The sequence below is a fragment of the Bradyrhizobium sp. 199 genome (assembly GCF_023073355.1).
Taxonomy (GTDB): domain Bacteria; phylum Pseudomonadota; class Alphaproteobacteria; order Rhizobiales; family Xanthobacteraceae; genus Bradyrhizobium.
Genome location: NZ_JADPJI010000002.1, coordinates 400662 through 455456 on the forward strand (window position 1 = coordinate 400662; position 54795 = coordinate 455456).

The window sequence follows — 54795 nt, forward strand, 5'->3', positions numbered from 1 at the left end:
CGCCGGGGACGACGATCTCGGCGGCGATCGCATCCGAATTCGCCGAGAGCGACGGCCTGCACCAGTCCGGCCTGATCCTGCTCGGCCTGTTGCTGTTCGTGCTGACGTTCTTCGTGCTCGCGGCCGCGCGGCTGATGCTGATGCGTCTGGACAAGAAGGCGGGGAACTAACGTCATGGCCCTCAATCCGATCTATTCGCGCCGCCGCCGCAAGGACATCGTCATCCGTGGGCTCTGCATCGCCGCGGCCGCCTTCGGCGTCACCTGGCTCGCGCTGATCCTGGCCACGCTGCTCTACAACGGCTTGGCTGGCCTCAATCTCCAGGTCTTCACCGCCGACACGCCGCCGCCCGGCTCGACCGAGGGCGGCCTGCGCAACGCCATCGTCGGCTCGATCATCATGACCGTGCTCGGCGTCGGCATCGGCGCGCCGCTCGGCCTGTTCGCCGGCACCTATCTCGCCGAGTACGGCCGTAACGACAAGCTGACCTCGGTGATCCGCTTCATCAACGACATCCTGCTCTCGGCGCCCTCGATCATCATCGGTCTGTTCATCTATGGCGCGGTGGTGGTGCCGATGCGCGGCTTCTCCGCGATCGCAGGCGCGCTGGCACTCGCGGTCATCGTCATCCCGGTGGTAGTGCGCACTACCGAAGACATGCTGCTGCTGGTGCCGAATCCGCTGCGTGAAGCCGCCAGCGCATTGGGCCTGCCGCGCTCGCTGGTGATCAAGCGGATCGCCTATCGCGCCGCCCGCTCCGGCCTCATCACCGGCGTGCTGCTCGCCACCGCCCGCGTCGCCGGGGAGACCGCGCCGCTGCTGTTCACAGCGCTGTCGAACCAGTTCTTCAGCCTCGGCCTGGACAAGACGATGGCCAACCTGCCGGTCACCATCAACAATTTCGTCCAGAGCCCCTACGCCTATTGGAAGCAGCTCGCCTGGAGCGGTGCGCTGCTGATCACCCTGACCGTGCTTGCCCTGAACATTGGCGCGCGCATCATCGGCGCCGAGAGGACTGCAAAATGAGTGAAATGTCTGTTTCCGTGAGCGCGCCGAGCGTTCATCCCGGCTCGCAGCCGCTGCCCGAGGCACCGGCCAAGGTCACCGCGCGCAATCTCAACTTCTACTACGGTGAGCACCATGCGCTGAAGAACATCAATCTGGCGCTCGGAACCAACCGTGTCACAGCCTTCATCGGCCCGTCCGGTTGCGGCAAGTCGACCCTGCTGCGCATCTTCAACCGGATGTACGATCTTTATCCGGGCCAGCGCGCCACCGGCCAGCTGATGCTCGACCAGACCAATATTCTCGACCCCAGGCTCGACCTCAATTTGCTGCGCGCCCGGGTCGGCATGGTGTTCCAGAAGCCGACGCCGTTCCCGATGACGATCTACGAGAACATCGCCTTCGGCATCCGTCTCTACGAGAAGATCTCGAAATCCGAGATGGACGTCCGTGTCGAGAAGGCGCTGCGCGGCGGCGCGCTGTGGAACGAGGTCAAGGACAAGCTCAACGCCTCCGGCCTGTCGCTCTCCGGCGGCCAGCAGCAGCGCCTGTGCATCGCCCGCACCGTCGCTGTCAGGCCCGAGGTGATCCTGTTCGACGAGCCTTGCTCGGCGCTAGACCCGATCTCGACCGCCAAGATCGAGGAGCTGATCCAGGAGCTGTCCGAGAACTACACGATCGCGATCGTCACCCATAACATGCAGCAGGCGGCGCGCGTCTCCGACAAGACCGCCTTCATGTATCTCGGCGAGCTGATCGAATTCGACGACACCAGCAAGATCTTCACGTCGCCGACCGACCGGCGCACGCAGGATTACATCACCGGCCGGTTCGGCTGAGGAGACGGAACATGGGTACCGAACATACCGCCAAGGCTTTCGACACCGACCTCCAGGAGCTCACGCGCCTGGTTGCCGAGATGGGCGGGATCGCCGAGCGCATGATCGTCGAATCCGTCGACGCGCTGATCCGCCGCGACGTCGCGCTCGGCCAGCGCGTGGTCTCCATCGACGCCGAACTCGACGCGCTGCAGAAGCGCATCGAGGAACGCGCCGTGCTCACCATCGCCCGCCGCCAGCCGATGGCGGTGGATCTGCGCGAGATCGTCGGCGCCATGCGCGTTGCGACCGACCTCGAGCGGATCGGCGACCTCGCCAAGAACATGGGCAAGCGCGTCGCCGCGCTGGAGACCGACTTCCATCCGCTGAAGCTGTTCCGCGGCCTGGAGCACATGACCGACCTCGTGCAGCAGCAGGTCAAGTCGGTGCTGGACGCCTATGCCGCGCACGATCTGCCGGCGGCGATGGCGGTGTGGAAGGGCGACGAGGAAGTCGACGCGATCTGCACCTCGCTGTTCCGCGAGCTCCTCACCTACATGATGGAGGATCCGCGCAACATCTCGTTCTGCATCCATCTGATGTTCTGCGCCAAGAACATCGAGCGGATCGGCGACCATGCCACCAACATCGCCGAGACCGTGTTCTACATGATCGAGGGCCAGGCGATCACCGACAAGCGGCCGAAGGGCGACATGACCACCTTCGCCACGACGATCCCGAATAGCTGAAGACCTTAAGGAGCGACGACACCATGGGCGCACGCATTATGGTGGTTGAGGATGAGGAAGCTCTCACGGAGCTGCTTCGCTACAACCTCGAAGGCGACGGCTATGACGTCGAGACGGTGATGCGCGGCGACGACGCCGACACCCGCCTCAAGGAGCACATTCCCGACCTGATCGTGCTCGACTGGATGCTGCCGGGTCTGTCAGGCATCGAGCTGTGCCGCCGCCTGCGCACCCGTCCGGAGACCAAGCAACTGCCGATCATCATGCTCACCGCGCGCGGCGAGGAGAGCGAGCGGGTGCGTGGCCTTGCGACCGGCGCCGACGACTACATCGTCAAGCCGTTCTCGGTGCCGGAGCTTCTGGCGCGCGTGAAGGGCCTGCTCAGGCGCGCCAGCCCCGAGCGGCTCGCCACCGTGCTCGCCTATGGCGACATCGAGCTCGACCGCGACAAGCGCCGCGTGGCGCGCTCGGGCCGGCCGATCGACCTCGGCCCGACCGAATATCGCCTGCTGGAGTTCTTTCTGGAGCATCCCGGCCGCGTGTTCTCGCGCGAGCAACTGCTCGATAGCGTCTGGGGCCGCGACATCTACATCGACGAGCGCACCGTCGACGTCCATATCGGCCGCCTCCGCAAGCTGCTCAATCTCGGCCGCGAGCAGGACCCGATCCGCACCGTCCGCGGCGCGGGTTATGCGCTGGACGATCGCTTTGCGAAGGCGGAGCAGACGTAGGATTTGCGGGTGGCAGACGTGATGGCGCGGGCTGCCGCCGCATTCTCTCCGATGTCGTCCCTGCCTAGTGCGCAATTGCGCGGGGCGCAGGGACCCGTAACCACAGGGAATGGTTTGGCGAAGACCAGGAGTGACCATCTCGCGCAACAACTGCGCCCTGTGGTCATGAATCCCCGCGTGCGCGAGGATGACACCGAGTGGGTGGAGCCGTCATCATGTGACAGCGCCGTCCGTGCAATCAGCTAAATCCGCTTACCGCGGGCCCGGCTTCGGTGCCGCACGACGACGGTCCGCTGCGGGCTGATACGCCACGCGCGAGTGCTGAGCGCAGTAGGGCAGGCCGGAGAGCGACTTGCCGCCGCAGAAGAAGAAATCCGGGCTCGAGGGATCGCCGACCGGCCAGTGGCAGGTCGCCTCGTTCAACTCCAGCAGCGACAGCCGCTGGCTCATCGGCACCACGTTGTCGTAGGTGACCGGTTCGGCCTCCACCTCGACCTCAAAAGCCTGCGCCAGCGCGGTGTTGCCGCGCGAAATGGGGCGGCTCACCCGCATCATGTGCTGCGCGGGACGCGCCTTGCGCGGCCGGGGTGCTGCCGATGAAGGGCTCTTGGCGCGGCCGGACAGACCGAGCCTGTGCACTTTGCCGATCACGGCATTGCGGGTCACATTGCCGAGCTCTGCTGCGATCTGGCTGGCCGAAAGTCCGGCCTCCCAGAGCTTTTTCAGCTGCTCGACGCGATCATCGGACCAGGTCAAAACCGTCATTGCACCCTTTCCCTCGCTGCCGGCCAGCCATCCTGGGGCCTTGCAGCGAATGCTTAAGCCTTCAAAAACCCGTGCCGTCAGAATCCCTTAAGGCTCGCCGGGCGCGTGACTGACGCCCGAACGTTTACGCCGGTACATAAGGACTCTTGGGATCAGAACCGCTGCACGAGATGTCGTATCTGACAATCCAAACGCTACAATATGGCGTGACTCCCGCGCAAGAGTCCGCCGACTCGCTTCCACATGTTCCGTGGTGAAAACCTGCAAAATCGCCACCGCAAGACTACGGATTCGACGTTTCCCGAGGCTTTCCGGGCGGCATTGACACCCGTTTCACCAGGCATAAGATGGTGTCACGTGCCGCCCTTAAAAGGCGGCACGTTTCGTTTTCCGGGCCGGTCTGGTGCGTTGCGCAATGCAAGCGTCACACCGTCCGCAACATTCAAGTGATCGTCATGACTAACCGCGCAGCGCCGCATTTGCTCCCCGTTTTCGCCAGGGCCGACCTCGGTTTCGAACGCGGCGAAGGCTGCTGGCTGATCGCGACCAACGGCGATCGCTATCTGGATTTTACCTCGGGCGTCGCTGTGAATGCGCTCGGCCATTGCCACCCGCATCTGACCAAGGCGCTGCAGGAGCAGGCGACCAAGCTCTGGCACATGTCGAACCTGTTCCAGAGCCCGGACGGCGAGAAGCTCGCCGTGCGCCTGTGCAATGAGAGCTTTGCGGACTTCGTGTTCTTCTGCAATTCCGGCGCCGAAGCGCTGGAGGGCGTGATCAAGCTGGTCCGCCATCATCACTTCTCGAAGGGCCATCCCGAGCGCTACCGCATCATCACCTTCGAAGGCGCCTTCCATGGCCGCACCCTGGCAACGCTCGCCGCGACCGGTTCTGCAAAATATCTCGAAGGTTTCGGCCCGCCGATGGACGGTTTCGACCAGGTCCCGCATGGCGACCTCGAAGCCGTGAAGAAGGCGATCGGCCCTGACACGGCTGGCATCCTGATCGAGCCGATCCAGGGCGAGGGCGGCGTGCGCTCGGCGACGCCTTCTTTCCTCAAGGCGTTGCGCCAGCTGTGCGACGACAAGGGCCTGCTGCTCGCATTCGACGAGGTGCAGACCGGCATGGGCCGCACTGGGGATCTCTTCGCCTATCGCCGCACCGGCGTCACACCTGACGTGATGTCGCTGGCGAAGGCGCTCGGCGGTGGCTTCCCGATCGGCGCGGTGCTGGCGACTGCGGATGCGGCCTCCGGCATGGGACCCGGTTCGCACGGCTCGACCTTCGGCGGCAATCCGCTGGCGATCTCGGCGGCCAACGCGGTGCTCGACGTCATGCTCAAGCCCGGCTTCTTCGACCACGTGCAGAAGATGTCGCTGCTGCTCAAGCAGAAGCTCGCCTCCGTAATCGACCGTCACCCCGACGTCGTGAGCGAAGTCCGCGGCGAGGGCCTCCTGATCGGCATCAAGGCCGTGCTGCCTTCGGGCGATCTCGTGGCCGCCTTGCGAGGCGAAAAGCTGCTCACTGTCGGCGCCGGCGACAATGTCGTGCGCTTCCTGCCGCCTCTGATCGTCACCGAAGCCGAGATCGAGGACAGCGTCGGGCGGCTCGAACGCGCCTGCGCTGCAATCTCGTCCAGTCAGACCAAGCGGGCGGCAAGCTGATGAGCAAGTCGCCGAAACACTTCCTCGACATCAACGAGCTGCCGCTGTCGGAGCTCAAGCGCATGCTCGCCGCATCGTGCGCCATGAAGGCGAAGCAGAAGGCGCAGCAGCCGGTCAAGCCGCTCGAAGGCAAGACCCTGGCGATGATTTTCGAGCGTCCCTCGACGCGGACGCGCGTATCATTCGACGTCGCCATGCGCCAGCTCGGTGGCGAGCCCATCATGCTCACCGGCGCCGAGATGCAGCTCGGTCGCGGCGAGACCATCGCCGACACCGCGCGCGTGCTGTCGCGCTATGTCGACGCCATCATGATCCGCATCCTCAATCACGAGGCGCTGCTGGAGCTTGCGGCCAACGCCACCGTGCCCGTCATCAACGGCCTGACGCGGCGCTCGCACCCCTGCCAGGTGATGGCGGACCTCATGACTTACGAGGAGCATCGCGGCTCGATCGAGGGCAAGACGGTGGCCTGGACCGGCGACGACAACAACGTGCTGGCGTCCTGGGCGCATGCCGCCGAACGTTTCAAGTTCCAGCTCAATGTCGCAACGCCGCCCGAACTCGCGCCGAAAAAGGCGATGCGCGACTTCATCAAGACGACCGGCGCGCCGATCGTGCTCGGCACCGATCCGGAAGCCGCCGTGCGCGGCGCCGATTGCGTCGTCACCGACACCTGGGTGTCGATGGGCGACAAGGAAGGCGAACATCGCCACAACGTGCTCAAGCCCTATCAGGTCAACGGCAAGCTGATGTCGCTCGCCAAGCCCGATGCGCTCTTCATGCATTGCCTGCCGGCCCATCGCGGCGAGGAGGTCACGGATGAAGTGATCGACGGCCCGCAATCAGTCGTGTTCGACGAGGCCGAAAACCGCCTGCACGCGCAGAAGGGCATTTTGGCCTGGTGCTTTGACGCGGTGAAGTAGCCTTCTCTGTCGCCCGGATGGAGCGCAGCGCAATCCGGATTTGTGTCAGCGGATGGATTGGTCCCGGATTACGCTACGCTCCATCCGGGCTACGCGGGCCGCCGCTCCGAGAGCGGCGGAATGTCGGCACCCCCTTCCATTTCCCGTCCTCCGACCCCAGATAGACCGCTATGGTTTCCCAATTCCCTGACATGAAAGCCGGGCCCGAAGGTCCGGTTCGCGCACCATCAGCGGTTCCGATCGACGACGCCGTGCTGCCCTACGAGGTCGATGCGCTCGACGTGCGCGGCCGTCTGGTGCGGCTTGGTCCGGCGCTCGACGAGATTCTGACCAAGCACGATTACCCGGCGCCGGTCGGCAAGCTGCTCGGCGAGGCCATCGTGCTGACGACGCTGCTCGGCACCGCGCTGAAATTCGAGGGGCGCTTCATTCTGCAGGCCCAGACCGACGGCCCGGTGTCGTTCCTGGTCGTGGACTACATGGCGCCGGATCGCCTGCGCGCCTATGCGCGCTTTGACGCGGCGCGTCTCGGCGAGACCAGGGATTCCGGCGCGCTGCTCGGCCACGGTCATCTCGCCATGACCATCGACCAGGGTCCCGACATGAGCCGCTATCAGGGCCTTGTCGCGCTCGATGGCGGCAGCCTGGAAGACGCCGCCCACGAATATTTCCTGCGCTCCGAGCAGATCCCGACGCGCGTGCGCCTCGCGGTCGGCGAGGAGTGGCGATCGAGCGACGGCGGTAAGCATCGCTGGCGCGCCGGCGGCATGCTGATGCAGTTTCTGCCGAAGGCGCCGGAGCGCGGCCGGCAGGCGGACTTGCATCCCGGCGATGCCCCCGATGGCGTCGAGGTGCACAGCGTCAAGGAAGACGACGCCTGGGTCGAGGCGCGCTCGCTGATCGAGACTGTCGAGGACGTCGAGCTGATCGATCCCGAGCTCTCCGGCGAGCGGCTGCTGTTTCGCCTGTTCCACGAGCGCGGTGTGCGCGTGTTCAATCCGATGATCCTCAAAGCGCAGTGCTCGTGCTCGCGCGATGCCGTCGCCTCGATGCTGAGGAGCTTCTCGCCCGACGACCGCGCCGCGATGGTCAAGGACGACAAGGTGGTCGTGACCTGTGAGTTCTGCTCGTCGGTGTATCAGTTCACGCCGGATGAAGCGGGCGTCGACGGGGCGGAGTAGAGTACCGTAGCCCGGATGAAGCGCAGCGCAATCCGGGGCGCCGCTCGCCCGGCATCTCGCACTATCCCGGATTGCGTTGCGCTCATCCGGGCTACGTGACCGCGCCTGTGTCGCCCGCTGTCAATCCACCCGCGCAAAGATATTCCACTTCACCGAAATTCGGTTTTGTCGTATGTGTCGCTCATCCCGGCTCATCCAAGAGGGGCGATCTTGTGGTCGTCGCGTTCGCGAGCCGGGCTGGCGGTGGACGCGGCAGCGTCGGCACGAGATGGGACGGGCAGGGCGGGTAGTCCCTGTGAGCCTGAAACCGCGTGCGGACGAGCGGCGCTGTCAGGTTCGTCTCGCCTGTAAGTTTCCGGCTTTGTCGACAGGGCTGGGAAAACTGCGGCGACATGGCGAGCCGTGCGTACGGCAAAACCGTGTGGTCCTGGCCGTCGTTGCTACGGTCAAGCCTTTCGAAGGTGCGAGCGAGCCCAACCGGGCAGACTGCATCATCCATTCGCGGGGTGAGGGAGGCCAGAAGGAAAGTTCGGCTCCCGGGAGAGCACGGCATAAGCCGTCCGACCATCGCGCAGGGAAGGCCGAGTGATCGGCACCACCTGTATGCTGCTGTGCGGTTTTTCCTGCGTGCGCATTTCGCGCAGTGGACCGCGGGTGCGAGCTGGCACCCGGCCTTCCCTGCACCCTCTTGGCTCAAGAGGGTGGAGCGACGAAGCAAAGCTCGGGCGAAATGCGCCGCGAGAACGCGAAGGCGTGTCTGCGATGATGTAGGATGGGTAGAACGAAGCGAAAGCCATCATGCTTCCGCGAGGGATCAGAGACGATGGTTTTCGCATCGTTCTACCCATCCTACTTGCGGACGGCGCCGCCCTAATTCAACACCCGCTTGTTGTCCGGACTGTCCAGCGAAAACGCGGGCACGTCGATTTCGAAGCGCTCGCCGCTTTCGGTGATCATCTGGTAGCGGCCGGTCATGAAGCCGGAGGCGGTCGAGAGTGGGACGCCCGAGGTATATTCGAAGCGCTCGCCGGGGGCCAGGATCGGCTGCTCGCCGACCACGCCCTCGCCCTTCACCTCCTGCTGGCGGCCGGAGGCGTCGGTGATGATCCAGTGCCGCGTCTTGAGCTGCACGGTCTCCTCGCCGGAATTGGTGATGACGATGGTGTAGGACCAGAAGTAGCGGGAACGGTCGGCCGACGACTGCTCCGGAACAAAGTTCGGCTCGACGGTCACTTCGATTTGACGGGTCACGGCGCGGTACATGGTTGCTACCATACCGAAATCCGGCTCCGGAACCAAACGCCGCAGGCAGCTTTGGCGACATCGTCCCGCCAGAATTCAAAGGGAATGACACCTCCAGAAAACATCCCCAAGAAAACCTCCCCAAGAAAACATTCCAAGCAAGCAACCCATTCTGATCCGGTCGCTTTGCGAGATGACGTCCGGACCGGTACACTCCTTGACACGTCGCGATTTGCGGAAGGGTTTTTGGCCCCCGATGACCATTGCAGACCAAGTGACGGGACAGACGGTCGCGGGAACCGCCAGGCCCGCGGGAGCGAAGCCACGCGCGTCCGCCCCTGCCATCACGCTGCCCGCCATCGGCGAGCGCGAGCTCCGGCTCGATCTGTTCCGCGGGCTCGCGCTGTGGCTGATCTTCATCGACCATCTGCCGGCCAGTCTGTTGACGTGGTTCACGATCCGCAATTACGGCTTCAGCGACGCCACCGAGATCTTCATCTTCATCTCGGGCTACACCGCGGCCTTCGTCTACGGCCGGGCGATGCTGGAGAGCGGGGTCCTCATCGCCACCGCGCGCATCCTGCGCCGGGTCTGGCAGATCTACGTCGCCCACGTCTTCCTGTTCACGATCTTCCTCGCCGAGATCTCCTATGTCGCGACCAGGTTCGAGAACCCGCTCTACACCGAAGAAATGGGCATCCTGGACTTCCTCAAGCAGCCCGACATCACCATCGTGCAGGCGCTGCTGCTGCGCTTCCGCCCCGTCAACATGGACGTGCTGCCGCTCTACATCGTGCTGATGCTGGCGCTGCCGCTGATCCTGTGGTCGATGAAATGGCGCCCGGACTTCACGCTCGGCCTCTCGGTCGCGCTCTACGTTGTCACCTGGGAATACGATCTCTATCTGTCGGCCTATCCGAACGGCTTCTGGGCCTTCAATCCCTTCGCCTGGCAATTGCTGTTCGTGTTCGGTGCATGGTGCGCGCTCGGAGGTGCGCGACGGATGTCGCGCATCCTGGCCTCGCCCGTGACGATGTGGATATCGATCGCCTATCTCGCAGCGGCGTTCTGCGTGACGCTGACCTGGTACGTGCCGCAGCTCTCCCACTTCATGCCGAAGCGGCTCGAGCAGTGGATGTATCCGATCGACAAGACCGATCTCGACGTGCTGCGCTTCACCCATTTCCTGGCGCTGGCCGCGCTCACCGTGCGCTTCCTGCCCCGTGATTGGCCGGGCTTGAAATCGCGCTGGCTGCGACCATTGATTCTATGCGGGCAGCATTCCCTCGAGATCTTCTGCCTCGGCGTCTTCCTGGCCTTCGCAGGCCATTTCATTCTCGCCGAAGTCTCCGGGGGCGCAGCCATGCATGCGCTGATTAGTCTCTCCGGGGTCCTGATCATGTGGGGCGTGGCGTGGGTGATTTCGTGGTACAAGCGGGTGGCTGACAAAAGCGGTGCGAAAACCAAAAACGCCGTCGGCAACGCCGATCTGGCGGGAGGGGGCTGATGAAGGCGAAGGTTCTCCTGAGCCTGATCCTGCTATGCGGTAGCCTCGCCACGCCTGTGGCGCGCGCGGGCGATGCCGCGCCTGCCGCGCCCCCGGCCTGCGAACTGCCGTCCTATCTGCTTACCAGCGAAAGTCGGCTTCCCAAGGTCGCCGATGCCATCAAAGCCGGCAAACCGCTCGACATCCTCGTCATCGGCAGCCGCTCGACCACGATTCCGTCTTCGGAAAGCAGCTCCTATCCGGCTCGCATGGAGGCGATCCTCAGGGAGAAGCTGCCGGCGTCCGAGGTGCTGCACGTCTCCGTAGAAATACAGAGCAAGAGAACGGCGGAGGAGGCGGCTTCCACCTTCGTTAAGCTGATAGAGGGAAAAACGCCTACTTTGGTCATCTGGCAGACCGGGACCGTGGATGCTATCCGATCCATCGATCCCGACGAATTTCGCAGCGCCGTGACCGCCGGGGTTGTTGCGTTGCAAAAGGCAGGGGCCGACGTCGTCTTGATGAATTTGCAGTACAGCCCGCGCACCGAAACGATGATCTCGGCGCAACCGTTTCTCGATAACATGCGCGTGGTGGCGCAGGAGCACGATATTCCGCTGTTCGATCGTTTTGCGATCATGCGGCAGTGGAATGATCAGGGTCAGTTTGACCTGTTCAGCCCGTCCCGCGGGCCCGAACTGGCGAAGCAGGTCCATGATTGCCTTGGCCGGGCGTTGGCACAGTTCGTGATTGACGCTGCCCATCTGGAGCCGGCCCAGCAGTAAAATTGAGGTCTAGCGTTAATGAGTTCTCTCCGCCCTTTTTGCCTGACGGCATGGTTGGCCGCACCTGCAGCAGCGATGCTGTTGTTGCTGACGCCGGCCTCGCATGCGCAGGCGCCGGCCACGCAGGCGACGCCCGCACCCGCGCAGTCGGCTGATCCCGCTTCCGCTTCGCCCTCCCAGACCACGGTCGCAGCGACGTCGCCCGAGCAGCGCGGCGTCACGGCGCGCGCCGTCGACAAAGTCAAGCAGGTCGCCAAATCCGCTGCCGACGTCTTCAGCCGCGTGCCCTGCCTGCCGCCGAAGGGTGGCGCAAAGGCGATGGGCACGCTGCCGCACGTCGCAAGCAAGCTCGTCGCGGGCAAGCCTGTCGTCATCGTCGCGTTCGGCTCGTCGTCGACTGCAGGATTCGGCGCGAGCTCGCCGGAGTTCAACTATCCGAACCGTCTCGCGGCGCAACTGCACCGGCACTATCCGACCGCCGACATCACCGTGGTCAATGCCGGCGTCGGCGGCGAGGACGCGCCCGAGATGATGAAGCGCCTTCAGACGCAGGTGATCGACGTGCATCCGGATCTCGTGATCTGGCAGGTCGGCACCAACGCCGTGCTGCGCAACCTCGATCCAGGCGATACCGCAAAGCTGGTCGAGGACGGCATCAGCCGCATTCAGGCCGCCGGCGGCACCGACATCGTGCTGGTCGATCCGCAATATTCGCCGGCCGTCAACCAGCGCAAGGAGAGCGCCGGCAAGATGATCAAGCTGCTCGGCAAGGTCGCCGAGCTCCGCCACGTCGGCATCTTCCCGCGCTTCGAGGTGATGCGCGACTGGCACGAGAACCAATCAATCCCGGTCGAGAGCTTCGTGATCGCCGACGGCCTGCACATGAACGATTGGGGCTACGCCTGCTTCGCCCAACTGCTCGGCGACGACATCATCCGCTCCGTCGGCCAGATCAAGCTCGGGGTGAACGTGCCGGCCGACGTGCGGACGTATCGGCCGATGTAGGCATCGGTGCCGTAGGGGGGGCAAAGGCGCGTCCCGCCGTGCCCACCATCTCGTCATGATAATCGATAGCGGTGGGAACGCGTCGCTTTGCCCACCCTACGAGACCTTCGCCCGTTACGCCTTCTCCAGCGCGGCGGTCAGATCCTCGATCAGATCATCCGCATGCTCGAGTCCCGCGGAGAAGCGGATGAAGCCTTCGCCGATGCCGAGGGCGGCGCGGTCTTCCGGCTTCAGGCGCTGATGCGTCGTGGTCGACGGATGCGTGACGAGGCTTTTGGCGTCGCCGAGATTGTTCGAGATCCTCGCAAGCTTGAACTCGTTGAGCACGCGGAACGCGGCCTGCTTGCCGCCCTTGACCTCGAAGCCGACCAGCGTCGAGCCGCCGCGCATCTGCTTTTTCACCAATGCCGCCTGCGGATGATCGGCGCGGCCGGGATAGACCAGCCGTGCGATCTTCGGATGGCTCGCCAGCACCTCGGCGATACGCGCCGCGGTATCGGTCTGCGCGCGCACGCGCACGCCTAGCGTTTCCAGGCCCTTGAGCAGGACCCAGGCGTTGAACGGCGAGATCGAGGGGCCGGTCTGGCGCATGAAATTGTGGATGTGCTCGGCGATGAAGGCTTCCGAGGACAGGATGACGCCGCCGAGGCAGCGGCCCTGGCCGTCGATATGCTTGGTCGCGGAATAGACCACGACGTCGGCGCCGAGCGCGAGCGGACTCTGCCAGATCGGGGTGGCGAACACGTTGTCGACGACGAGCCGCGCGCCGGCCTTGTGCGCGATCTCGGCGATGCCGGGAATGTCGAGCACGTCGAGCGTCGGATTGGTCGGGCTCTCCAGGAAGAACGTCTTGGTGTTCGGCTGCACGGCGCGCTGCCATTGGTCAAGGTCGAGCCCGTCGACCAGCGTGGTCTCGATGCCGTAGCGCGGCAGCAAATCCTGCACGACGTAGAGGCACGAGCCGAACAGCGCCCGCGAGGCCAGCACGTGGTCGCCGGCCTTTAGCGGCGCCAGGATCGCGGTCGTCACCGCGGCCATGCCTGTTGCCGCCGAGCGGGCGGCCTCGGCACCCTCGAGCTCGATCATGCGGCGCTCGAACATCGCGATGGTGGGATTGGAGTAGCGCGAATAGATGAAGCCCGGATCCTCGCCCTTGAACCGCGCCTCGCACTCCTCGGCGCTGTTGTAGACGTAGCCCTGAGTGAGGAACAGCGACTCCGACGTCTCGCCATATTGCGAGCGCAGGGTGCCGGAATGGACCAGGCGGGTTTCGGGACGGTAGTGCGCGGTGGGCGCCGGGGACTTCGACATAGGACCTCCTGAAGTGACCATCGAAAATGGTCACAAAAAAACCGGCCTGGAATATTTCCACGGGCCGGGATCACAGAGGTCCCCGGCCTGTTTAGCGACTTATTTAACGTGGCTGCAAGCCGGCCGGCTCAAATCACCACGGGATAAGTGATGCTCATATTCCGCAATGCCCTTTCCGTCAAGGCGTCCATCGGATAGCCGTAAAAGGCTTGTATTTCCTGCATGTCCGGATGCATTTGAGCCCTGATGAGGACCCGCGGTTGACGTTCACGGTCGCGCCCGACGCCAATGGTATCCTGCCCGACCGCATGATCGCGGCCATGGCGGACGCGGGTCTCATCCTGCCCGCCTACGACTTCGTCGAGAGCCAGATCCAGCCGGCGAGCCTCGATCTGCGCCTCGGCGACATCGCCTATCGCGTCCGCGCCAGCTTCCTGCCCGGTCCCGGCGCCACCGTCGCCGAGCGCATCGACGAATTGAAGCTGCACGAGTTCAGCCTCGCCGACGGCGCGGTGCTGGAGACCAACTGCGTCTACATCGTGCCGTTGCTGGAGAGCCTCGCGCTGCCGCCGGAGATCGTTGCAGCCGCGAACCCGAAGAGCTCGACCGGCCGCCTCGACGTCTTCACCCGCGTGATCGCCGACGGCACCCGCCGCTTCGACATGATCGGCGCAGGCTATCACGGTCCGCTCTATGCCGAGATCAGCCCGAAGACCTTTCCGGTGCTAGTCAGCGAGGGCTCGCGTCTGAGCCAGGTGCGTTTCCGCACCGGCGACGCCATCCTCAACGCCGACGAACTCGATGGCTTGCATGCCGCCGAGCGCCTCGTCGACATCGACGATGCCGATCTGTCGGGCGGCGTCGCCGTCTCCGTCGATCTGTCGGGCGAGAACGCGAACGGCTTCGTCGGTTATCGCGCCAAGCGCCACACCGGCGTCATCGACGTCGATCGCCGCTCCGGTTACGCGGTGGAAGATTTCTGGGAGCCGATCTCTGCACGTCCCGACGGCAGCCTGATCCTGGATCCCGGCGAGTTCTACATCCTCGCTTCGAAGGAAGCCGTGCAGGTGCCGCCCGACTACGCCGCGGAGATGGTGCCGTTCGATCCCTTGGTCGGCGAATTCCGCGTGCACTACGCTGGCTTTTTCGATCCGGGCTTCGGCTATGCCGGTGCCGGCGGGCTAGGATCGCGCGCCGTGCTGGAGGTGCGCTCGCGCGAAGTGCCGTTCATCCTCGAACACGGCCAGATCGTCGGCCGCCTCGTCTACGAGAAAATGCTGGCGCGCCCCGACGCCATGTATGGCCAGCGCATCGGTTCCAATTACCAGGCGCAGGGCCTCAAACTATCGAAGCATTTCCGCGTGTAGCCCGATGCTGTAGCCCGGATGGAGCGCAAGCATAGTCCGGGTGCTCTCGCCAGTGAGAAGATTCCGGATTGCGCCACGCTCCATTCGGGCTACATGCGAGGTGCTGACATGAGCAATCAATCCGAGCTCGACGCAAAGATCGCCGAAGATGTCGCGGACGCGCTGATCTATTCGGATCGCTCCGGCACGATCATGCGATGGAACCGTGCAGCGACGGCCCTGTTCGGCTTCTCCGCTACGGAAGCGCTCGGCCAGAATCTGGATCTGATCATTCCCGAACATTTGCGCGCCGCGCACTGGAAAGGTTTCGAGGCCGCGCTCGCGAGCGGCAGCATGAAGCTTGCGGGCAAGCCGACGCTGACCCGCGCGCTGCACAAGAGCGGACGCAAGCTCTACATCGAGATGACCTTCGCGCTGGTGCGGGATTCCGGCGGCAACGTCCTGGGATCCGTGGCGATGGCGCGCGATGTCACCGAACGGGTTGAGCGCGAGCGAGCGGCCAAGACGCCCTAGCGCATCGGAGAAAACGGCGCCGGCAGATAGATGTCCGTCTGCATGCTGGCGAGATGGCTCGGGCCTCCCGGCGGCGGCCAGAGGCCTTCCGCCACGGCCTTACCGCGCAGCCGCGCCCGTTCGTCGAGCGACGGATAGGGCCAGACGTGCATGAAGCGGGTCACGGTGCCGGTGAGCGAGGTCATCGCCGCAAGCAGCGGTGACAGGACCTTCCGGCCCGGCACGCTCTTGCGCCAGAGCTCCGTCGTCGGCGTCAGCCCGTCCGGCTTCAGCACGTAGCTGCGGACCTCGTAGCACGGGCCGAACTGGCCGGCCTGCATCGGCTCGATGAAATCGAACGAGACATAGGTGTCGATGCTCATCTCGGCGATGAACTCGCCGGCGCCGAACGGGCTTCGTTCGGTCAGCAGCGCCTGCCGGTTGGCAAGGGCGGTCGCTGCATCTCCCGCCTTGCGGATGATGAGGATGCGGTTGAGCGCGCCGATCTCCGAATACCAGCACGCCAGGAGATCCGGATCGGCGGTGAGGCGGGGTTGCAGGACCGCGAGTGCCTGCGGATGGGTGCCTGGCCGGACGGTGACGATCGTCACCTCGTAATGCTGCGCCACGTTTGGTCTCCTCCCGGACGTTCCTGCGACAAGCGTTGTGATTGACAAGACGCGCCCGCCAATCCTAGCGTGGTCAGAGGTCTGACCACCACCATAACGAGCCAGGCCGCGAACGACAATGTCTGCGGCAAACGAGCGGCTCGACACGCTCATTCCCAGGCAGAGGAAACAACAGGGGAGGACTAGAGTGACCAGATCATCTCTGTGGCTGGCCGGCGCCGTTGCGGCGACGGTTCTGGGCTTTGCTGCGCCGGCATCGGCGGCCAATCCGGTGCGGATCGGCATCCTGTGGCCGCTCACCGGGAACGCGGCGGCGGCCGGACAGGCCTCGAAGGCGGCGGTCGAGGTGGCGCTCGACATCATCAACAACCCGCATCCGGAACTGGCGAACCTGCCGCTGGCGGCGACCGGCGGCCTGCCGAACCTCGGCGGTGCCAAGATCGAGATCACCTTCGTCGATCACCAGGGTGATCCATCGACGGCGCAGCAGCTTGCAACGCGCCTTGTCACCCAGGACAAGGTCCACGCGCTGATGGGCGCGTACCAATCCTCGTGCAGCTTCACCGCCACGGCGGTCGCCGAACGCCACGGTGTTCCCTTCATGGTCGGAGAATCTGCCGCCCTCAACATCACCGGCCGCGGTTTCAAATGGGTGTTCCGGGGAACGCCGATCGCCTCCGATTACGCGCGCACCTACATGCGCTTCTTCGCCGAGATGAAGGGGCAGGGCAAAAAGATCGAATCCATCGCCGTCGTCAACGAGAACACGGATTACGGCACCTCGGTCAGCGATGCGATCGAGGCCGAGGCCAAGAAGTCCGGCGTTCCCGTCGCGATCCGCATCCCCTACAGCGCCAGCTCGACCGACGTTTCGGCGCAGGTGCTTCAGCTCAAGCAGCGCCAGCCCGACGTCGTGATCTTCATCAGCTACACGGCGGACGCGATCCTGTACATGAAGACGATGCGCAATCTCGACTATCGTCCACCGATGGTGATCGGCGACGATACCGGCTTCTCCGATCCGTCCTTCGTTCCGGCGGTGAGCGACGTCGCCCAGGGCGCGATGAACCGCAGCGCCTGGGACATCGGCAAGCCCGGCTCGACCACGGCCAAGATCAACGAGATGTACAAGGCCAAGACCGGCCGCGATCTCGACGATACCAGCGCGCGCAACATGCAGAGCTTCTTCGCGCTGGCAGAGGCGATCGACCGCGCCGGATCGACCGATCCCGAGAAGATCCGCGACGCGCTGACCAAGACCGACCTGAAAGCCGAGCAGCTGATGATGGGCTATCAGGGCGTCAAGTTCGACAATACCGGCCAGAACGTTCTGGCGGCAACCTATCTGATCCAGCTCCAGGGCAAGCAATATCAGCTGGTCTGGCCGGAGGCCACGGCAAACGCGAAGCTGCAATGGCCGATGACCGGCTGGACTCCGTGAGCCGGATCGCAGGGCGATGATCGCTGTCCAGGTGATCGTGGGTGGCCTCCTGCTCGGGGCCATCTACGCGCTGTTCTCCTCCGGTCTCACGCTGATCTGGGGAATGATGAACTTCATCAACTTCGCGCATGGCGAGTTCGTCATGCTCGGAATGTATGCCGCCCTGCTCGTGGTGGTCTGGCTCGGCGGCGGGCCCGTCACGTTCGGCGCCGCCGCGGCCGGCGCGCTATTCGCGCTCGGCGCGGTGATCTATCTGTCACTGGTCCGGCACGTCCTGCGTGGTCCGATGCTGGCGCAGATCCTCTCGACCTTCGGCCTCGCGCTGCTGTTGCGCTACGCCGCATTCTGGTGGTTTTCGGCCAATTACGTCTCGCTGCCAGGGAATGCACTGTCAGGCACGATCGCGATCGGGGGCATCTTCATTCCGGTTGCGCAACTGGTGGCCGGTGTGGCAGCGATTGTTCTGACACTGCTGCTGCAACTGCTCCTGACGCGGACATTGATCGGCAGTGCGCTTTTGGCGGTCGCCGAGGATCCCGGCGCCGCGATGTTGATGGGCATCAGGCCCGATCGCATCCAGGCGCTGGCATGGGGCTTGTCCGCGGGCTCGGCCGGCGTCGCCGGCGCGCTGCTTGCGACGGCCTATCCATGGTCACCGTCGGTCGGCGAGACCTTCGGCCTCATTGCTTTCGTCGTCGTGGCATTCGGCGGCTTCGGTAGTGTGCTTGGGTCGCTTTATGCCGGGCTCATCATCGGCCTGATCCAGGCGGCGTCCGCATTCTGGCTCGGCGCGATCTACAAGGATGTCGTGGTGTACGCCCTGTTCGTGGCCCTGCTCTGGCTCCGGCCGCAAGGCCTGATGGGCAAGGCGTGAGGAGCCCCATATGACCAAGCTCCCCACCTCGCGTGTCGGTGTCGTGCTGCTTGCGGCCGGCCTTCTGGTCTATCCGCTGGTGTTCACCGGCGCGTTCTATCACGACGTCGGCGTCAGCTTCCTGCTGGCGGCGATCGCCGCTTCGGCCTGGAACATCGTCGGCGGTTATGCCGGCCAGATCTCGGTTGGCCACAGCATGTTCTTCGGCATCGGCGCCTACACGCCGCTGCTGTTCTACACGCTGTTCGGCTGGTCGCCGATCGCGGGGATTCCAGTCGCCATCGTGCTCAGCCTTGGGCTCGCGGCCCTGATCGGCCTTCCGACGCTTCGTCTCAGCGGCCATTATTTCAGCATGGCCACGATCGCGGTCGCCGAGCTGATCCGTCTCCTCGTCAGCACGTGGAGTTTCGTCGGCGCTGCGATCGGGCTGCAGGGTCCGGCGTCCGGCCGGGGTTGGTGGGATCTCACATTCCGCAGCGAGCTGCCCTACTACTACATCTTCCTCGCGGTGCTCGGCCTCGTTCTCGCCGTGACCGCCGCCTTCGAATCGCGCCGCTTCGGCTATTACGTGCGTGCCATCAAAGCCGGCGAGCGTGCCGCCAAGAGCCTCGGCGTTCCCGTGCTCCAGACCAAGATGCAGGCGCTGGCGCTATCCGCCGTCTTCACCTCCGTGGCCGGCTCGCTCTATGCGGTGAAGACCGGGTTCGTCGATCCCGGCAGCGGGTTCGGCATTCTGGTGTCGGTGCAGATGGTGATCATCGCGGCGTTGGGCGGGGCGGGCACGCTCTATGGTCCGCTGCTCGGCGCCCTGATCCTGATCCCGCTGCAGACGGCCACGAACAACTGGCTCGGCGGCGGCGGCTCCGGCCTCACCTTCATCATCTATGGCGGCATCATCGTGCTGATCGCCCGTTTCGAGCCCGGCGGCTTGATGGAGCTGTGGTATCGCCTGCGGGCCAAGCGCTGGAGAAAGCTCGATGCCGCTGCTTGAGGCCACCGACGTCTCGAAGACCTTCGGCAGTTTTCGCGCGGTGTCGGGCGCCAGCCTGTCGCTCGATCAGGGCGAGATCGTCGGCTTGATCGGCCCGAACGGCGCCGGCAAATCGACCTTCTTCAATTGCCTCGCAGGCGACATGCCGCCGAGCGCGGGCCGCATCACGCTCGACGGCATCGACCTGACCTACGCCTCCGCTGACGTCCATGCCCGCGCCGGCATCGGCCGCACCTTCCAGGTGCCTGCCACCTTCGAGGACATGAGCGTGCTCGACAACGTCATGGTTGGCGCCTTCCTGCGTCATGCGCACCGCGACGAGGCCCGCGCCCGTGCCGGCCGCATCGTCAGCCTGACGGGCCTGAGACCCGACCAACGCGCGCGCTCGCTCGGCACGCCCGGCCGCAAGCGGCTCGAGATCGCCCGTGTGCTTGCGACCGAGCCGCGCGTGATGCTGCTTGACGAGGCCTTGGCCGGTCTCACGCCGGGCGAATTGCAGGAGGCGATCGCGCTGGTCCGCAAGATCCACGAAACCGGCGTGACCATCGTCATCGTCGAGCACATCATGGAGGTCATCATGACGCTGACGCGCCGCGTGCTCGTGTTCAACCAGGGGCACGTGATCGCCAGCGGCACACCGGAGGAGGTTGTGCGCGACGAGCAGGTGATCGAGGCCTATCTCGGCCGTCCCTTCCGGAGGGAAGATCGCCGTGACTGAGCTAAGGGTCGAGCATCTCGCCGTCCGCTACGGCGACCTCGTCGGGGTCGCCGACATCTCGCTGAAGGTCGCCGCCGGGCAAGTCGTGGCGCTCCTCGGCTCCAACGGCGCCGGCAAGACCACGACGCTGAATGCCGTCGCGGGATTGGTGCAGCCGGCGTCCGGACATGTGGAATGGTGCGGTGAGCCCATCACGGGGCAGCCGGCCTATGCTATCGTGCGCAAGGGTTTGACGCTGTCTCCGGAGGGCTGGCGGCTTTTCGCCAGCCAGACGGTGGAGCAGAATTTGCGCTTGGGAGCGATGGCTTTGGCCGACCAGTCACGCAAGGGAGCAATGTTCGAGCGTGTCTACGGCCTGTTTCCGCGGCTCGCCGAGCGGCGCCAGCAGCCAGCCGGCACGCTGTCCGGCGGCGAGCGGCAGATGCTGGCGCTCGGCCGTGCGCTGATGTGTGAGCCGAAGCTGTTGATGCTCGACGAGCCGAGCCTGGGCCTTGCGCCCGCCGTTGTCGGCTCGCTCTACGAGAAGCTTGCAGAGCTGCATCGTCAGGGATTGACCTTGCTGCTGGCCGAGCAGTCGATCCCGCTCGCGCTCGCCATCGCCGACTATGCCTATGTGCTCCAGACCGGCCGCGTCGCGCTGGAAGGCCCCGCGCAGGAGCTTGCCCGTAACGAAGAGGTTCGCGAGATCTATCTCGGCGTCCGCACGCCGCAGCCAGCGCCTGGCGGCAGCGCATGAAGGCACCGCGACCTGCGAAAGCGCGTTCGACCGCCGCGCGCGCCTTCCAGCCGCTGAAGGCCGGTCGCAAATCGGATCAGGTCTTTGAGCAGATCTCCGCCTTCATCCGCGCCGGCCGTTTTCCGCCAGGGAGCCGGCTTCCGCCCGAGCGCGAACTCACGGCCATGCTCAACACCAGCCGCCAGACCGTCCGCGAGGCGATCTACCGTGCCGAGTTGATCGGGCTTATCGAGACAAGGCACGGCGCCGGCAGCTTCGTGGTCTCACGCAATGCCCGTCCGATCGAGGACAATTCGCTGATCGACCTCATCAGGACCGAGGTGGGCCGGATCGGCGAGTTCTTTGAGCTCAGGCGCGTGCTGGAGGGCTGGTGCGCCCAGCACGCCGCCAAGGTCGGAAAGCGGGCCGATTTCGCTGCTCTCAAGGCGCGGCTCGATGTCATGCGCAAGCTCGAGGTCACCGATCCCGCCTGGGAGGAGAACGACATCGAATTCCATCGCGCGCTGGCAGCAGCCACCGGCAATCCGCTGGCCGTGCAGATGATGGAGATCCTGCGCGAGACCTTCTCCGCTTTCTACCGGCTGAAGCAGTTCATTCCCAAACGCGAAGAGCACGGGCTGATCTGGCAGCATCACCGCGACGTCTATGACGCTTTGCGCGCGCGCGCGCCGGAGCGCGCGCGGGCCGCGATCATCGCACATATGGATTTCGTCGAGGAGCGGCTCGCCGAGAGCGTCGATAGCCTGGTCGACCCGAAGAGGTGAGCCTGCGCATGGCCCATTCGCGGGCCGTTCGTGCGTTGCGCCCCCCGGCGTGCAATGACACACTCGTCAAAACAACGATCGGGAGCGAACATGACGGCCGCATCGGACCTCGCGCAGGAAGCTCAGTGGAAGCGCTGGCGTGCGGTCGCCGATCTCTACCATGCCTATTTCACCGGGCTCATCCTCACCGTCGTCACGCGGCGCGGCACGGCCGATGCGGCGGAGTTCGTCTTCCGCGTGTTTCGCCGCCAGCAGCAGGAGCGCTTCCTCCCGGGCTTGCAAAAGCTTGGGCTCAGCCATCTGCCGCCGGCGGTGGCCGCTGCGCAATATCACTACCTCTCCAACTGGATCGGCGGCGTGCATGTCGAATACATGTATGAGAGCGACGCCAAGGCCTGGATCCGTTATCCGCCGCCGCGCTGGATCTGGAAGGGCACCGCGATCTGCGGCGTGCCCGGCGAGGTTTCCCGCGCGATGCTGCGCGGGTGGCACGCCAACAACGGCGTCGCGCTCGGTGATGTCAAGCTTGGCTTCGTCTGCACCAAGCAGAGCGTCGACGGCCAGGACGGGCTCGAAGGCTATTACCACCAGTATGACCACCCGCTCGAGCTGGACCAGCGGCTCGTGTTCGCGCGCTACCTCGAAGCACCGCTGTTCGATGCGAAGACCGCGCCTGCTTTGCCGGTGGCGAGCTGGCCGAAACCGCGTCTGGAGAAAGCCTATCGCAACTATGCGATGGAATATGTGCGCACCGCCGCGCCTGTGATGGTGCAGCTGTTCGGCCCGGAAGACGCCGGCTATCTGCTGCACCTCACCGGCAAGCTGATCGGCATGCAATACTTCGATGAGGTCGCTGCGGCGCTGTCGACGGCCCGCGGCGGTCCGAGCGAATTCGCGACATTCCTCAACGCACTGTTTGTCGCACAGGACGATGCGGCTGAGACGACGCAATCCGAAGGCATGTTTGAGCTCCGTCAGCAGAGCTGGAAGCTGATGGACGACGTCGCCGACTACCATCCCGCTTGCGCAAAGGTGCTGGCGGGGTTGTTCGAAGGGCTCGCGGCCGGATGCGGGCGGCACATCGGCGTACACCTGTCCCCGACACCGGGCGGCCGTCCGCCGTTGCTCTGGCGCATCGGGTAATTCCTCCACGAAATGCGCTGCCGCAGGGCACGCCTGCATCTGGCGCAGGAGGAATCGCTCCGCGCCGTGCTAACAAGCCCCTACCGCGCCCTGCGCGAACAAATTTATTGTCACACCTACGCATTGCCGCGGCGCAAAGAGCGCTTGTGCCGGAGAGGATATGTCCGACATCGCCGAAATCCCGGTCGATGAGCAAGAGCGTCCGCTGCCGCCGCCTGCGCAGCCGATGCGAAGCGCGCTGACCGACGGACCGATCCTGCGTACGCTGCTCGGCCTCGCCTGGCCCAATGTGATCGCGCTGTCGGCCGGCACCTGTACGGTGATCGCGGAGACCTCCTATATCGGCCGGCTCGGCGTCGAGGCGCTGGCGGCGATGGCGCTGGTGTTTCCGACCATCATCCTGACCATGACGATGTCCGGCGGTGCCATGGGCGGTGCGGTGGCCTCGTCCATTGCGCGCGCGCTCGGTGCCGGGAACCGCGAGCGCGCCGGCACTCTCGCCGCACACGCGATGCTGATCGGCATCAGCTTCGGCCTCGTCTTCATGCTGGGGATGCTGATCTTCGGACCCCGGGTGCTGGAAATGCTGGGCGGCCGCGGCGATGTGCTGACGCATGCGGTTGCGTACACGCAGGTGTTTTTTGGCGGCGCCGTGCTGCCCTGGCTGCTCAACACCATGGCCGGCGTGCTGCGCGGCACCGGCAACATGAAGCTGCCGTCGTTTCTCATCCTCAATTCGGCGGCCTGGCAGATCGTGCTCGGCGGCACGCTCGGCCTCGGCCTCGGTCCGGTGCCGCCGTTCGGCATGCGCGGCGTCGCGGCGGGCGCGCTGATCGCCTATTCCATGAACATCTGCATCATGGGCTGGTACCTGTTCTCCGGCCGCGCGCGTGTCACACCGAAGCTGCGCGGCCTGCGCATCCAATGGGCGATGTTTTTCGACATTCTCAAGGTCGGCGCCATCGCCTGCTTCTCGCCCTTGCAATCGGTGCTGACGATCTCGATCTTCACCCACATGCTGGCGAAGTTCGGCACCGCGATCCTCGCCGGCTACGGCATCGGCGCGCGGCTCGAATTCCTGCTGACCTCGATCGCGTTCTCGTTCGGCATCGCCTGTGTGCCGATGGTCGGCATGGCGATCGGTGCAGGCAACATTGCGCGCGCCCGGCGCGTCGCCTGGATCGCCAGTGCTGCCGCCTTCGTGGCCGTCGGCGCGCCGGCTTGCGTCGTTGCGATGTTCCCCGATCTCTGGATCAATATCTTCACCGACAGCGCGGCCGTGCGCGCGGCGAGCCATCAATATCTCTCGACGGTCGGGCCGTTCTACGCGTTTTTCGGCCTTGCAACGACGATGTACTTCTCGTCGCAAGGCGCAGCCAAGGTGATCGGGCCCGTGCTGGCGCAGACCGCGCGGCTGATCTACATCTCCGCCATCGGCTGGTGGCTGTCGACGCACGACGCCACCGCGCAGAGCTTTTTCTGGCTGGCCGCGAGCTCGATGGTCGTGCTTGGCCTGCTCTCAGCCTCCAGCGTCGTGTTGACGCGCTGGGGACCGCGCGCGAGCAAGGCCGCGATCAGACCAGCTCTGTCCAGCGCCGCCGATTAGCGATGCCTGTGGCGGCGATGGCTGCCGCCGCCGACATTGGCGAGCCGCATCAATTGCGGGATCATCGCCATCATTTCGCCGCCACCGGCACCACCGAGCATGCCCATGATGTCGCCGCCGCCGCCGAGCCCGGTCGGTATATAACCGGGGCCCATCGGCGTGTAGCCGCCGTAATTGGGCGCGCCGAAGCCGCCGCCGAGATTGCCGGCGGACAGGCCACCAAATCCGCCGCCGCCACTCTCCATCATGCGGCTCATCATCGGGCCCATGGTTTGCATCATCACGGCGAAGCGGCGCTTCCCCATCTTCGCCTTCATCATCTCCAGCATCGGGGCCATCTGGGTCATCATGTCCTCGCCGCCGGCACCTCCGCCGCCGAGGAACTGCGCCTTTGCCGGCGAGCTCGCGACGGAAAACAGCAGCAGCACGGCGGCCGCCTGGCAGATCACCTTGTCCGCACCTCTCATGGCATGCTCCTCGCGTGCGCAGCGCCACCGGGAGAGCGGAGCCAATCGGACGCACGCCACGATGGTTACGGCTGGCGAGGGCTGAGCTCTGTGAGAAAATTCACAGAGGCGGATCAGGCCGCGGACGGAAACGCCCGGTGTATCGCGGCCACGGCCTCGTTCGTTTGCCCCTTGACGTAGGGTGCAAGGTCGTTCGGCAGCATGTCGATGATCCAGACCAGGCGGCATCGCGTCTCCCCCTCGGCAACCACCTGCACCGAGGCGCTGTAGTGCTTCAGTCGCTCGTTGTTGATGGCGTAGACGAGGCGCCGTCGCGCATCGTCGCAATCGACCAGCACCTCGCGCGCCAATGACCCGTTGGCGAAGGTGACGATGCGCGCATCGCCGTCGAGCGTGCAGGCAGTGACGAAGCCGGGCGCCAACCGCTGATGCAACGCGCCGAAGTCGCGAACCGCGTCCCAGACGTCGCGCGCGGGGGCGTTGATGAGGATGTCGTTGTGGATGGAGGCCATGAAGGTGTCCTTGATGATGTTGGATGCCGGCCAAGAACTCCGTCATTGCGAGGAGCGAAGCGACGAAGCAATCCAGACCGTCTCCGCGGAGATATTCCTGGATTGCTTCGCTCCGCTCGCAATGACGGAACTAGCGGCTGACGCTCACGTACAAACCGCCTCGACATTGTTGCCGTCAGGGTCGATCAAAAACGCCGCATAATAGGTCGGGCTGTAATCCTTACGCGGACCCGCGCCGCCATTGTCACGGCCGCCGCTGTTCAGGCCTTCGCTGTGAAATGCTTTCACCGCGTCATGGTCCTTGGCGCGAAACGCAATGTGCGCACCGTCGGCCTTGCGGCCCTTGTTCAGGTGCAGCCATAGGGCGGGCTCGCCCTTCGGGCCGAAGCCGGCATAACCCTCGCCGCTGGAGCACAGGACATGGCCGAGCGGCGCCAGCACCGCGGTGTAGAAGCGCGTCGCGGCGTCGAGATCGGCAACGCGAAGTCCGATGTGGTCGTACATATTCGTCTCCATTTGCAAAGCGCGCCGCAGCTGGCGCGCGCCGGAGACGAACCTAGTCGGAGAGAGGCGGGCGGCTCTTGGAGATTCTTGCGCTCGGCACCGGGCTAAAGCGCGATGCGATTAGGATGAATCGCCATCGCGCTTTAGGTTGTTGTTTAAGCGTGATCTTTTCGGAAAACCGCTGCGCACTTTTTACGGATCATGCTTTAGTTCGCCGGTGCCTCCGATTGCCACCGGATCACCCGTTTCAGGTGATAGACCTGAACCCACATGTTCGTCCCGATCACACTGACCGTTGCGACGATCAGCGCTGTGAGCTTTTGCGGGTCATGAAGGGCGAGAACGAGCAGGAACGCGGACAAGGCCGCCGTGACGCCGAAGCTGAACCAGAGCCCGATCAGGCGTGGTGCAAACCAGGTGGGCTGGCCGTCAGTGCCCCATTGCATCGGAATCCTGCGCGAGGTGATCTGGCGGCCATAGTAGACGGCGCAGCCGGCGATGAAGGCAAGACCGACGGCGAGCGCGACCGCTGTGGCGTCATTTAGGGCAATGTTCATCCGCCGCTTGCCGCACTGAGAGAGCGCTCATTCGCTCTTTGGTTGTAGTATCGCGCAGCGTGCCGCGAGCGCCAGTGCGTCGCGTCGGTCTGGTCAACAGACGGTTACCTGCGACGCTCGCCGACCTGTCTCAGTTGAGGATGAGGCGTTCGGCGAAGATCCTGCGTTCCCCCTTCGAGGCCTGGCGGAACTTGGTCGGCGAAACGCCGGCCGCGCGGTGGAAGGTGCGGACGAAATTGGAGAGATCGCCGAAGCCGACGTCATAGGCGACATCGGTGATCGCGATGTCGTCATCAGTGAGCAGGCGGGCTGCGTGCCGCAGCCGCGAGCGCACCAGATATTGATGTGGGGTGACGCCGAGCACGCTTGAGAATAGCCGCAGGAAGTGGAACGGGCTGAGGCCCGCCTGCCTTGCTGCCTGTTCGAGATCGACCTCTTCATGCGAGTTGTCGTCGATCCACAGCGCGGCCTCGACGGCGCGGCGGCGGTCGCGCGCGGTGGGTGTGGCCGACTTGCGCGCCTTGCCCGAGACCACGTCGACGAAGCGGCCGGCCAGGATCTGGCCCACTTCGTCGACACCGATGTCGCTGTTGCCATCTGCCGCCGTCTGGGCGAGCTCACCCAGCACCATCAATTCGGGCAGCGGCGGCGTGGCGCCGATCTGCCAGATCTCGCGCTGCCCGCCGAGGGCATCGACCATCTCCTTGCTGAAGAAGAACGACAGGCAGACATCGCCACTGACATGCTCATGCGTGCAGGTGTATTCCTCGCCGGGCGCGCCGACCAGCATCGAGCCCGCCACCAGCTCGAAGAACCCGGCGCGGCAATGGCAGCCAAAGCTGCCCGAGCGGACATAGGCGATGGAATGCCCGGTGCGGCATTCGGCGAATGGCGTATCGTCTGGTCCCGCATCGCAGCGAAACTCGGAGACCGTAATCGATTGTGACGTCAGCAGCGTGGTCGCATCCATACCGCCTTATCTAGGTAGGCGCCCGCGGTGGAGCAACGGGCAGCAACACCTCGAACAGGGTCTTGCTGGCGACGGGATGGGCGCCCTCCAGTGCCAACAGCCGTCGCTTGGAGATCACCCCGCCATAGGGCGAGAGCCGGTCGGTGTAATTGCCGGCCTCCAGCACCCGGTGGCAGGGCACGATCAGCATGAAGGGATTTTTAGCGATCGCCTGCGCCACCGAATGCGCCGCGCCTGAGGCGCCGAGCGCCCTGGCGACCTCGTGATACGTGCGCGTCTCGCCGCGCGGAATGGAGCAGGCGAACTCATAGACGCGCCGATTGAAGCCGGGCACGCCGCCGGCATCCAGGCTGACCTCGGAAAAATCGGGATCGCGGCCTTGCAGCAGGCCCACGATGCCCTCGATCGCAAGCTCGGCATTTTCGGGCGGCCGCTGCTCGCGCGCCTCGGGATGGGCCTGAAAAATCCGGCGGCGGGTGTCGATCTCCCGCGCCTCGGGCAATTGCACCGCGACCACGCCGGTGCTGCTCCAGATGATGCCGCAGCGGCCTATGGTCGTGTCGAATATCGAATAGCCGCGCCCCACCATGCACACGCCCCACTCAGTGCACGTCTCTCCCCAGACACAAGATCATAGCACCGCCACAATCCGGCGCACCTGGAATCTTATCAAGACGTTAACAACCGCCCGGCGGGGCGCGCCAAACCGCTTGGCGGAAGGCGCCGTCTCGGCTAATCAGGAGGCGCGCGAGCTTGCGCATCCGCGGGCGTAGTTCAATGGTAGAACGGCAGCTTCCCAAGCTGCATACGAGGGTTCGATTCCCTTCGCCCGCTCCATATTTGCGCCAAAGCGCTTTCCAAGACTTTGATGTTTCGGCAGCCCTGAAGCAGGGTGTCTCTCCTTCGTGCGCCGTGCAAAGATTCTAATATATTAGCCCCTTGCTTCCGGCGTTCGCCGCTGCCCACGCTAAGCTCCTTCGGCCATGGCAGATGCGGTCCCCTTGCCGGGCGTTGTCTGGATGAAGGGCCATGACTTGCAAAAAAATGGACCAGCAGAAGCTTGATCGCGCGATTGGTCGTCGCTTGAAGACGCTTCGGACGCAAGCCGGCATGACACTGAACGAACTGGCCGCGCGCTCCGGCGTCAGCCGGGCCATGATCGGGCGGGTGGAACGGGCGCAGAGCAGCGCCACGGCTTCGCTGCTCGGCAAGCGTTGCGCTGCGCTCGACGTGTCGCTGAGCGACGTGGTCGCGCTCGCCGAGAAGCCGCCGGAGCGGCTGGTGCGGCTTGCCGACCAGCCGCACTGGCGCGATCCCGAGAGCGGCTATCGCCGGCGGCACGCCTCGCCGACGGATGCGGCGAGCGGCCTCGAGATCATCGTCGTCGACTTGCCCGCCGGTGCGCGGGTGCCCTACAGCCCCTGGGGCCGCAACGCCTTCACCCAGCAGCTGCTGATGCTGGAAGGCGCGATCGCAGTGTACATCGACGCCAAGACGGTGCGCCTGCGCGAGGGCGACTGCCTGGATTTCGACGTCATGCGCGCTGTGATCTTCGAGAACGAAACCAAACAGGACGCGCGCTACGTCATCATCACGCGCCGCGGCGCCTCCTACGGCAAGATGTGACGGTGGCGATGCGACGCGAGATCTTGGAGTGAGGCCCTGACGATGCAGATCCGTACCGGCGATACCTTCAATCCGCGCGTCATCGCGCTGCTCGATCATCACGTTACGGCAGCGCGGGCGCAGACCGCGCCGGGCAGCGCGCATGCGCTCGATCTGGCGGGCCTTCGCGCGCCTGACATCGCGTTCTGGACTGGATGGGACGGCGAGCTACTCGTTGCCACCGGCGCGCTGAAGACGCTTTCGGCCAGCCATGGCGAGGTGAAGTCGATGCATACGCTTCAGACCACGCGGCGGCGCGGCTTTGGCGGCCAGATGCTCCGCCACATCATCAAGGAGGCCCGCGCGCGCGGCCTGAAGCGGCTGAGCCTCGAGACCGGCTCATGGGACTATTTCAAGCCGGCGCTTGCGCTCTACCAGGCGCACGGCTTCGTCCTCTGCGGCGCGTTCCAGGGTTATGTCGAAGATCCCAACAGCCTCTTCCTGACGCTCGACCTGACCACCAGCTGACCCTTGAACTGGTGCGGAGCGCATCAAGCTTCAATCCCTTCGCGCCTCCTCGAGCTTGTCGAGCACGCGCTCGGGAGCGATATCGCGGGCGGCTTCCTCAAGGTCGTGCTTCGAGTCAGGTTTGACGTCGAGGCGCTCGGCGATCTGGGTAAGCAGGCGGGCAACCTTGGTCAGCTCGTGCTCGGCGAGCAGGCTGACCTGGAGGTCAAGATCGGCGCGCTTGTCGGCTGCGGCGGTCATGCGGTTCTGCGAGATCAGGACGAAGGTCGAGAGGAAGATCGCCTCCACCGAAGCGATCATCGCCAGCACGACGAAGCTCTCGTCCCAGGCCGGGATTCCAGGCAACCAATGCAGATTGGCGATGATCCAGAACCCGAACACCGCGAGGTGAAGATAGACGAACGTCATGCTGCCGGTGAAGGCGGTGACGGCGTCTGCAACCTTGTCCTGGCCCCGTGCCGCTTGCTGCTCGCGGCGGCGCCGCTCGACCAGAGCACGGATGTTACGTTCGAGCGTCGGGCTCAGTCCCTCGCCGGGATCGCGGGTAATGTCATTGCGCATCGGCGGTAACGGCAAAGGAAAAGAGCCGTTCCTAGGAGCTGAGCGGACCGAAATGCCGTCTCACCCCTCAAAATGAGTTGCGTACCTCAAAACACCTCTGCTAGCCTTCAGCCATGGCCGAGACGCTCTCGCAGACCGCACTGACGCTGAGGGACATCGCCCGCGAGGCGGGCGTGAGCCTGGCGACGGTGGACCGCGTCCTGCACAACCGGCCGGGCGTACGGCCCGATACGGTGCTTCGCGTCAAGGCGGCGATCGAGCGCAATTCGTTCCAGCCCCACGTTGCCGCCGCGGAGCTCGCCCGCGGCCGCGCCCGCCGCTTTGCCTTCGTGATGCCGTCGGGCTCGAACCCGTTCATGCAGCAGATCGAGGCTTATCTCGGCGAGATGTCGGCTTGGCTCTCGGCGCGCCGCCTCAGCGTCGAGATGGTCACAACCGACGTATTCGACCCGTCGGTGCTCGCCGGCACCCTGGAGGCGCTATCGGGCGATTGCGACGGCGTCGCCGTGGTGGCGCTGGATCATCCGAGCGTCCGCGCCGCGATCAACGATCTCGTCGATGCCGGCACCAAGGTGGTGACCCTGGTGTCGGACGTGCCGTCAGCACGCCGCCACCATTATGTCGGCATCGATAACATCGCTGCCGGGCGCACGGCCGGCGCGCTGGTCGGGCGGCTGGTCGGCCAAAAGTCCGGCAAGGTCGCGATCGTCGCGGGCTCGCAGGGCCTGCGCGACCATGCCGAGCGGATCTTCGGATTCAACCAGGTGATGGCGTCGGAATTCCCCGGTCTCAGCGTGCTGCCGGTGCTGGAAGGGCGCGACGAGGATGAGCGCTCGGAACAGGTTTTGGCGCGACTGCTGGGCAGGCATGCTGACATTGTCGGCCTTTATAACGTCGGCGCCGGCACGCCGGGTGTCGCCAACGCGTTGAGCGATGCCGGCCGCGACAAGCAGGTGGTATTCGTCGGTCATGACATCACCGTGCTGACGCGGCGGCTGCTGCTGCAGGGCGTGATGGATGCCGCGATTTCACAGAACCCCGGACATGAAGCCCGCGCCGCCGTGCGCGTGCTGCTCGCGCTCGCCCGCGGCGAGCCGATCTTGCGCGAACAGGAGAAGATCAGGATCGACATCGTGATGCGGGACAATCTGCCTTAGCGGCAGGTCGATATCGAAACGGTCCGCTACGGCGAACGCGGCATCAAGCTCGCACCGGCGGCGGACGAAAGGGAGGATGGCGTGTATCTCGGACTGGACATCGGCACATCCGGTGTGAAAGCGGTGCTCGTGAGCGAAGCCGGCGCGATCCTCGCGGCGGCAACGCGCGAGCTTGCGCTGTCGCATCCGGCGCCTTTGTGGTCCGAGCAGGACCCTGATTCCTGGGTCGATGCGGCGATCGGTGCGGTCGACGAACTCGCCGCCCGCCATCCGCGCGAGTTGGCGCGGGTGGCCGGCATTGGCCTGTCGGGCCAGATGCACGGCGCAACGCTGCTCGACGAGGATGGACGGCCGCTGCGTCCCGCAATTCTCTGGAACGACGGCCGCTCGCAGGCCGAATGTGCGACGCTGGAGCGGCGCTGTCCCTCGCTGCATGCGATCGCCGGAAATCTGGCGATGCCCGGCTTCACCGCACCGAAGCTGCTCTGGGTCGCGCGGCACGAGCCCGATATTTTCGCGCGCTTGGCAAAAGTGCTGCTGCCGAAGGCCTATGTCCGCTATCGCCTCACCGGCGAAATGATCGAGGACATGTCCGACGCGGCCGGTACGCTGTGGCTCGACGTCGGTCAGCGCCGCTGGTCGGCCCTGCTGCTGCATGCGACCGGGCTCGACCTTCACCACATGCCGCGGCTCGTCGAGGGCAGCGCCGCCAGCGCGGTGCTGGCGCCGGAATTCACGCAGCGTTGGGCCATGGCAAAGAACGTCGTCGTCGCGGGCGGCGCGGGCGACAACGCTGCGAGCGCGATCGGGCTCGGCGCCATCGCGCCCGGCGATGCATTCCTGTCGCTGGGCACATCAGGCGTGGTGTTCCGTGTCACCGACCGCTTCGCACCGGCGCCGGCCCAGGCCGTGCACGCCTTCTGCCATGCGCTGCCCGGCCTCTGGCACCAGATGGGTGTGATGCTCTCGGCGGCGGCTTCGCTGGCCTGGCTCGCCGGTGTGATGGAGACTCCGGCCGCGGCCCTGCTGGCCCCACTCGGCGAGCGCGTGGACGGGCCGAGTCCGATCAAATTCCTGCCCTATCTCGACGGCGAGCGCACGCCGCACAACGATGCCGCCGCGAGCGGCGCCATTGTCGGCCTGCGCGGTGCGACCGGGCGGACGCAGGTCGTGCAAGCCGTGCTCGAAGGCGTTGCCTTTGCCGCGCGCGACAATCTGGCGGCGCTGAGCGCGGCGGGCGGGCCAGTTGCCGAGGTTGATCTCGTCGGCGGCGGCTCGCGCTCGCCGCTGTGGGCGCAGATCTGCGCCGATGTGCTCGGCGTTCCCGTCCACCGCGTCGAGGAGGGCGAGGTGGGGGCGGCCCTCGGCGCCTCCAGGCTCGGCCGGCTCGCTGCGACAGGGGAGGATCCGGCGCAAGTCTGCACCCGTCCGCGGCGGCTCGCGAGCTTCATGCCTCGCGCATCCGTCGCTGGGGCCTATGACGAGGCCTATCGGCGATGGCGCGCGCTTTATCCCGCATTGAAGGAGACTCTTTAAGTGAACGCGTCAGCGAAATTCTTCAATGCAAGTGCACCTGTCGCCTTCGCCGGCAAGGACGCGGGACAAGCGCCCGCCTTCCGTTGGTACGACAGGGATCGCATGGTCCAGGGCCGCAGGCTCGAGGATCATTTGCGTTTTGCCGTCTGCTATTGGCATTCGTTCTGCTGGCCGGGCGGCGATCCCTTCGGCGGCGAGACCTTTCTGCGTCCCTGGCACCAGGGCGGCGACGCGATGGCGCAGGCGCGGGCCAAGGCCGATGTCGCCTTCGAGTTGTTCCGCCTGCTCGACGTGCCGTTCTTCACCTTCCACGACGTCGACGCGGCGCCGGAAGGCGCCTCGCTCGCCGAGTCCGTCGCCAATCTCAATGCGATCGCCGATCTGTTCGAAGCGAAGATGGCATCAAGCAAGGTCCGCCTGCTCTGGGGCACCGCGAATCTGTTCACGCATCGCCGCTACATGGCGGGCGCAGCGACCAATCCGGACCCCGAGATCTTCACCTATGCCGCCGGCCAGGTCCGCGCCGCGCTGGAGGTGACGCACCGGCTCGGCGGCCAGAACTATGTGCTGTGGGGAGGCCGCGAGGGCTATGAGACGCTGCTCAACACCGATCTCAAGCGCGAACTCGACCAACTCGGCCGCTTCGTCTCGCTGGTCGTCGAGCACAAGCACAGGATCGGTTTCAAGGGGCCGATCCTGATCGAGCCGAAGCCGAAGGAGCCGACCAAGCACCAATATGATTTCGACGTCGCCACCTGCTACGGCTTCCTCGAGCGCTACGACCTTTTGAAGGACGTCAAGCTCAACATCGAGCAGAACCACGCCATCCTCGCCGGCCATTCCTTCCATCACGAGGTCGCGCTTGCGGAGGCGCTCGGCGTGTTCGGCTCGCTCGATATCAATCGCGGCGACGATCTGCTCGGCTGGGACACCGACCAGTTCGCGATGAACGTTCCGGAGCTGGCGCTGGTATTTCACGAGATCCTGAACCGCGGCGGCTTCACCACGGGCGGGCTGAATTTCGACGCCAAGATCCGCCGCCAGTCGATCGACCCTGACGATTTGATCCACGCCCATGTCGGCTCGATGGATGCCTGCGCGCGCGCCTTCCTCGCCGCGGCCGACATGGTCGATGCCGGCGCGCTCACCACGCCGCTTGCCAAACGCTACGAGGGATGGGCCGGGCCTGAAGGCCGCGCCATTCTCGGCGGCCAGCGTTCGCTCGCCGATCTCGCCGACCGTGCGCTCGAGCCCGGCTTCGATCCGCAGCCGCGCTCGGGCCGGCAGGAATATCTGGAATCCCTGGTCAACCGCTATGTCTGAGGAAGGCTGCTGATGGCAGGCGAAGCAACCATAGAGCCGGTCCTCGAACTGACCGGCATCGGCAAGGAGTTCGGCGCGATCCGCGCGCTGCATGAGGTCGACCTGCAGGTCTTCCCGGGCGAGGTGGTCGGCCTGATGGGCGATAACGGCGCCGGCAAGTCGACGCTGGTCAAGATCATCGCCGGCAATTTCCGTCCCAGCCACGGCGAGATCCGCTTTGCCGGCAACGCGGTCCATTTCAGCCGTCCCATCGATGCCCGCGGCGTCGGCATCGAAGTCGTCTACCAGGACCTCGCGCTATCGGACAATCTGACGGCCGCGGCCAACGTGTTCCTCGGCCGCGAGCTGAAGCGCAAATTCGGCCCCATTGCCTTGCTCGACCACAAGGCGATGGCGGCGCGCGCGCTGGAATTGTTCGGCGAGCTGCGCTCGGAGACGCGCCCCGACGATCTCGTCAAGCAGATGTCGGGTGGCCAGCGCCAGGCGGTCGCGATCGCGCGCACGCGGCTCTCCAATGCACGGCTGGTGATGATGGACGAGCCGACCGCCGCCATCTCGGTGCGCCAGGTCGAGCAGGTGCTAGGCCTGATCCATCGGCTGAAGGAGCAGGGCGTTGCGGTCATGCTGATCTCGCACCGCATGCCTGATGTGTTCGCGGTGTGCGACCGCGTCGTCGTCATGCGCCGCGGCGAGAAGCGGGCCGACAAGCCGATCCACCAGACCTCCCCTGAGGAGATCACCGCCCTCATTACCGGCGCCAAGGAGGCGGCGTGATGGCCATGCCCTTGGAATCCCCGATCAGCTTCACCAATGTCGGCCAGATCAGATGGTGGCAGCGCGGCATCTTCGCCTCACAGACCGGGTATGTCCTGCTCGCGCTCGCGGTGTTGCTGGTGATCATGCATTTCGCCAGCCCGTATTTCTTCACCGAAGGCAACATGCAGAACGTGGCGAAGAATTTTTCCTTCATCGCCATCGCGACGCTGGGCGTCACATTTGTCATCATCACCGGCGGCATCGACCTTTCGGTGGGATCGATGATGTGCTTCTCCGCCATGATCACCTCGATGGTGATGACCGAGCTGTCGGCGCCCGGCTCGCCGGCAGGCTCGCTGTTCGTGCATATGGCGGCCGACGGCAAGACCGTGCTGGCCAATGTCCCCGGCTTGATCCTGGTGGTCTCGATCCTCGCCGGGCTCGGCGTCGCGCTTATCGCCGGGCTCGTCAACGGCTTTTGCATCGCCGTGCTCGGCCTGTCGCCCTTCGTCACCACGCTCGGCATGCTCTCGATCGTGCGCGGGCTCGGCTATGTCGCCTCGAACGGCCGCGGCAGTTTCCCGGGCGGGCCGGACGCCGATTACTTCTATGCAGCGACCTCGGGCGACGTGCTCGGCCTGCCCGTGCCCTTCATTTATCTCGTGATCCTCGCGCTGGCGATGGCCGTGGTCCTGCACCACACCTCGTTCGGCCGTCACGTCTTCGCGCTCGGCGGCAACGAGAAGGCCGCCGAACTCACCGGCATCCCGGTCGTGCGGGTCAAGATCGAAGTCTATGTGATCTGCGCGCTCGCGGCGGGCCTGCAAGGCATCATCATCTCCGGCTGGCTCGGATCGGCCCCGGCCAATATGGCGACGTCTTACGAGCTCAACGTGATCGCGGCGGCCGTGATCGGGGGCGCCAATCTCGCCGGCGGCATCGGCGGTCCGCTCGGCGCCATCGTCGGCTGCGTGCTGCTGGAGGTGATCCGCAACGGCCTCGTGCTGGCGCAGGTTTCCTCCTATTGGCAGCAGACGCTGGTGGGCGTGATCATCATCCTGGCCGTGCTGGTCGACCGCATCCGCTCGCGGATGACCTGAATTGACGTCATTCCGGGAGGGCAAAAAAATGTCGCCTGTCCGCTTCCCGGACGTTCCAAAGAGGACGGGCACCAAACAAGGGTGGAGGAAACAATGAGGAAACTTGTTCTTGCTGGCATTGCGGTGGCGATGATGGCGACGCCGGCATTCGCCGCGACCTACCGCTTCGTGATCGTGCCCAAGGCGATGAACAATCCGTTCTTCGACTTCGCGCGTGACGGCTGCCTCAAGCGCGCCAAGGAGCTCGGCAACATCGAGTGCATCTACAAGGGGCCGGTCGAGCACGAGCCGGCGACTCAGGCCCAGATCATCCAGGACTTCGTCACCCAGAAGGTCGACGGTCTCGCCATCTCGGTCGCCGACGTCGCCGCCATGACCAAGTCGATCGAGGCGGCGAGCGCCGCCGGCATCCCCGTCATCACCTTCGATGCCGATGCGCCCGGCTCCAAGCGGATCGCCTATATCGGCACCAACAACAAGGAGTTCGGCGTCGCGCTCGGCAAGGAATTGCTGAAGATGCGGCCTGACGGCGGCAAATACGCCATGGTCTCGGGCGGTCCCGGCGCCAAGAACCTCGCCGAACGTGTCGATGGCGTGCGGGAGGCGCTGAAGGGTTCGAAATGGACCGAGGTCGCGGGCTCGCCGACCTTCTGCAACGACGATCCCGCGCTCGCGGTCCAGCAGATGACGGACATGCGCACCGCAACGCCTGACCTCGCCGCCATCGTTCCCATCGGCGGCTGGCCGATGTTCGCGCCCGAAGGCTTCAAGGCCTTCGCCTCCAGGAACAAGAAGGACATCGATTCTGGCAAGTTCACGCTTGTCGTCGCCGATACGCTGAAGATGCAGCTTGAGCTGCTGCGCGACGGCTATGCCAATGCGCTGGTCGGCCAGCGTCCGTTCGAAATGGGCGAGAAGGCGATGGACACGCTGCTCGCCATCAAGAAGGGCGAGAAGGTGCCGGAGATCGTCTATACCGGCCTCGATCTCGTGACCAAGGACAACGTCGCGCAGATGTTGAAGTAGGAGCGCCCCCAGCCCCGCGCTCCTGCGTGCCTCCCCCGCTTGCGATTTCCGCGAGCGGGGGAGATGATTTGGACTGTTGGAATGAATACGAGGCAAATGGGAATGAAACGGTCGCGGCTCGGCTCGCTCGACGTCACCTCAATCGGTCTCGGTTCCGCCCCGCTCGGCGGATTGTTCAGCCCGGTCAGCGATGCCGACGCGGACGCGGCGCTCGCGCGTGCCTGGTCGCTCGGGGTGAGATTCTTCGATACCGCGCCGCTCTATGGCTTTGGCCTCGCGGAACGGCGTCTTGGCGCATTCCTGCGGCAACAGACGCGCGAGTCCTTCGTGATCTCGACCAAGGTCGGCCGCCTGCTGCGTGCGCCGGATGGCGGCGGCGCCGAAGACGAGCACTACAAGGGCACGCCGCGCGAGCGCCCGCTGTTCGATTTCAGCCATGACGGCGTGCTGCGCTCGGTCGAGGAGAGCCTGGTCCGGCTTGGGCTCGACCGCGTCGATATCCTGCTGGTGCACGATCCCGATGATCACTACGACGACGCCATCGCGGGTGCCTTCCGCGCGCTGCAGCGGCTGCGCGAGAATGGCACGGTGAAGGCGATCGGTGCCGGCATGAACCAGTCGGAGATGTTGACGCGTTTTGCCGAGGCCGTACCGGTCGACTGCTTCCTGCTCGCCGGCCGCTACACGCTGCTCGACCAGGGCGCGCTGGATGGGCTGTTTCCGGTCTGCGCGTCCAAGAGCATCGGCATCCTGCTCGGCGGCATCTACAACAGCGGCATTCTGGCCAGTCCGCATATGAACGCTAAGTTCAACTATCAGGACGCTGACGCGACGCTGGTTGGGCGGGCGCTCGCGCTCGACGAGCTCTGCCGCAAGCACGGCACCGAGTTGAAGGCCGCCGCGCTGCAGTTCTGCATGACCCATCCGGCGGTGACCGTCGCGGTGATGGGTGCGCGCAATGCCGCGGAGGTTTCCGACAACATCGCAATGTCCGAGAGGCCAGTGCCGGCGGCGTTCTGGCAGGAGCTGCGTGCGCGAAACCTCGTCGATGTGCGCGCGCCGCTGCCGGGTGGGGCATAAGGCATGATCATCGACGCCCACCAGCACTTCTGGGATCCGGCGCGCGCTGATTATCCCTGGATGGCGGCGGACGAGCTCACGCCGATCCGCCGCGCGTTCGGTCCCGCCGATCTTGCGCCGCTGTTGAAAGCGAACGGCATCGACGCCAGCATCGTGGTGCAATGCCGCTCCTCTGTCGAGGAAACCGAGGAATTTTTGCGCATCACGCATGCCAGGCCGTCAGTGATTGGCGTCGTCGGCTGGGCCGACCTGACGGACGCCGCGCTCGGCGACACGCTCGACCGGCTGCGCCGTTCACCAGGTGGAGACAAGCTCGTCGGCATTCGCCACCAGGTGCATGACGAGGCCGATTCCGATTGGCTGCTGCGCGAGGACGTTCAGCGCGGCCTCACCGCCGTGTTCGCGCACGGTCTCGCCTACGATTTCCTCGTCCGCACCCGCGAGCTGCCCGCCGCCATCGCGACGGCACAGGCCTTTCCACAAGCCCGGTTCGTGCTCGACCACGCGGCCAAGCCGCCGATCGCCGACGGCGGCAGCGCCGAATGGTCCGATCGCATCAAAGCGCTGGGCACTTGCGGCAATGTCTGGTGCAAGATCTCCGGGCTCGCGACCGAGGCGGTCTGGAACGACTGGGATGCGGACCGACTGTTTCCGTTCGTTGCGAACGCCGCAGAATGTTTTGGCGAGGACAGGCTGATCTTCGGCTCGGACTGGCCGGTGTGCCTGCTTGCGGGCAGCTACGGCGAGATCAAGAGCGCGCTGGAGACGTGCCTGGCAAGGCTTGGCCCGCAGGCGCGCGACAAGGCTTTTGGCATGAATGCCGCGCAGGCGTATCGGCTGGCGATTGCAGGTTAGGGCGATACGCGGCCTTTTCCCTCTCCCGGCAGAGCGGGAGAGGGGAAGCTGCCGCGGGGCTCGCTATTCGGACATCGGCTTGTCGGAAATATCCCAGTCCTTGCCGGTGAAGGTGGAGATGAACAGCGTCTTCATGGGCGTGTAGTCCTCGGGCGTATAGCTGTAGGTGACGCCGTCGAGGAAATAGGGCGAGTGGAAGCCTTTGAGGTTCGAGGCCTGCTTCAGCACGTTGGCGCGGGTGAGATCGTCGCCGCAGCGACGCAGGATCTCGCCCATGGTGACGGCCTGCCCGTAGCCGGCGAAGGCGATGGTGTTGTCGGGGTCGATCGCCGGCGTGTATTTTTTGCGTAATTCCTCGAACGCCATCACGTCGGGATCCTTCTCCCATTTGGGCAGGCCGACCTCCTTGTTGTAGCGGATGGCGACAATGCCGGCGGCATTCTCGAGCCCCGCGGCATTGAGGATCGAGCGGCCGGTCGAGCCGGCGGAGAGCAGCTGCAGCGGCTTCCAGCCGAGCTCAGCCACTTTACGGATCGACTGCGAAGAGGCCTTGCCTGTCGAGATGTTGTAAAAGACGTCGGCGCCCGACTTCGAGAGATTGATGAGCTGGGAATCGACGGTCGGCTCGGTGAGATCATAGGTTTGCTCCATGATCACCTGCGCGGTGCCGCCGGCATCGGCCAGCACCTTCTTGAACGGCCCCAGGAAGTCGCGGCCGAAATCGTCGTTCTGATAGAGGATGCCGATCTTGGCGTTCGGCTTCACGCTGATGACGTGCCGCGCGAGAATGCGCGCCTCGGTCGGATAGAGCGGCAGTCCCGCCATCGTCCATTTGAACTCTTTCGGGTTATTCCACTTCGAGGCGCCGGTGTTGAGCAGGAGTTGCGGCACTCCCTTGGAGTTCAGGTATTTGTGCACGGCAGTCTGGGGCGCGGTGCCGAGCGAGCCGTACAGGGCGAGCACTTCCTCCTGCTCGACCAGGCGCCGGGTCGCCTCGACGCATTTCGGCGCGCTGTAGGCATCGTCCATGGTGAGAAACTTGATCTTACGTCCGTTGATGCCGCCCTTCTCGTTCAGCATCTGGAAATAAGCTTCGCCAATGCGGCCGAGCACGCCATAGAGCGAGCCGGGGCCGGAATGCGGCACGGTCTGCCCGATCTTGATCTCGGTGTCGCTGGCGCCCGCATCATATTTCTTGTCCGCGGCCCAGACATAGGGCGCGGGCAAGGTGGATGCGGCGATGGTGGCGAGCGCGGCGGCGCTGACATCGCGCCGCGATGGATTCTTGGTCATTACTTGTTTCTCCCTAGCGGGAGCATTGTGTTGGCATCGCAGCTCGGCTCGCAAGTGGGAAGTCGCAGCTTTGCGACGCAATGACGCTTAAATCGCGCGTTTAGCGCCTAGACTCAAGTTTTCTCGGCGACGATGACGAGGCCGCGCACCGGCTCGTTGTTCTCGATGCGCGGTGAGGCCGGCTCGAGCGTCAATAGCTTCAGGCCCGCCTTGGCGAGCGCGCCACGCGCATATTCCGCCGAGTGGGCATAACGCAGGCCTTCGCCGAGAACCACACCGCTGCCGTCATGCGTCTCCAGCGTGAACGCGAGCACGCCGCCTGATACCAGCACGCGCCTGGCTTCGTTGAGGACCGGCGCGAGGTCGGAAAGATAAACGAACGCATCCGCCGCGACGACGAGATTCGCGCTTGTCTCCGCTTTGGTGCGCAGGCCTTCGATCATGTCGGCAATTTCGAGTTCGGCATAGAGATTGGTGGCGCGCGCCTGCTTGATCATGCCGGGCGACAAATCGATGCCGCTGAAATGGTCGACCTGCTTTGCGAAGGCGGCTGCCGCAAGGCCGGTGCCGCAGCCGAGATCGATGGTGCGCTTGAAGTAGGCCGGCTTCCCGGCGGTGACCCGTGCGGCCACCACCGCCTTGAAGATCAGGCTTGGCGCGCGATAGCCGAGATCGTTGATCAGCACCTGCTCGAAGCGCGGCGCGTACTGGTCGAACAACGCTTGCACATAGGCCTTGGGCATCTCCGCCATCGCGGCATCGCCGAGCCGCATCAGATGCAGACCGGCGCCGTGCTGATCGCCAGGATCGGACCGGAGCGCCTCTCGAAATGCGGCGATCGCCTTGTCGCGCTCGCCGAGTTGGGCGCGGATTTCGCCGAGCGTGAACCAGGCCGACGTGAAGTCAGGCGCAAGCTCGAGTGTCTGCTCCAGGAGGTCCGCGGCTGCGGGCAGATCGCCCTTGAGCTGGAGGTCGCGCGCGAATTCGAAGCGGCGGTCGGCCATGAGATCGCCGGAGGTCAGGAACAAGCGCAGGGGCATTGGGAACCACTTGTCATTGCCGGGCTTGACCCGACAATCCATCAAAAAGGGAATTGTTTAAGTGGATGGATGCACGGGTCAAGCCCGCACATATCGGGTGAATAGTGGGGCGCCGGTGCTTATATGACCACGATGCGTCCCCAAGACATCCTGCTGCCAGTTGCTGCCGGCCTGTGCTGCAAGCCCGGCGGCTTCCACATCGATCCTGTCCGGCCGGTCGAGCGGGCCGTGATCACCCACGGCCATTCCGACCATGCCCGTGCCGGTCACGGCGCGGTGCTGGCGACGCAGGAAACGCTGGATATGATGAGGCTGCGCTACGGCGAGAACTTTGCCGGATCGACGCAAGCCATCCGCTATGGCGAGGAGATCCGGCTCGGCGACGTCAAAGTGAAGTTTCACCCGGCCGGCCACGTGCTGGGCTCGGCGCAGGTGGCTGTCACATGCAAGGACACCTGCATCGTCGCCTCCGGCGACTACAAGGACGCGCCGGACCCGACCTGCACGCCGTTCGAGCTGGTGCCCTGCGACGTCTTCATCACCGAGGCAACGTTCGGGCTCCCTGTATTCCGGCATGGCGATGCCGCGGACGAGGTGAAGAAGCTGCTGGCCTCCGTCGCGTTGTTTCCCGAGCGCGCGCATCTCGTCGGCGCCTATTCGCTCGGCAAGGCGCAGCGCGTGATCGCGCTGCTGCGCCAAGCCGGCTATGAGGCGCCGATCTATCTCCATGGCGCGATGGAGAAGATCACCGAGTATTACCAGAGCCGCGGCATCGCCCTCGGCGATCTCAGGCCGGTCAAAGGCGTCAAGAAGGCCGCGCTCGCCGGCACCATCACGCTGGCCCCGCCCTCGGCGACATCAGATCTCTGGACGCGACGCTTTCCCGATCCCGTCACCGCGTTCGCCTCGGGATGGATGCGCGTGCGCGCCCGGGCGCGGCAGCGCGGCATCGAGCTGCCGCTGGTGATCTCGGACCACGCCGATTGGGACGGCCTTACCGCCACCATCGGCGCGACCGGCGCCGGCGAAATCTGGGTCACCCACGGTCAGGAAGACGCGTTGGTGCATTGGTGCCGGAGCAAAGGCCTGAAAGCGCAGCCGCTCGACCTCGTCGGTTATGGCGACGAGGAGGAGAGCGAGACGCCGATCATTGACGAGACCGAAGCATGAACCGCTTCGCCGAACTTCTCGACCGCCTCGCTTATGAGCCCGGCCGCAACAACAAGCTGCGGCTGATCACCGGCTATTTTCGTGAGGTCGGCGATCCCGACCGCGGCTACGCGCTAGCCGCACTCACCGGCGCGCTCAGCTTCAAGCACGCCAAGCCCGCGCTGATCCGCGATCTCATTGCGGCGCGCACGGATGAAGTGCTGTTTGGGTTGAGCTACGACTATGTCGGCGACCTCTCGGAGACGGTGGCGCTGATGTGGCCGAAGGCTGCGCTGGCCGGCCACAACAATCCACCGCCCCCATCCCTCAGCGAAGTCGTCACCACTCTACGTACGCTCGGCAAGACCGAGCTGCCGAAGCAGCTCGAACGCTGGCTCGACGAGCTGGATGAGACCGGCCGCTGGGCGCTGCTGAAGCTCGTCACGGGAAGCTTGCGGATCGGCATCTCCGCGCGCCTCGCCAAGACCGCGGCCGCCGCGCTAGGTGACAAGGACCCGCATGAGGTCGAGCTGATCTGGCCCGGCCTCTCACCGCCCTATCTCGACCTGTTCGCCTGGCTGGAGGGCCGCGCCGAGAAGCCGGTCAATCGCGATCCCGCGCCGTTCCGGCCCGTGATGCTGGCGCATGCGATCGAGGAGACGGATTTTGCCGCGCTCGATCCCTCCGATTACATCGCCGAATGGAAATGGGACGGCATTCGGGTGCAGGCGGTGGCGGGACGCGACGAGCGCGGTCATGTCACGGCGCGGCTCTATTCGCGCACCGGCGAGGACATCACGGGGAGCTTTCCCGACCTCGTGCCGTCGCTGCGCCTGCCCGGCGCGATCGACGGCGAGCTTTTGATTCTGCGTGAGGGCCGCGTGCAGAGCTTCAACGTCCTGCAACAGAGGCTCAACCGCAAGACCGTCTCGCCGAAGCTGATCAAGGAGTTTCCGATCCACCTACGCGCCTACGATCTGCTCGGCGACGACGAGAATGATTTGCGGGAGCTGCCCTTCGCGGAGCGCCGTGAGCGGCTGGAGACCTTAATCGGGGAGCTCGGCGATCCCCGCATCGATCTGTCGCCCACCGTGCCCTTCACAAGCTGGGAGGCGCTGGCCGCTGCGCGCGCCGATCCGGCGAGTGCCGGCGCCGGCGAGGATTCGGACGCCGTCGAGGGCGTGATGCTGAAGCGGCGCGATTCGCCCTATTTGCCAGGGCGGCCGAAGGGCCAGTGGTGGAAGTGGAAGCGGGATCCGCACATCATCGATGCCGTGCTGATGTATGCGCAGCGCGGTCATGGCAAGCGCTCGTCCTATTACTCCGACTACACCTTCGGCGTCTGGACCGCCGGCGAGGGCGGCGACGAACTGGTGCCCGTCGGCAAGGCCTATTTCGGCTTTACGGACGAGGAGCTGCTCCAGATCGACCGCTTCGTCCGCCGCAACACCACGGAAAAATTCGGCCCCGTTCGCCATGTCGTGCACGAGCCGGACCAGGGTCTGGTGCTGGAGGTGGCGTTCGAGGGCCTGCAGCGCTCGCCGCGGCACAAATCCGGCGTCGCCATGCGCTTTCCCCGCATCAGCCGCCTGCGCTGGGACAAGCCGCCAAAGGAGGCGGATAGGCTGGAGACGTTGGAGAGGATGTTGAAGGCGGAGGCCGTCGAGATTGAGGCTTGAAGAGAGCGAGATCGGCCCGAGTGCCACCACGAAGGCAGCGCGCCCCCTCGCCCGCTTGCGGGAGAGGATGTTTCCGCAGTGGGATTCCGAATGAGGAGAGAGCCCTCACCCGCGCCTTCGGCGCGACCTCTCCCGCAAGCGGGAGAGGTTGCAGCCAGCCGCGGCATGCCTGAATTAAACTCCCGTAACCCGATTGACGCACCGATCCGGGTTCCCCATGTGCCTCGCCGTGCCCTATAATGGGGTCGAATCCGCCTGAGGAGTTTGAGATGGTCCAAGACGTCAGAGATTTGCCGGCCGGCCGCAGCGACGGGCTGAACCGCTTTCTCGGCGGCTCGCCGCTCGCGGTCGCGTTTCGCCTGGTCCTGCTCTCGATCCTGGTCGGCGTCGTGCTCGCCGCGATCGGCTTCGATCCCTGGAACATCCTCACCAGCATTCGCCTCCTGTTCCAGCGTTTGTGGGATCTCGGCTTCGACACGGTGAACTGGCTGTGGCGCTACTTCCTGCTCGGCGCGGTCATCGTGATCCCGATCTGGCTGTTCTCGCGCGTGCTCGGCACGCCGCGCGGCCGGTAAGTTGGGAGTCCGCAGCCGATGCAACTGCGTTTCGTCGGCTGCGGCGACGCCTTCGGCTCGGGTGGCAGGCTCAACACCTGCTTCCACGTCTCGGGGCGCGAGACCAATTTCCTGATCGATTGCGGCGCGTCGGCTCTGCCGGCGCTGAAGCGGCTCGAGATCGCGCGCGACGACATCGACTTGATCCTGATCACGCATTTCCACGGCGACCACTTTGCCGGGTTGCCGTTCCTGCTGCTCGACGCGCAATTTTCGCGGCGGACGCGGCCGCTGACGATTGCGGGACCGCAAGGCATCGCGACGCGGCTCGCCCAATTGATGGAGGCGCTGTTCGAGCACTCCTCGAAGACCAAACAGCGTTTCGAACTCGAGGTCGTGGAGCTCGCGCCCGAGCAAAGCAAGACCTTCGGCGCGGTGACGGTGACGCCCTATCCAGTGGTCCACGGCGAGTCCGGTGGCCCCTTCCTTGCCTACCGCGTCCAGGCCGAGGGCCGCACGCTCGCCTACAGCGCCGACACCGAATGGACGGACACGCTCATTCCGCTGGCGCGAGGCGCCGACCTTTTCATCGCCGAAGCCTATATGTACGAGAAGGTGGTCAAGAACCATCTCAGCCTGAAAACCTTGGAACAGCATTTGCGCCGACATCGGCGCAAAACGCCTCGTCCTCACCCATATGAACGACGACATGCTCTCGCGCCTGGACAATATTTCGCATCTCGCCGCCGAAGACGGCATGGTCCTCGTATTCTGAGATGCACGCGCCCGTTTCCCCCAAGATCGACTCCCGCCAGGTGTTCGCCATCGCCGGTCCCGCGATGGTCGCGAACCTCACGACGCCGCTGATCGGCGTGGTCTCCACCACGGCAATCGGACGGCTCGACGATGCCGCGCTGCTTGGCGGCGTCGCGATCGCGTCGGTGATCTTCGACTGCCTGTTCTGGCTGTTCGGCTTCCTGCGCATGAGCACGCTCGCCTTCACTGCGCAGTCGCTGGGCGCGGGTGAGGTGCGCGAGCCGGCCGCGATCCTGGCGCGCGGCCTCATCGTTGCCGGCCTGATCGGCGCCGCGCTGATCGGGCTGCAATTGCCGTTGGCCGCGGTGCTGTTCGACCTCATGGGCGGCAGCGAAGGGGTGACGCATGCCGCCCAAACCTACTTCAAGATCCGGATATGGTCGTCGCCGTTCGCGCTCGCCAATTACGTCATCCTCGGCTGGCTGATCGGAAAGGCCCGTGCCAATTCGGCCTTGTTGCTTCAGGTCGTCATCAACCTCGTCAACATGGCGGCCACGATCCTGCTGGTGCTGGTCTACGACACCGGCATCGCGGGCGCCGCGATCTCAGCGTTGCTATCGGAAGCCCTCGGGTTCGCCCTGGGCGTGATCTTCTGCCGCCATTACGCCGAGGGAGGCTTTGCAGTGCCGTACAGGACGCTGCTCGACCGCGACAAGCTGTTGCGGATGCTGGCGGTGAATTCCGACATCATGATCCGCACCGGTGCGCTGATCACCGTGTTCCTGTTCTTCACTGCCAAGGGCGCGCAAGCCGGCGACGTCACGCTGGCCGCCAATTCCGTGCTCAACAACTTCCTGTTCATCAGCGCGTTCTTCCTCGACGGTCTCGCCAACGCGGCGCAGCAGCTCTGCGGTCGCACCCTCGGCGCACGCGATCCGAAAGGATTTGCCGATTCGACCCGGCTGGTGCTGTTGTGGGGGCTCGGCTTCGCCATCGTCGTCGCCGTGCTGTTCGCGCTGTGCGGGCCGGCTCTGATCGATGTCATGACGGCGAGCGAAGACGTCCGCCGTGCCGCGCGCGAATTCCTGCCGTTCGTCGTGCTCGCACCCATTCCCGGCGTGTTCGCCTTTGGCTTCGACGGCATCTATATCGGCGCGACCTGGGCGCGCGAGATGCGCAATCTCATGTTGGCCTCGCTCGCGATCTTCCTCGGCACCTGGTGGGCGCTGCAATCGTTCGGCAATGCCGGATTGTGGTGGGCGCTGATGGCCTCCTACCTCTCGCGCGGCGGCTTGCAGGCCGCGCGCTATCCGGCGCAGTTCAGGGCGACGTTCTGGAAGCCGTAGCCCGGATGGAGCGCAGCCTAATCCGGGGCCTTCGAGCCTGCGGACGGATTCCCGGATTGCGCTGCGCTCCATCGGGCTACGCGCAGCGCCTCACATCCCCGGCCAGTCTTCCGCAGTCAGCGTCGCAGCATCGGCGCCGACGATCTCGGACAGCGAATCCCGCCCGGTGCGGAGCAGCGTCGAGGTGAGGTCGCGCTTGATCTCGTCGATGAGTCCGAGGCCCTTATAGACCAGCGACGAATAGAGCTGGATGAGGCTGGCGCCGGCGCGGATTTTCGTCAGCGCGGCGCCGCCGGAGTCCACCCCGCCGACGCCGATCAGCGGGAATGCACCCTCGACACGCACATAGGTCTCCGCGACCATCCGCGTCGACAGCCGGAACAGCGGCCGGCCGGACAGGCCGCCTTGCTCCTTGGCGCGCATCTCCTCGCGAAGCGTGCTCGGTCGCGCGATCGTCGTGTTTGACACGATCATGCCGTCGACCCGGCGCGAGCGCGCGACTTGCACGACGTCGTCGAGCTGGGCAAGGCTCAAATCAGGCGCGATCTTGAGCAGCACCGGGGTGTCGCCGGCCTTCTGGCGCACCCGCTCGCGGGCGTCGATCACCCGCGCGAGGAGCTCGTCGAGCAGCGCGCCTTCCTGCAGATTGCGTAGGCCGGGCGTGTTCGGCGAGGAGACGTTGACGGTGAAATAGCTCGCGACCGGCGCAAAGGTCTCGATCAGCTTGACGTAGTCGGCGACCCGGTCCGGCGAATCCTTGTTGGCGCCGACATTGACGCCGACGATGCCGCCGTGCTGCGCGCGCGCAGCTAACCGGCGCAACGCGACATCCGCCCCGTCATTGTTGAAACCCATGCGGTTGATAATCGCTTCGTCGCGCTCGAGCCGGAACAGCCGCGGCCGCGGATTGCCAGCTTGCGGCTTCGGCGTCACCGAGCCGATCTCGACGAAGCCGAAGCCGAGTCGCAGCAGGGCGTCCGGCACCTCCGCGCTCTTGTCGAAGCCTGCAGCCATGCCGATCGGATTGGGAAAGTTGAGCCCGAAGGCGCGCATCGCGAGCTTGGGATCGTCAGCGCGCGGCTTGATCGGCGGCAGGAAGCGCAGGCCGTGGATAGCCAGGCGATGTGCGTCTTCCGGATCGAGCCAGCGTAGCACCGGCAGCGAAAAGGCGTCGAAAGCGCGAATCACGGCAACAGCTCCGGAGTGTCGTGGCTGCCGTCGGAGCGCATGTTGAGGTTCGTCACCGCGATCACCGCGCCGAGATCGAACTCGCCATAGAGATGTGGAAACAGCTCGTCATTGCGCGAGCGCTCCCATCGCAACTCAGCTCCGAGCGCGTCGCCGTCGACCTCGATCAGGAACAGCGCACGCTGCCCGAAATAGTGCTTGCGGAGGGTCTCGGGAACCTGGGCAGCGGTCGAGAAATGGATGAAGCCGTCGCGCGCATCGTCCGCGCTGCCAAGGTAGACACCCTGCCGTTCCGCCTCGCGCCAGGCCGAGGCCGGACAGATTTTGTAGATCTTGACCACCGCTACCGCAGCCCTGTTTGCTCTTTGAGTCTTTTGGGTTTTTTCGTCTCTCGGGGGTTCTCAAAACCCGGGCGGGACCGTAAAGGCCGCCCCTTCCGAACTCAAGGCTTAGAGCCAATTCCGTTCCGATGAAATCGGACCGTGGCTCTAAATTTCTGTGGCGACGCGTTTTCTGGGTACGAACCGGTGTTCGTCTCGCTTGGAACGCCTGTCCCGTCGCCGCTTGCGCGAAAAACCGGAAAACCGGTTGATTTGAGGACAGTTTTCCGGAGTTGCGACGGGCTGGACCTTCGATGGTCAGAGAGGCCAATGCGCAGAAGATACCGACGGTCAGAGAGGCCAATGCGCAGAAGATACCGACTCACGACCAGATATGGGTCGCGCTGGATCGGCTGGCGGAGCGCGCCGGCCTGTCGCGGCCTTGCCAAGCGCGCCGGGCTCGATCCCACCACCTTCAACAGGTCCAAGCGCGTCACCTCCGACAGCGGCGAGCGCTGGCCCTCGACCGAATCGATCGCAAAGGCGCTGACGGCGGCAGATTCATCGATCGACACCTTTGCCAGCCTGGTTGGCAACGAGGCAGGCGACGTCCGCTCGGTGCCGCTGCTCGGCTTCGCGCTGGCGGGTACGAGCGGCGTCTTCAACGAGGCCGGCTTTACGGTCGGCAAGGGCTGGACCGAATTTGCGCTTCCCACCGCCGAGGACAACCAAAGCTTCGCACTGCGGATTTCCGGCGAAGCGCTGCTGCCCGTCTAACGCGACGGCGACATCATTCTGGTCTCGCCCGGCACGCCGGTCCGCAAGGGCGATCGTGCCGTGGTGAAGACGAGGACGGACGAGGTGACGATCGCGACACTGAAGCGCCGCACGGCGACGGCGTTGGACCTGCAGCCGCTCGATGCGTCGTAAGTGCGCTCACGATCCAGGTGAGCGACCTCGCCTGGATCGCGCGGATCGTGTGGACGAGCCAGTGACCTCGCTTTTCGTCAGCGCAAGCTCGGCACAAGCCACCGAAACAGCAACACGGCCGCCAGAGCCCCCAGCATTTCCGCGACGAGGAAGCCGGGTACGTCGATCGGACGAATTCCGGAGAACGTATCGGTGAATGCGCGCGCCAGGGCGACCGCGGGATTGGCAAAGTCCGTGGCGGTGAACCAGAAGCCGGCTCCAATATAGGCCGCGACCGCGCCCGCGAGAGCGGATGGCCGCAGGCGGGAGCAGGTCCACACTATTCCGATCAAGCCGAACGTGACCAGGAATTCGCTCATCCATTGCGAGTGACCGCTGCGAAGATGGGATGACAGCGAGTAGGGCGGCAAGTCGAACATCGAGTCAGCAATGGCAACGCCGGCGACGGCGCCGGCCAATTGGGCTGGCAGGTAGAATATGGCGTCGCGCGGCGCGAGGTCGCCGCGAAATGCCAGCACCAGCGAGACGAGTGGATTGAAATGGGCGCCCGACAATGGCGCGAGCCAGACGATCAGGGCGTAGAGTGCGGCCCCCGTTGAGAGCGCGTTGGCGAGCAAAGCCAGAGCGACATTGCCCGCTGCCAGCCTCTCGCCAAGAATACCGGAGCCCACGATCGCGACCAGCAGGTAGGCGGTGCCAAGTCCCTCTGCCACCAGTGACCGCGCGAGCGAGGGGCTGTCGTTGCGATCGCCGCCACGTCTCAACTCGCTCAACGCATCCACCGAGAGCCTCACAGCACTTCGAAGATCTTGTAGGCGACGGCGCCTTCGACGAGATAACCCTTGCCGACGCAGACGATGTCGTTGAGCCAGGCATAGGTTTGCGAGCCGGTTTCGAACAGCGGATTGGTGCGGAAGTAATATCCGGCGGGGTCGACCTTGGTGCGTCGCGCCGGATCCGCCATGTCGGCGCGCAAAGCCGGCGGCGTCACCCAGCGGCCGCCATAGGTCATGTAGATCGGCTCGCCGTCATGGGTGCGCAGCGACAGCCTGACATCGAGCGTCATGGTGCCGTCGGCGCGAAACAACGCCCAGTCGCCGCCGCCCCGCAGCACCTCGCCGCGCAGGCGCGGGCCTTCGAACGAGCCCTTGGCTGCGCCGAACAGCACGCGCTGCCCAACGGGCCCCGCGCCGAAATTCAGGCGCGGATCGAGATCGACGACGACGTCGAAGAGATGCCGGGTCGCAAGGTCACCGGCGGACTTCACGCGTGGATCGGCCATGGTCTGGCGCTCCTTGATGTCGTGGACGGAAGGCTGTCGGCGATCTATGCCGCCTGCGCGGCGTCGCCAAACAGCTTGCGCCTGACCGCATCGGTCGAGACGCCGGATTGGGCGCAGAGTTCGGAGAGATCGAACACGAAGCGTTCATGCGCGATTCTGTCGTCACGAAAGGCAAAGGTGATGAACACCGGCAGCTCGGCCCGGCGGCCGTTCGGCACGACGCCGAAGCGATCGCCGGTCATCGTCATCCGCGCGGTGCCCCAGCAGACCAGCGTGCCGTCGGAACAGGCGTGGCCATCGAGCACGATTTGATAATCCGGAAAGGACTTGAAGAAGCGCGTCAGGATGCGCTCGTTTTCCGCGAGGCCCTGCACCCGGGTGCCGAAAGCGGGCGTCTCCAGCACCATATCCGGATGCAGGACTTCCAGCGCCGCAGGGACATCCTGCCGACTCTTCGCGACCGCCAGCCTCTCCGCCAGCTCGAACATGCGCCCGCCGTCCATGGCCACCTCTTACATTCTACGTGTTTAATACATACACAATGTATGTTATATGCCGTTTGATACCTGCGCGTCAAGTATTAGGTTGCGCGCGATGCGGGCGAAGGATCCTCCGAAGAGTCGTCGGGAAGAGTACAGCGAGGCCACCAGGCAGGCGCTGCTCGATGCTGGCCGCGCGGCCTTTGCCGCGCATGGATTTCAGGCGGCCGGCATGGAGGCGATCTCGCGGGCGGCGCGGGTGACGCGCGGCGCGTTCTACCATCACTTCGAGGACAAGAAGGCGCTGTTCGACGCCGTGGTGGTCGCCATGCAGCGCGAGGCCGCCGCCGGAATCGAAGCCGCGGCGCGCGGAGAGCGCAAGATCTGGGACCGTCTCAGCGCCGGCATCAATGCGTATCTGGACGCCTGCGAAGAGCCGAACTATGCGCGCATCGTCATCCAGGAAGCGCAGGCCGTGCTCGGCGAGCCGCGCTATCGCGAGATCGAGGAGACCTATCCGACCGCGCTACTGATCGCGACGCTACGGGCCCTGAAGCGCGATGGCGAATTGAACGCGGACGATGTCGATCTGCTGAGCCGGATGATTGACGCTATGATCTGCAAGATCGGGCTGCTGCTCCCCTACGCGGACGATTCCAAGAAGCTGCGCAGAAACGGACAGGAGATCGTCGCGGCCGTGCTCGAGACATTCCGCCAGAAGGCGTGAACCGGTCTCGACCTCGCGATCGCCCGTGGTCGGCGTGCTGATGACCGAGGGCAGGCCTAACGCGGCCTTCGGAAAGATCGTCAAGACCATGCCGGCGGCGGAAGGCCCCGCGTGAAAGCGGATGCGGGCATCGATCGATCCGCCACGCCATACTGCCAATGAGGCTCAGCTGTTTCCGCTATCCGGCTCGCTGACGACGCCGCCCGATCGCAGGTGGTCGAATGGCTGTTGCTGACCGACCCGATTCAGGTCCTGGCCACGGATGTCGCTGCGTTCGCAAAGCTCTATCCGATGAACGCGTGCCCGGTGCAGAAGGATACCGGCGTTACGTGCGCAGGTCGATCTGAGTGGAAGTGCCGTAGCCCGGATGTCGCCGCGCTCATCCGGCTACGCTTTTTCTGCTCGGCTAAGCGCTCCGCGCCAGCGCACCGTCGATCATGTTCACGGCGTTCTGCAAGCCGTACACCGCGACGAAGGAGCCGAAGCGCGGGCCCTTCTCCTGGCCGAGCAGGACCTGGTAGAGCATGTTGAACCAGTCAAGCGTGACGCCGGGACGGCCGTCCTTGCCCTTCTTGACCTGATCGAGGAACGGCTCGCGGCGGCCGATCTCGTAGACGACGTTCTGGATGTCCTCGGCCGAAGCCTCCGGCGCAAGCTGTGACAGCGCATCGCGCAGATCCTGCAAGGCAGCGCGCTCGGTCTCCGTGGGTTCGCGGAACTGCTTCGTCGGTGCGACGAAGTCGCGGTAATAGTTGATGGCGTAGCCGACCATCGCATCCAGCTTCGGATGGGTCTGCGGGCTCACGCCCGGGCGATAGCGGCCGATGAAGCCCCACAGCGTCTCGGCATTCTCCGCGTTCGACGACGACACCAGCGTCAGCAGAAGCTGGAACGTGACGGGCATGTCGAATTTTGGCGGCTTGCCGTTATGGATGTGCCAGACCGGATTGCCGAGCTGCTGCTTCGCATCCTGCTTGGCAAAGCCGTCGATGAACTGCTGATAGTCGTCGACGTTGCGCGGGATGACGTCGAAATAGAGTCGCTTGGCCGCCTTCGGCTCGCGGTACATGAACAGTGACAGCGATTCCGGCGAGGCGTAGCGCAGCCATTCATCGATGGTGAGGCCGTTGCCTTTGGACTTCGAGATCTTCTGGCCCTTCTCGTCGAGGAAGAGCTCGTAATTGAAGCCTTCGGGCGGCGTGGCGCCGAGCGCCCTGGCGATCGCGCCGGACAGCTTCACCGAATCGATCAGGTCCTTGCCGGCCATCTCGTAATCGACGCCGAGCGCGACCCAGCGCATCGCCCAGTCGGCCTTCCATTGGCACTTCACATTGCCGCCGGTGACTGATGTTTCGACTTCCTGGTTCGTATCAGGGTCGACATAAGTCACCGTGCCGGCCGCGACGTCGCGGCGGATCATCGGCACCTGCAGCACGACACCCGTCGTCTTGCTGATGGGCAGGAATGGCGAATAGGTGGCGCGGCGATCGGGACCGAGCGTCGGCAGGATGATCGCCATCACCTTGTCGTAGGCGGCGAGCATCTTCAGTAGCGTCGCGTCGAAGCGGCCTGATGTGTAGTAGTCGGTCGAGCTCGCGAACTCGTAGTCGAAGCCAAAATGATCGAGGAACGCGCGCAGCCGCGCATTGTTGTGCGCGCCGAACGACGGATATTCGTTCGAGAACGGATCCGGCACCCGCGTCAGCGGCTTGCCGAGATGCGCGGCCAGCATCTCCTTGTTGGGGACGTTGTCGGGCACCTTGCGGAAGCCGTCCATGTCGTCGGAGAAGGCGAGCAGGCGCGTCTTGATCTTGTCCTCGGTCAGCACGCGAAACGCATAGCGGACCATCGAGGTGCGCGCGACCTCGCCGAACGTGCCGATATGCGGCAGGCCTGACGGCCCGTAGCCGGTCTCGAACAGCACCTCGTCCTTGGGGCTCTTCTTCAGCCGCGCGACAATGGCCTTCGCCTGCTCGAACGGCCAGGCGTTGGATTGTTCGGCGAGCGCACGCAAATCGCTCGGGTTCGCGGCAAGATCGATAGCGGACATCTACAGAGGCCTCCGGGCCGCGGAAAATAGCGATTTCCGGGCAGAATGCAATTTTGCGAGACGGTGCAACCGCACCCACCGTCATTGCGAGCGAAGCGAAGCAATCCAGAATCTTTCCGCAGAAGCACTCTGGATTGCTTCGTCGCTGCGCTCCTCGCCGTGACGACAAGGAGGCAGCGAAGCTAAAACGGGCTCACCGAGAAATACCGCAGCCACAGATCGGTGTAGCGACCTTTTTCCCAGACGCGGAACAGGGCCCAGTTCAGGGCCTGGCGCAGCACGTCGTTGCCCTTGCGCACGGCGATGCCGATGCCTTCGCCAAAGAAACGACTCTCGACGAAGGGGCCGCCGGAGAAGGCACAGCAGTCGCCGGAATCGGTGCCGTTGATCCAGAACGCGAGCGAGATGGCGTCGCCGAAGATGAAATCGACATCGCCCTTGCGCAAGGCGGCGCGCATCGCATCGTCGTTGGGATAGGGATGCAGCTCGGCGTCGGTGAACATGGCCTTGAGATAGGCCTCGTGCGCAGAGCCGCCGATCACGCCGACTTTCTTGCCCTCGAGATATTCAGGCCGGACTTCCGGCATCACCGCGTCCTTGCGCGAGGCGAAGCGCGCCGGCACCCGGTAGTAGGGATCGGTGAAGTCGACCCGGGCGCGCAGCTGCGGGCTCACCGCCATCGAGGCGATGATGGCATCGCCGCGGTTGGAGGAGAGCGCATCGACCAGCGTCTCGAAGCGGCGCATCTGCACGGTGCAGGTGACCTTGATCTCCTCGCACAGGCTGCGTGCAAGATCGACATTGAAGCCGGCCGGATTGCCGTCGGCCCCGGTGTAGTTGAACGGCGGATAGTCGGTCTCGGTCAGGAAGCGGATCACGGTCAGGCGCGACAGGTCGGGCCGCTCCGGTCGCCGCCGCGGATCCCAGAAGCCGGGGACGGCCTGCGGGGCGGCCTGGGGTGCGACCTGCGGCGTTCCTTGGGGGGCCGCTGGGGGCTGCTTGGCCGGGGCCTGCGCCTGTGCGCCGGGCAGGCCCACGA

The 54795-nt window shown here is 65.1% G+C and carries 56 protein-coding genes, 1 tRNA gene, 3 pseudogenes and 1 riboswitch (2 of these 61 running past the window's edge); of the genes and pseudogenes, 40 read left to right on the forward strand and 20 right to left on the reverse strand.

Annotated elements, in window-relative coordinates:
• The 5 genes in view from pstC to phoB are tightly spaced (at most 23 nt apart) and all read left to right on the forward strand, a layout consistent with a single transcriptional unit that may run on beyond the window.
• Window positions 1-170 carry the final stretch of a phosphate ABC transporter permease subunit PstC gene (gene pstC / locus IVB28_RS01785; protein ID WP_247525317.1) on the forward strand. 820 nt of this gene lie to the left of the window's left edge, so only the last 170 of its 990 coding nucleotides appear in the window; its start codon lies off the left edge, out of view; its stop codon occupies window positions 168-170.
• 4 nt (window positions 171-174) lie between these two features.
• On the forward strand, window positions 175-1026 hold the full coding sequence (gene pstA / locus IVB28_RS01790; protein ID WP_247524352.1) for a phosphate ABC transporter permease PstA: 852 nt from the start codon (window positions 175-177) through the stop codon (window positions 1024-1026).
• Window positions 1023-1844, forward strand: coding sequence for a phosphate ABC transporter ATP-binding protein PstB (pstB, locus tag IVB28_RS01795; RefSeq protein WP_247524353.1), 822 nt, complete (start codon window positions 1023-1025; stop codon window positions 1842-1844). Before pstA ends, pstB begins: the two co-directional genes overlap by 4 nt.
• 11 nt (window positions 1845-1855) lie before the next feature.
• Window positions 1856-2572, forward strand: coding sequence for a phosphate signaling complex protein PhoU (gene phoU / locus IVB28_RS01800; RefSeq protein ID WP_247524354.1), 717 nt, complete (start codon window positions 1856-1858; stop codon window positions 2570-2572).
• A 23-nt stretch (window positions 2573-2595) separates the two neighbouring features.
• Window positions 2596-3303 carry a phosphate regulon transcriptional regulator PhoB gene (gene phoB / locus IVB28_RS01805; protein ID WP_008143479.1) on the forward strand — a complete coding sequence of 236 codons (708 nt, stop codon included), beginning with the start codon at window positions 2596-2598 and terminating at the stop codon, window positions 3301-3303.
• A 252-nt stretch (window positions 3304-3555) separates the two neighbouring features.
• Here the strand turns inward: phoB and IVB28_RS01810 are convergent, their stop codons facing one another.
• Window positions 3556-4068: a GcrA family cell cycle regulator gene (locus tag IVB28_RS01810; RefSeq protein WP_247524355.1), complete on the reverse strand. Its 513-nt coding sequence runs from the start codon at window positions 4066-4068 to the stop codon at window positions 3556-3558.
• Window positions 4069-4523: 455 nt separating this feature from the next.
• On the opposite strand from IVB28_RS01810, the gene IVB28_RS01815 reads away from it, so the two are divergent.
• The 3 genes from IVB28_RS01815 (at window position 4524) to IVB28_RS01825 (ending at window position 7836) form a co-directional block, all read left to right on the forward strand.
• The gene (locus tag IVB28_RS01815) at window positions 4524-5732 is read left to right on the forward strand and encodes an aspartate aminotransferase family protein (protein ID WP_247524356.1); all 1209 of its coding nucleotides are present in this window, start codon (window positions 4524-4526) and stop codon (window positions 5730-5732) included.
• Window positions 5732-6655 carry an ornithine carbamoyltransferase gene (gene argF / locus IVB28_RS01820; RefSeq protein ID WP_247524357.1) on the forward strand — a complete coding sequence of 308 codons (924 nt, stop codon included), beginning with the start codon at window positions 5732-5734 and terminating at the stop codon, window positions 6653-6655. Before IVB28_RS01815 ends, argF begins: the two co-directional genes overlap by 1 nt.
• A gap of 170 nt (window positions 6656-6825) precedes the next feature.
• Window positions 6826-7836: an Hsp33 family molecular chaperone gene (locus IVB28_RS01825; protein ID WP_247524358.1), complete on the forward strand. Its 1011-nt coding sequence runs from the start codon at window positions 6826-6828 to the stop codon at window positions 7834-7836.
• 870 nt (window positions 7837-8706) lie between these two features.
• On the opposite strand, the gene apaG is transcribed toward IVB28_RS01825, so the two are convergent.
• Window positions 8707-9099 carry a Co2+/Mg2+ efflux protein ApaG gene (gene apaG, locus IVB28_RS01830; RefSeq protein WP_247525318.1) on the reverse strand — a complete coding sequence of 131 codons (393 nt, stop codon included), beginning with the start codon at window positions 9097-9099 and terminating at the stop codon, window positions 8707-8709.
• A 235-nt stretch (window positions 9100-9334) separates the two neighbouring features.
• Between apaG and IVB28_RS01835 the strand changes: the two genes are divergently transcribed.
• Genes IVB28_RS01835 through IVB28_RS01845 form a run of 3 tightly spaced genes read left to right on the forward strand, consistent with a single transcriptional unit; the run spans window position 9335 to window position 12354 of the window.
• A complete protein-coding gene (locus IVB28_RS01835; RefSeq protein WP_247524359.1) occupies window positions 9335-10585 on the forward strand; it encodes an OpgC domain-containing protein in 1251 nt (416 codons plus the stop codon).
• Window positions 10585-11349: an SGNH/GDSL hydrolase family protein gene (locus tag IVB28_RS01840; protein WP_247524360.1), complete on the forward strand. Its 765-nt coding sequence runs from the start codon at window positions 10585-10587 to the stop codon at window positions 11347-11349. Before IVB28_RS01835 ends, IVB28_RS01840 begins: the two co-directional genes overlap by 1 nt.
• Window positions 11350-11367: 18 nt before the next feature.
• Window positions 11368-12354: an SGNH/GDSL hydrolase family protein gene (locus IVB28_RS01845; RefSeq protein ID WP_247524361.1), complete on the forward strand. Its 987-nt coding sequence runs from the start codon at window positions 11368-11370 to the stop codon at window positions 12352-12354.
• Window positions 12355-12468: 114 nt separating this feature from the next.
• On the opposite strand, the gene IVB28_RS01850 is transcribed toward IVB28_RS01845, so the two are convergent.
• Window positions 12469-13665 carry an O-succinylhomoserine sulfhydrylase gene (locus tag IVB28_RS01850; RefSeq protein WP_247524362.1) on the reverse strand — a complete coding sequence of 399 codons (1197 nt, stop codon included), beginning with the start codon at window positions 13663-13665 and terminating at the stop codon, window positions 12469-12471.
• 70 nt (window positions 13666-13735) lie between these two features.
• Window positions 13736-13815, reverse strand: a riboswitch (SAM riboswitch).
• 110 nt (window positions 13816-13925) lie between these two features.
• Here IVB28_RS01850 and IVB28_RS01855 point away from each other — a divergent pair.
• Complete coding sequence (locus tag IVB28_RS01855; protein ID WP_247524363.1) at window positions 13926-15032, forward strand: 2'-deoxycytidine 5'-triphosphate deaminase; 1107 nt, start codon at window positions 13926-13928, stop codon at window positions 15030-15032.
• A 108-nt stretch (window positions 15033-15140) separates the two neighbouring features.
• Entirely contained in the window at window positions 15141-15545 is a 405-nt protein-coding gene (locus IVB28_RS01860; protein WP_247524364.1) for a PAS domain S-box protein, read from the forward strand.
• Here IVB28_RS01860 and IVB28_RS29470 read toward each other — a convergent pair.
• Entirely contained in the window at window positions 15542-16153 is a 612-nt protein-coding gene (locus IVB28_RS29470) for an NIPSNAP family protein (protein WP_247524365.1), read from the reverse strand. The genes IVB28_RS01860 and IVB28_RS29470 overlap by 4 nt on opposite strands.
• Window positions 16154-16340: 187 nt before the next feature.
• Here IVB28_RS29470 and IVB28_RS01870 point away from each other — a divergent pair, with 187 nt between their 5' ends.
• The 8 genes from IVB28_RS01870 to IVB28_RS01905 all read left to right on the forward strand — a co-directional run bounded on the left by IVB28_RS01870 (window position 16341) and on the right by IVB28_RS01905 (window position 24426).
• The gene (locus IVB28_RS01870) at window positions 16341-17594 is read left to right on the forward strand and encodes an ABC transporter substrate-binding protein (RefSeq protein ID WP_247524366.1); all 1254 of its coding nucleotides are present in this window, start codon (window positions 16341-16343) and stop codon (window positions 17592-17594) included.
• 16 nt (window positions 17595-17610) lie between these two features.
• Window positions 17611-18468, forward strand: a complete 858-nt coding sequence (locus tag IVB28_RS01875; RefSeq protein WP_247524367.1) for a branched-chain amino acid ABC transporter permease — start codon at window positions 17611-17613, stop codon at window positions 18466-18468.
• Between the two features lie 10 nt (window positions 18469-18478).
• Entirely contained in the window at window positions 18479-19459 is a 981-nt protein-coding gene (locus IVB28_RS01880; protein WP_247524368.1) for a branched-chain amino acid ABC transporter permease, read from the forward strand.
• Window positions 19446-20177, forward strand: a complete 732-nt coding sequence (locus tag IVB28_RS01885; RefSeq protein ID WP_247524369.1) for an ABC transporter ATP-binding protein — start codon at window positions 19446-19448, stop codon at window positions 20175-20177. Before IVB28_RS01880 ends, IVB28_RS01885 begins: the two co-directional genes overlap by 14 nt.
• Entirely contained in the window at window positions 20164-20913 is a 750-nt protein-coding gene (locus IVB28_RS01890) for an ABC transporter ATP-binding protein (protein ID WP_247525319.1), read from the forward strand. The genes IVB28_RS01885 and IVB28_RS01890 overlap by 14 nt, the downstream gene beginning before the upstream one ends.
• Complete coding sequence (locus tag IVB28_RS01895) at window positions 20910-21677, forward strand: FadR/GntR family transcriptional regulator (RefSeq protein WP_247524370.1); 768 nt, start codon at window positions 20910-20912, stop codon at window positions 21675-21677. The genes IVB28_RS01890 and IVB28_RS01895 overlap by 4 nt, the downstream gene beginning before the upstream one ends.
• A 90-nt stretch (window positions 21678-21767) precedes the next feature.
• The gene (locus tag IVB28_RS01900) at window positions 21768-22820 is read left to right on the forward strand and encodes a hypothetical protein (protein ID WP_247524371.1); all 1053 of its coding nucleotides are present in this window, start codon (window positions 21768-21770) and stop codon (window positions 22818-22820) included.
• Window positions 22821-22980: 160 nt separating this feature from the next.
• A complete protein-coding gene (locus IVB28_RS01905) occupies window positions 22981-24426 on the forward strand; it encodes an MATE family efflux transporter (protein WP_247524372.1) in 1446 nt (481 codons plus the stop codon).
• Here the strand turns inward: IVB28_RS01905 and IVB28_RS01910 are convergent.
• The 6 genes from IVB28_RS01910 to IVB28_RS01935 form a co-directional block, all read right to left on the reverse strand.
• Window positions 24423-24893: a hypothetical protein gene (locus IVB28_RS01910; protein ID WP_247524373.1), complete on the reverse strand. Its 471-nt coding sequence runs from the start codon at window positions 24891-24893 to the stop codon at window positions 24423-24425. The two genes, IVB28_RS01905 and IVB28_RS01910, sit on opposite strands and share 4 nt — an antisense overlap.
• A gap of 113 nt (window positions 24894-25006) precedes the next feature.
• Window positions 25007-25405: an SRPBCC family protein gene (locus tag IVB28_RS01915; protein ID WP_247524374.1), complete on the reverse strand. Its 399-nt coding sequence runs from the start codon at window positions 25403-25405 to the stop codon at window positions 25007-25009.
• Window positions 25406-25549: 144 nt separating this feature from the next.
• On the reverse strand, window positions 25550-25909 hold the full coding sequence (locus IVB28_RS01920) for a VOC family protein (protein WP_247524375.1): 360 nt from the start codon (window positions 25907-25909) through the stop codon (window positions 25550-25552).
• 206 nt (window positions 25910-26115) lie between these two features.
• On the reverse strand, window positions 26116-26466 hold the full coding sequence (locus IVB28_RS01925; RefSeq protein ID WP_247524376.1) for a hypothetical protein: 351 nt from the start codon (window positions 26464-26466) through the stop codon (window positions 26116-26118).
• Window positions 26467-26596: 130 nt separating this feature from the next.
• Window positions 26597-27436 (reverse strand): AraC family transcriptional regulator, encoded by an 840-nt coding sequence (locus IVB28_RS01930; protein WP_247524377.1) that lies wholly within the window; start codon window positions 27434-27436, stop codon window positions 26597-26599.
• 10 nt (window positions 27437-27446) lie between these two features.
• Complete coding sequence (locus IVB28_RS01935; RefSeq protein WP_247524378.1) at window positions 27447-28025, reverse strand: methylated-DNA--[protein]-cysteine S-methyltransferase; 579 nt, start codon at window positions 28023-28025, stop codon at window positions 27447-27449.
• Between the two features lie 174 nt (window positions 28026-28199).
• Here IVB28_RS01935 and IVB28_RS01940 point away from each other — a divergent pair.
• The 3 genes from IVB28_RS01940 to IVB28_RS01950 all read left to right on the forward strand — a co-directional run bounded on the left by IVB28_RS01940 (window position 28200) and on the right by IVB28_RS01950 (window position 29569).
• Window positions 28200-28273: transfer RNA gene (locus IVB28_RS01940), tRNA-Gly, on the forward strand.
• A 207-nt stretch (window positions 28274-28480) separates the two neighbouring features.
• Window positions 28481-29062 (forward strand): XRE family transcriptional regulator, encoded by a 582-nt coding sequence (locus IVB28_RS01945; RefSeq protein WP_346730718.1) that lies wholly within the window; start codon window positions 28481-28483, stop codon window positions 29060-29062.
• A 42-nt stretch (window positions 29063-29104) separates the two neighbouring features.
• Complete coding sequence (locus tag IVB28_RS01950; RefSeq protein WP_247524380.1) at window positions 29105-29569, forward strand: GNAT family N-acetyltransferase; 465 nt, start codon at window positions 29105-29107, stop codon at window positions 29567-29569.
• Window positions 29570-29599: 30 nt separating this feature from the next.
• On the opposite strand, the gene IVB28_RS01955 is transcribed toward IVB28_RS01950, so the two are convergent.
• Window positions 29600-30130 (reverse strand): DUF1003 domain-containing protein, encoded by a 531-nt coding sequence (locus tag IVB28_RS01955; protein ID WP_247524381.1) that lies wholly within the window; start codon window positions 30128-30130, stop codon window positions 29600-29602.
• A gap of 113 nt (window positions 30131-30243) precedes the next feature.
• Here IVB28_RS01955 and IVB28_RS01960 point away from each other — a divergent pair, with 113 nt between their 5' ends.
• From IVB28_RS01960 to IVB28_RS01995, 8 genes are all read left to right on the forward strand, one after another.
• Entirely contained in the window at window positions 30244-31287 is a 1044-nt protein-coding gene (locus IVB28_RS01960) for a LacI family DNA-binding transcriptional regulator (RefSeq protein ID WP_247524382.1), read from the forward strand.
• A gap of 81 nt (window positions 31288-31368) precedes the next feature.
• On the forward strand, window positions 31369-32823 hold the full coding sequence (gene xylB, locus IVB28_RS01965) for a xylulokinase (RefSeq protein WP_247524383.1): 1455 nt from the start codon (window positions 31369-31371) through the stop codon (window positions 32821-32823).
• Window positions 32824-34146 (forward strand): xylose isomerase, encoded by a 1323-nt coding sequence (gene xylA, locus IVB28_RS01970; protein WP_247524384.1) that lies wholly within the window; start codon window positions 32824-32826, stop codon window positions 34144-34146.
• Between the two features lie 12 nt (window positions 34147-34158).
• Window positions 34159-34920, forward strand: coding sequence for an ATP-binding cassette domain-containing protein (locus tag IVB28_RS01975; RefSeq protein WP_247524385.1), 762 nt, complete (start codon window positions 34159-34161; stop codon window positions 34918-34920).
• Window positions 34920-36002: an ABC transporter permease gene (locus IVB28_RS01980; RefSeq protein ID WP_247524386.1), complete on the forward strand. Its 1083-nt coding sequence runs from the start codon at window positions 34920-34922 to the stop codon at window positions 36000-36002. Before IVB28_RS01975 ends, IVB28_RS01980 begins: the two co-directional genes overlap by 1 nt.
• A 93-nt stretch (window positions 36003-36095) precedes the next feature.
• The gene (locus tag IVB28_RS01985) at window positions 36096-37028 is read left to right on the forward strand and encodes a sugar-binding protein (RefSeq protein ID WP_247524387.1); all 933 of its coding nucleotides are present in this window, start codon (window positions 36096-36098) and stop codon (window positions 37026-37028) included.
• Between the two features lie 102 nt (window positions 37029-37130).
• On the forward strand, window positions 37131-38108 hold the full coding sequence (locus IVB28_RS01990; protein ID WP_247524388.1) for an aldo/keto reductase: 978 nt from the start codon (window positions 37131-37133) through the stop codon (window positions 38106-38108).
• 3 nt (window positions 38109-38111) lie between these two features.
• Complete coding sequence (locus IVB28_RS01995) at window positions 38112-38963, forward strand: amidohydrolase family protein (protein WP_247524389.1); 852 nt, start codon at window positions 38112-38114, stop codon at window positions 38961-38963.
• A 63-nt stretch (window positions 38964-39026) separates the two neighbouring features.
• Here the strand turns inward: IVB28_RS01995 and IVB28_RS02000 are convergent, their stop codons facing one another.
• Together IVB28_RS02000 and IVB28_RS02005 are read right to left on the reverse strand one after the other, a co-directional pair.
• On the reverse strand, window positions 39027-40256 hold the full coding sequence (locus IVB28_RS02000; protein ID WP_247524390.1) for an ABC transporter substrate-binding protein: 1230 nt from the start codon (window positions 40254-40256) through the stop codon (window positions 39027-39029).
• A 113-nt stretch (window positions 40257-40369) separates the two neighbouring features.
• Window positions 40370-41296, reverse strand: coding sequence for a methyltransferase domain-containing protein (locus IVB28_RS02005; RefSeq protein ID WP_247524391.1), 927 nt, complete (start codon window positions 41294-41296; stop codon window positions 40370-40372).
• 132 nt (window positions 41297-41428) lie between these two features.
• Between IVB28_RS02005 and IVB28_RS02010 the strand changes: the two genes are divergently transcribed.
• From IVB28_RS02010 to IVB28_RS02030, 5 genes and pseudogenes are all read left to right on the forward strand, one after another.
• On the forward strand, window positions 41429-42466 hold the full coding sequence (locus tag IVB28_RS02010) for a ligase-associated DNA damage response exonuclease (protein WP_247525320.1): 1038 nt from the start codon (window positions 41429-41431) through the stop codon (window positions 42464-42466).
• Entirely contained in the window at window positions 42463-44124 is a 1662-nt protein-coding gene (locus IVB28_RS02015; RefSeq protein WP_247524392.1) for a cisplatin damage response ATP-dependent DNA ligase, read from the forward strand. Before IVB28_RS02010 ends, IVB28_RS02015 begins: the two co-directional genes overlap by 4 nt.
• Window positions 44125-44393: 269 nt before the next feature.
• The gene (locus IVB28_RS02020; RefSeq protein ID WP_247524393.1) at window positions 44394-44699 is read left to right on the forward strand and encodes a DUF6460 domain-containing protein; all 306 of its coding nucleotides are present in this window, start codon (window positions 44394-44396) and stop codon (window positions 44697-44699) included.
• 18 nt (window positions 44700-44717) lie between these two features.
• A pseudogene (locus tag IVB28_RS02025) lies at window positions 44718-45453 on the forward strand (MBL fold metallo-hydrolase).
• Between the two features lies 1 nt (window position 45454).
• Window positions 45455-46780 (forward strand): MATE family efflux transporter, encoded by a 1326-nt coding sequence (locus IVB28_RS02030; RefSeq protein ID WP_247524394.1) that lies wholly within the window; start codon window positions 45455-45457, stop codon window positions 46778-46780.
• 90 nt (window positions 46781-46870) lie between these two features.
• Here IVB28_RS02030 and IVB28_RS02035 read toward each other — a convergent pair whose 3' ends face one another.
• Both IVB28_RS02035 and IVB28_RS02040 read right to left on the reverse strand, forming a co-directional pair.
• A complete protein-coding gene (locus IVB28_RS02035) occupies window positions 46871-47968 on the reverse strand; it encodes a quinone-dependent dihydroorotate dehydrogenase (RefSeq protein ID WP_247524395.1) in 1098 nt (365 codons plus the stop codon).
• Entirely contained in the window at window positions 47965-48309 is a 345-nt protein-coding gene (locus IVB28_RS02040; RefSeq protein WP_247524396.1) for a DUF952 domain-containing protein, read from the reverse strand. The genes IVB28_RS02035 and IVB28_RS02040 overlap by 4 nt, the downstream gene beginning before the upstream one ends.
• 293 nt (window positions 48310-48602) lie before the next feature.
• On the opposite strand from IVB28_RS02040, the pseudogene IVB28_RS02045 reads away from it, so the two are divergent.
• A pseudogene (locus IVB28_RS02045) lies at window positions 48603-49283 on the forward strand (helix-turn-helix transcriptional regulator).
• 12 nt (window positions 49284-49295) lie between these two features.
• Here IVB28_RS02045 and IVB28_RS02050 read toward each other — a convergent pair.
• The 3 genes from IVB28_RS02050 to IVB28_RS02060 are packed head-to-tail and all read right to left on the reverse strand — an operon-like array spanning window position 49296 to window position 51003.
• The gene (locus tag IVB28_RS02050; protein ID WP_276576207.1) at window positions 49296-49991 is read right to left on the reverse strand and encodes an aquaporin; all 696 of its coding nucleotides are present in this window, start codon (window positions 49989-49991) and stop codon (window positions 49296-49298) included.
• Window positions 49992-50008: 17 nt separating this feature from the next.
• Window positions 50009-50500 (reverse strand): DUF3237 domain-containing protein, encoded by a 492-nt coding sequence (locus IVB28_RS02055; protein WP_247524397.1) that lies wholly within the window; start codon window positions 50498-50500, stop codon window positions 50009-50011.
• 44 nt (window positions 50501-50544) lie between these two features.
• Window positions 50545-51003 (reverse strand): ester cyclase, encoded by a 459-nt coding sequence (locus IVB28_RS02060; protein WP_247524398.1) that lies wholly within the window; start codon window positions 51001-51003, stop codon window positions 50545-50547.
• Between the two features lie 91 nt (window positions 51004-51094).
• On the opposite strand from IVB28_RS02060, the gene IVB28_RS02065 reads away from it, so the two are divergent.
• A complete protein-coding gene (locus IVB28_RS02065) occupies window positions 51095-51706 on the forward strand; it encodes a TetR/AcrR family transcriptional regulator (protein ID WP_247524399.1) in 612 nt (203 codons plus the stop codon).
• A 25-nt stretch (window positions 51707-51731) separates the two neighbouring features.
• Window positions 51732-52053, forward strand: a pseudogene (locus tag IVB28_RS02070) (carbonic anhydrase family protein); the annotation flags it as partial.
• A gap of 59 nt (window positions 52054-52112) precedes the next feature.
• Here the strand turns inward: IVB28_RS02070 and IVB28_RS02075 are convergent.
• Entirely contained in the window at window positions 52113-53756 is a 1644-nt protein-coding gene (locus IVB28_RS02075) for a lysine--tRNA ligase (protein ID WP_247524400.1), read from the reverse strand.
• Window positions 53757-53938: 182 nt separating this feature from the next.
• A protein-coding gene (locus tag IVB28_RS02080) for a transporter substrate-binding domain-containing protein (protein WP_247524401.1) crosses the window boundary here: on the reverse strand, window positions 53939-54795 show its 3' portion. 79 nt of this gene lie beyond the right edge of the window; only the last 857 of its 936 coding nucleotides appear in the window; its start codon lies off the right edge, out of view; it ends in the stop codon at window positions 53939-53941.

Excerpts from the sequence above, each read along its gene's own strand:
- IVB28_RS01900 (WP_247524371.1), top strand. The coding sequence starts at position 21,768 with ATGACGGCCGCATCGGACCTCGCGCAGGAAGCTCAGTGGAAGCGCTGG.
- IVB28_RS01845 (WP_247524361.1), top strand. The coding sequence starts at position 11,368 with ATGAGTTCTCTCCGCCCTTTTTGCCTGACGGCATGGTTGGCCGCACCT.
- IVB28_RS01835 (WP_247524359.1), top strand. The coding sequence starts at position 9,335 with ATGACCATTGCAGACCAAGTGACGGGACAGACGGTCGCGGGAACCGCC.
- IVB28_RS02060 (WP_247524398.1), bottom strand. The coding sequence starts at position 51,003 with ATGGACGGCGGGCGCATGTTCGAGCTGGCGGAGAGGCTGGCGGTCGCG.
- IVB28_RS01995 (WP_247524389.1), top strand. The coding sequence starts at position 38,112 with ATGATCATCGACGCCCACCAGCACTTCTGGGATCCGGCGCGCGCTGAT.
- IVB28_RS01915 (WP_247524374.1), bottom strand. The coding sequence starts at position 25,405 with ATGGCCTCCATCCACAACGACATCCTCATCAACGCCCCCGCGCGCGAC.
- IVB28_RS01920 (WP_247524375.1), bottom strand. The coding sequence starts at position 25,909 with ATGTACGACCACATCGGACTTCGCGTTGCCGATCTCGACGCCGCGACG.
- IVB28_RS02020 (WP_247524393.1), top strand. The coding sequence starts at position 44,394 with ATGGTCCAAGACGTCAGAGATTTGCCGGCCGGCCGCAGCGACGGGCTG.
- IVB28_RS01930 (WP_247524377.1), bottom strand. The coding sequence starts at position 27,436 with ATGGATGCGACCACGCTGCTGACGTCACAATCGATTACGGTCTCCGAG.
- IVB28_RS01925 (WP_247524376.1), bottom strand. The coding sequence starts at position 26,466 with ATGAACATTGCCCTAAATGACGCCACAGCGGTCGCGCTCGCCGTCGGT.
- IVB28_RS01885 (WP_247524369.1), top strand. The coding sequence starts at position 19,446 with ATGCCGCTGCTTGAGGCCACCGACGTCTCGAAGACCTTCGGCAGTTTT.
- IVB28_RS01910 (WP_247524373.1), bottom strand. The coding sequence starts at position 24,893 with ATGAGAGGTGCGGACAAGGTGATCTGCCAGGCGGCCGCCGTGCTGCTG.
- IVB28_RS01840 (WP_247524360.1), top strand. The coding sequence starts at position 10,585 with ATGAAGGCGAAGGTTCTCCTGAGCCTGATCCTGCTATGCGGTAGCCTC.
- IVB28_RS01985 (WP_247524387.1), top strand. The coding sequence starts at position 36,096 with ATGAGGAAACTTGTTCTTGCTGGCATTGCGGTGGCGATGATGGCGACG.
- IVB28_RS01825 (WP_247524358.1), top strand. The coding sequence starts at position 6,826 with ATGGTTTCCCAATTCCCTGACATGAAAGCCGGGCCCGAAGGTCCGGTT.
- pstA (WP_247524352.1), top strand. The coding sequence starts at position 175 with ATGGCCCTCAATCCGATCTATTCGCGCCGCCGCCGCAAGGACATCGTC.
- phoB (WP_008143479.1), top strand. The coding sequence starts at position 2,596 with ATGGGCGCACGCATTATGGTGGTTGAGGATGAGGAAGCTCTCACGGAG.
- phoU (WP_247524354.1), top strand. The coding sequence starts at position 1,856 with ATGGGTACCGAACATACCGCCAAGGCTTTCGACACCGACCTCCAGGAG.
- IVB28_RS02030 (WP_247524394.1), top strand. The coding sequence starts at position 45,455 with ATGCACGCGCCCGTTTCCCCCAAGATCGACTCCCGCCAGGTGTTCGCC.
- IVB28_RS01815 (WP_247524356.1), top strand. The coding sequence starts at position 4,524 with ATGACTAACCGCGCAGCGCCGCATTTGCTCCCCGTTTTCGCCAGGGCC.
- IVB28_RS01975 (WP_247524385.1), top strand. The coding sequence starts at position 34,159 with ATGGCAGGCGAAGCAACCATAGAGCCGGTCCTCGAACTGACCGGCATC.
- IVB28_RS01810 (WP_247524355.1), bottom strand. The coding sequence starts at position 4,068 with ATGACGGTTTTGACCTGGTCCGATGATCGCGTCGAGCAGCTGAAAAAG.
- IVB28_RS01905 (WP_247524372.1), top strand. The coding sequence starts at position 22,981 with ATGTCCGACATCGCCGAAATCCCGGTCGATGAGCAAGAGCGTCCGCTG.
- IVB28_RS01860 (WP_247524364.1), top strand. The coding sequence starts at position 15,141 with ATGAGCAATCAATCCGAGCTCGACGCAAAGATCGCCGAAGATGTCGCG.
- IVB28_RS02000 (WP_247524390.1), bottom strand. The coding sequence starts at position 40,256 with ATGACCAAGAATCCATCGCGGCGCGATGTCAGCGCCGCCGCGCTCGCC.
- IVB28_RS01895 (WP_247524370.1), top strand. The coding sequence starts at position 20,910 with ATGAAGGCACCGCGACCTGCGAAAGCGCGTTCGACCGCCGCGCGCGCC.
- IVB28_RS01935 (WP_247524378.1), bottom strand. The coding sequence starts at position 28,025 with ATGGTGGGGCGCGGCTATTCGATATTCGACACGACCATAGGCCGCTGC.
- IVB28_RS01980 (WP_247524386.1), top strand. The coding sequence starts at position 34,920 with ATGGCCATGCCCTTGGAATCCCCGATCAGCTTCACCAATGTCGGCCAG.
- IVB28_RS02055 (WP_247524397.1), bottom strand. The coding sequence starts at position 50,500 with ATGGCCGATCCACGCGTGAAGTCCGCCGGTGACCTTGCGACCCGGCAT.
- IVB28_RS02010 (WP_247525320.1), top strand. The coding sequence starts at position 41,429 with ATGCGTCCCCAAGACATCCTGCTGCCAGTTGCTGCCGGCCTGTGCTGC.
- IVB28_RS02015 (WP_247524392.1), top strand. The coding sequence starts at position 42,463 with ATGAACCGCTTCGCCGAACTTCTCGACCGCCTCGCTTATGAGCCCGGC.
- IVB28_RS01880 (WP_247524368.1), top strand. The coding sequence starts at position 18,479 with ATGACCAAGCTCCCCACCTCGCGTGTCGGTGTCGTGCTGCTTGCGGCC.
- IVB28_RS01950 (WP_247524380.1), top strand. The coding sequence starts at position 29,105 with ATGCAGATCCGTACCGGCGATACCTTCAATCCGCGCGTCATCGCGCTG.
- pstB (WP_247524353.1), top strand. The coding sequence starts at position 1,023 with ATGAGTGAAATGTCTGTTTCCGTGAGCGCGCCGAGCGTTCATCCCGGC.
- IVB28_RS01850 (WP_247524362.1), bottom strand. The coding sequence starts at position 13,665 with ATGTCGAAGTCCCCGGCGCCCACCGCGCACTACCGTCCCGAAACCCGC.
- IVB28_RS01875 (WP_247524367.1), top strand. The coding sequence starts at position 17,611 with ATGATCGCTGTCCAGGTGATCGTGGGTGGCCTCCTGCTCGGGGCCATC.
- IVB28_RS02005 (WP_247524391.1), bottom strand. The coding sequence starts at position 41,296 with ATGCCCCTGCGCTTGTTCCTGACCTCCGGCGATCTCATGGCCGACCGC.
- IVB28_RS01960 (WP_247524382.1), top strand. The coding sequence starts at position 30,244 with ATGGCCGAGACGCTCTCGCAGACCGCACTGACGCTGAGGGACATCGCC.
- IVB28_RS01955 (WP_247524381.1), bottom strand. The coding sequence starts at position 30,130 with ATGCGCAATGACATTACCCGCGATCCCGGCGAGGGACTGAGCCCGACG.
- IVB28_RS01990 (WP_247524388.1), top strand. The coding sequence starts at position 37,131 with ATGAAACGGTCGCGGCTCGGCTCGCTCGACGTCACCTCAATCGGTCTC.
- IVB28_RS02075 (WP_247524400.1), bottom strand. The coding sequence starts at position 53,756 with ATGTCCGCTATCGATCTTGCCGCGAACCCGAGCGATTTGCGTGCGCTC.
- IVB28_RS02065 (WP_247524399.1), top strand. The coding sequence starts at position 51,095 with ATGCGGGCGAAGGATCCTCCGAAGAGTCGTCGGGAAGAGTACAGCGAG.
- apaG (WP_247525318.1), bottom strand. The coding sequence starts at position 9,099 with ATGTACCGCGCCGTGACCCGTCAAATCGAAGTGACCGTCGAGCCGAAC.
- IVB28_RS01945 (WP_346730718.1), top strand. The coding sequence starts at position 28,481 with ATGGACCAGCAGAAGCTTGATCGCGCGATTGGTCGTCGCTTGAAGACG.
- argF (WP_247524357.1), top strand. The coding sequence starts at position 5,732 with ATGAGCAAGTCGCCGAAACACTTCCTCGACATCAACGAGCTGCCGCTG.